The organism is Deltaproteobacteria bacterium HGW-Deltaproteobacteria-18 (assembly GCA_002841885.1).
Lineage (GTDB): Bacteria > Desulfobacterota > Desulfovibrionia > Desulfovibrionales > Desulfomicrobiaceae > Desulfomicrobium.
In genome coordinates, this window is record PHBE01000004.1 from 173014 (window position 1) to 230684 (window position 57671).

At 61.4% G+C, this 57671-nt stretch carries 51 protein-coding genes and 2 tRNA genes (2 of these 53 only partly in view); 24 read left to right on the top strand and 29 right to left on the bottom strand.

The features are described from left to right. From CVU60_05125 to CVU60_05160, 8 genes are all read left to right on the top strand, one after another. Positions 1–1347 carry the 3' portion of a long-chain fatty acid--CoA ligase gene (locus tag CVU60_05125; GenBank protein PKN42739.1) on the top strand. Its footprint begins 549 nt before the window's first position, so the window shows 1347 of its 1896 coding nt (coding positions 550–1896); its start codon lies beyond the left edge, outside the window; its stop codon occupies positions 1345–1347. 10 nt (positions 1348–1357) lie between these two features. Beyond that, positions 1358–2245 carry a branched-chain amino acid ABC transporter permease gene (locus CVU60_05130; GenBank protein PKN42740.1) on the top strand — a complete coding sequence of 296 codons (888 nt, stop codon included), beginning with the start codon at positions 1358–1360 and terminating at the stop codon, positions 2243–2245. Continuing rightward, the gene (locus CVU60_05135; GenBank protein PKN42741.1) at positions 2242–3291 is read left to right on the top strand and encodes a branched-chain amino acid ABC transporter permease; all 1050 of its coding nucleotides are present in this window, start codon (positions 2242–2244) and stop codon (positions 3289–3291) included. Before CVU60_05130 ends, CVU60_05135 begins: the two co-directional genes overlap by 4 nt. Before the next feature lie 50 nt (positions 3292–3341). After that, a complete protein-coding gene (locus CVU60_05140) occupies positions 3342–4499 on the top strand; it encodes an ABC transporter substrate-binding protein (protein PKN42742.1) in 1158 nt (385 codons plus the stop codon). 97 nt (positions 4500–4596) lie between these two features. Further along, a complete protein-coding gene (locus tag CVU60_05145) occupies positions 4597–5394 on the top strand; it encodes an ABC transporter ATP-binding protein (protein ID PKN42743.1) in 798 nt (265 codons plus the stop codon). A 107-nt stretch (positions 5395–5501) separates the two neighbouring features. Further along, on the top strand, positions 5502–6758 hold the full coding sequence (locus tag CVU60_05150) for a phenylacetate--CoA ligase (protein PKN42744.1): 1257 nt from the start codon (positions 5502–5504) through the stop codon (positions 6756–6758). Positions 6759–6767: 9 nt separating this feature from the next. Further along, complete coding sequence (locus CVU60_05155) at positions 6768–8180, top strand: two-component system response regulator (GenBank protein ID PKN42745.1); 1413 nt, start codon at positions 6768–6770, stop codon at positions 8178–8180. Continuing rightward, complete coding sequence (locus tag CVU60_05160; GenBank protein PKN42746.1) at positions 8177–9787, top strand: PAS domain-containing sensor histidine kinase; 1611 nt, start codon at positions 8177–8179, stop codon at positions 9785–9787. Before CVU60_05155 ends, CVU60_05160 begins: the two co-directional genes overlap by 4 nt. A 91-nt stretch (positions 9788–9878) precedes the next feature. Here CVU60_05160 and CVU60_05165 read toward each other — a convergent pair whose 3' ends face one another. Further along, positions 9879–10109, bottom strand: a complete 231-nt coding sequence (locus CVU60_05165) for a hypothetical protein (protein ID PKN42747.1) — start codon at positions 10107–10109, stop codon at positions 9879–9881. Between the two features lie 12 nt (positions 10110–10121). Then, complete coding sequence (locus CVU60_05170; GenBank protein ID PKN42748.1) at positions 10122–10613, bottom strand: YajQ family cyclic di-GMP-binding protein; 492 nt, start codon at positions 10611–10613, stop codon at positions 10122–10124. A gap of 302 nt (positions 10614–10915) precedes the next feature. Between CVU60_05170 and CVU60_05175 the strand changes: the two genes are divergently transcribed. Next, entirely contained in the window at positions 10916–11320 is a 405-nt protein-coding gene (locus CVU60_05175; GenBank protein ID PKN42749.1) for a transcriptional regulator, read from the top strand. Positions 11321–11348: 28 nt separating this feature from the next. On the opposite strand, the gene CVU60_05180 is transcribed toward CVU60_05175, so the two are convergent. The 6 genes from CVU60_05180 to CVU60_05205 form a co-directional block, all read right to left on the bottom strand. After that, positions 11349–11768, bottom strand: coding sequence for a response regulator (locus CVU60_05180; GenBank protein ID PKN42750.1), 420 nt, complete (start codon positions 11766–11768; stop codon positions 11349–11351). Further along, the gene (locus CVU60_05185; GenBank protein ID PKN42751.1) at positions 11765–12583 is read right to left on the bottom strand and encodes a hypothetical protein; all 819 of its coding nucleotides are present in this window, start codon (positions 12581–12583) and stop codon (positions 11765–11767) included. Before CVU60_05185 ends, CVU60_05180 begins: the two co-directional genes overlap by 4 nt. Further along, complete coding sequence (locus tag CVU60_05190) at positions 12580–12813, bottom strand: hypothetical protein (GenBank protein PKN42752.1); 234 nt, start codon at positions 12811–12813, stop codon at positions 12580–12582. The genes CVU60_05185 and CVU60_05190 overlap by 4 nt, the downstream gene beginning before the upstream one ends. Positions 12814–12882: 69 nt before the next feature. Further along, complete coding sequence (locus CVU60_05195; protein PKN42753.1) at positions 12883–13494, bottom strand: DUF4881 domain-containing protein; 612 nt, start codon at positions 13492–13494, stop codon at positions 12883–12885. Between the two features lie 26 nt (positions 13495–13520). Continuing rightward, entirely contained in the window at positions 13521–14576 is a 1056-nt protein-coding gene (locus tag CVU60_05200; protein PKN42754.1) for a sulfite exporter TauE/SafE family protein, read from the bottom strand. 30 nt (positions 14577–14606) lie between these two features. Further along, positions 14607–14906: a hypothetical protein gene (locus tag CVU60_05205; GenBank protein PKN42827.1), complete on the bottom strand. Its 300-nt coding sequence runs from the start codon at positions 14904–14906 to the stop codon at positions 14607–14609. 278 nt (positions 14907–15184) lie between these two features. Here CVU60_05205 and CVU60_05210 point away from each other — a divergent pair, with 278 nt between their 5' ends. The 6 genes from CVU60_05210 to CVU60_05235 all read left to right on the top strand — a co-directional run bounded on the left by CVU60_05210 (position 15185) and on the right by CVU60_05235 (position 25724). Beyond that, positions 15185–17779, top strand: a complete 2595-nt coding sequence (locus tag CVU60_05210; protein ID PKN42755.1) for a Fis family transcriptional regulator — start codon at positions 15185–15187, stop codon at positions 17777–17779. 22 nt (positions 17780–17801) lie between these two features. Then, a complete protein-coding gene (locus CVU60_05215; protein ID PKN42756.1) occupies positions 17802–20360 on the top strand; it encodes a phosphoenolpyruvate synthase in 2559 nt (852 codons plus the stop codon). A gap of 367 nt (positions 20361–20727) precedes the next feature. Further along, a complete protein-coding gene (locus tag CVU60_05220) occupies positions 20728–22365 on the top strand; it encodes an FMN-binding glutamate synthase family protein (protein ID PKN42757.1) in 1638 nt (545 codons plus the stop codon). Positions 22366–22474: 109 nt separating this feature from the next. Further along, a complete protein-coding gene (locus CVU60_05225) occupies positions 22475–23620 on the top strand; it encodes a sensor histidine kinase (protein PKN42758.1) in 1146 nt (381 codons plus the stop codon). Beyond that, entirely contained in the window at positions 23607–24275 is a 669-nt protein-coding gene (locus CVU60_05230) for a DNA-binding response regulator (protein PKN42759.1), read from the top strand. The genes CVU60_05225 and CVU60_05230 overlap by 14 nt, the downstream gene beginning before the upstream one ends. A 60-nt stretch (positions 24276–24335) precedes the next feature. After that, the gene (locus CVU60_05235) at positions 24336–25724 is read left to right on the top strand and encodes a hypothetical protein (GenBank protein PKN42760.1); all 1389 of its coding nucleotides are present in this window, start codon (positions 24336–24338) and stop codon (positions 25722–25724) included. A 444-nt stretch (positions 25725–26168) separates the two neighbouring features. On the opposite strand, the gene CVU60_05240 is transcribed toward CVU60_05235, so the two are convergent. The 9 genes from CVU60_05240 to CVU60_05280 all read right to left on the bottom strand — a co-directional run bounded on the left by CVU60_05240 (position 26169) and on the right by CVU60_05280 (position 34596). After that, the gene (locus CVU60_05240; protein ID PKN42761.1) at positions 26169–26402 is read right to left on the bottom strand and encodes a hypothetical protein; all 234 of its coding nucleotides are present in this window, start codon (positions 26400–26402) and stop codon (positions 26169–26171) included. Continuing rightward, a complete protein-coding gene (locus CVU60_05245; GenBank protein ID PKN42762.1) occupies positions 26402–27148 on the bottom strand; it encodes an MBL fold metallo-hydrolase in 747 nt (248 codons plus the stop codon). Before CVU60_05245 ends, CVU60_05240 begins: the two co-directional genes overlap by 1 nt. A gap of 51 nt (positions 27149–27199) precedes the next feature. Beyond that, complete coding sequence (locus CVU60_05250; protein PKN42763.1) at positions 27200–28039, bottom strand: MBL fold metallo-hydrolase; 840 nt, start codon at positions 28037–28039, stop codon at positions 27200–27202. A gap of 16 nt (positions 28040–28055) precedes the next feature. Beyond that, entirely contained in the window at positions 28056–28967 is a 912-nt protein-coding gene (locus CVU60_05255) for an ATP-binding protein (GenBank protein PKN42764.1), read from the bottom strand. Further along, entirely contained in the window at positions 28968–29360 is a 393-nt protein-coding gene (locus tag CVU60_05260; GenBank protein PKN42765.1) for a hypothetical protein, read from the bottom strand. A 160-nt stretch (positions 29361–29520) separates the two neighbouring features. Next, a complete protein-coding gene (locus CVU60_05265; protein ID PKN42766.1) occupies positions 29521–30894 on the bottom strand; it encodes a Fis family transcriptional regulator in 1374 nt (457 codons plus the stop codon). 105 nt (positions 30895–30999) lie between these two features. Then, the gene (locus tag CVU60_05270) at positions 31000–32169 is read right to left on the bottom strand and encodes a methionine adenosyltransferase (protein PKN42767.1); all 1170 of its coding nucleotides are present in this window, start codon (positions 32167–32169) and stop codon (positions 31000–31002) included. 29 nt (positions 32170–32198) lie between these two features. Then, on the bottom strand, positions 32199–33620 hold the full coding sequence (locus CVU60_05275; GenBank protein PKN42768.1) for an adenosylhomocysteinase: 1422 nt from the start codon (positions 33618–33620) through the stop codon (positions 32199–32201). 40 nt (positions 33621–33660) lie between these two features. Further along, positions 33661–34596: an ArsR family transcriptional regulator gene (locus tag CVU60_05280; protein ID PKN42769.1), complete on the bottom strand. Its 936-nt coding sequence runs from the start codon at positions 34594–34596 to the stop codon at positions 33661–33663. 123 nt (positions 34597–34719) lie between these two features. Between CVU60_05280 and CVU60_05285 the strand changes: the two genes are divergently transcribed. The 4 genes from CVU60_05285 to CVU60_05300 all read left to right on the top strand — a co-directional run bounded on the left by CVU60_05285 (position 34720) and on the right by CVU60_05300 (position 36053). Further along, entirely contained in the window at positions 34720–35202 is a 483-nt protein-coding gene (locus tag CVU60_05285; GenBank protein ID PKN42770.1) for a DUF721 domain-containing protein, read from the top strand. Then, complete coding sequence (locus CVU60_05290) at positions 35142–35834, top strand: hypothetical protein (GenBank protein PKN42771.1); 693 nt, start codon at positions 35142–35144, stop codon at positions 35832–35834. The genes CVU60_05285 and CVU60_05290 overlap by 61 nt, the downstream gene beginning before the upstream one ends. Before the next feature lie 61 nt (positions 35835–35895). Beyond that, positions 35896–35969 (top strand) — tRNA-Gln (locus tag CVU60_05295). Positions 35970–35975: 6 nt separating this feature from the next. Next, positions 35976–36053, top strand: a tRNA-Glu gene (locus CVU60_05300). A gap of 104 nt (positions 36054–36157) precedes the next feature. Here CVU60_05300 and CVU60_05305 read toward each other — a convergent pair. The 5 genes from CVU60_05305 to CVU60_05325 all read right to left on the bottom strand — a co-directional run bounded on the left by CVU60_05305 (position 36158) and on the right by CVU60_05325 (position 45131). Continuing rightward, positions 36158–40021: an acriflavine resistance protein B gene (locus tag CVU60_05305; GenBank protein PKN42772.1), complete on the bottom strand. Its 3864-nt coding sequence runs from the start codon at positions 40019–40021 to the stop codon at positions 36158–36160. 2 nt (positions 40022–40023) lie between these two features. Next, entirely contained in the window at positions 40024–42144 is a 2121-nt protein-coding gene (locus CVU60_05310; protein ID PKN42773.1) for an efflux RND transporter periplasmic adaptor subunit, read from the bottom strand. 18 nt (positions 42145–42162) lie between these two features. Further along, entirely contained in the window at positions 42163–42444 is a 282-nt protein-coding gene (locus CVU60_05315; protein PKN42774.1) for a hypothetical protein, read from the bottom strand. 16 nt (positions 42445–42460) lie between these two features. After that, positions 42461–43897 carry a TolC family protein gene (locus tag CVU60_05320; protein ID PKN42775.1) on the bottom strand — a complete coding sequence of 479 codons (1437 nt, stop codon included), beginning with the start codon at positions 43895–43897 and terminating at the stop codon, positions 42461–42463. Positions 43898–44195: 298 nt separating this feature from the next. Continuing rightward, positions 44196–45131, bottom strand: coding sequence for a 2-dehydropantoate 2-reductase (locus tag CVU60_05325; protein ID PKN42776.1), 936 nt, complete (start codon positions 45129–45131; stop codon positions 44196–44198). Positions 45132–45196: 65 nt separating this feature from the next. Between CVU60_05325 and CVU60_05330 the strand changes: the two genes are divergently transcribed. Both CVU60_05330 and CVU60_05335 read left to right on the top strand, forming a co-directional pair. Then, positions 45197–45541: a hypothetical protein gene (locus tag CVU60_05330; protein ID PKN42777.1), complete on the top strand. Its 345-nt coding sequence runs from the start codon at positions 45197–45199 to the stop codon at positions 45539–45541. After that, positions 45538–46452, top strand: a complete 915-nt coding sequence (locus CVU60_05335) for an AEC family transporter (protein PKN42778.1) — start codon at positions 45538–45540, stop codon at positions 46450–46452. Before CVU60_05330 ends, CVU60_05335 begins: the two co-directional genes overlap by 4 nt. Before the next feature lie 24 nt (positions 46453–46476). Here the strand turns inward: CVU60_05335 and CVU60_05340 are convergent, their stop codons facing one another. The 3 genes from CVU60_05340 to CVU60_05350 are packed head-to-tail and all read right to left on the bottom strand — an operon-like array spanning position 46477 to position 49381. Beyond that, positions 46477–46935, bottom strand: a complete 459-nt coding sequence (locus CVU60_05340) for a GNAT family N-acetyltransferase (GenBank protein ID PKN42779.1) — start codon at positions 46933–46935, stop codon at positions 46477–46479. A gap of 3 nt (positions 46936–46938) precedes the next feature. After that, positions 46939–47508, bottom strand: a complete 570-nt coding sequence (locus CVU60_05345) for a pyruvate ferredoxin oxidoreductase (protein PKN42780.1) — start codon at positions 47506–47508, stop codon at positions 46939–46941. Between the two features lie 10 nt (positions 47509–47518). Beyond that, positions 47519–49381, bottom strand: a complete 1863-nt coding sequence (locus CVU60_05350; GenBank protein ID PKN42781.1) for an indolepyruvate ferredoxin oxidoreductase — start codon at positions 49379–49381, stop codon at positions 47519–47521. A 108-nt stretch (positions 49382–49489) separates the two neighbouring features. Here CVU60_05350 and CVU60_05355 point away from each other — a divergent pair, with 108 nt between their 5' ends. Beyond that, on the top strand, positions 49490–49852 hold the full coding sequence (locus tag CVU60_05355; protein PKN42782.1) for a carboxymuconolactone decarboxylase family protein: 363 nt from the start codon (positions 49490–49492) through the stop codon (positions 49850–49852). Positions 49853–50202: 350 nt separating this feature from the next. Here the strand turns inward: CVU60_05355 and nspC are convergent, their stop codons facing one another. From nspC to CVU60_05370, 3 genes are read right to left on the bottom strand one after another with little or no spacing between them, the layout of a single operon-like run. Beyond that, positions 50203–51372, bottom strand: coding sequence for a carboxynorspermidine decarboxylase (nspC, locus tag CVU60_05360; GenBank protein ID PKN42783.1), 1170 nt, complete (start codon positions 51370–51372; stop codon positions 50203–50205). After that, positions 51372–52562: a saccharopine dehydrogenase gene (locus tag CVU60_05365; GenBank protein ID PKN42784.1), complete on the bottom strand. Its 1191-nt coding sequence runs from the start codon at positions 52560–52562 to the stop codon at positions 51372–51374. The genes nspC and CVU60_05365 overlap by 1 nt, the downstream gene beginning before the upstream one ends. Before the next feature lie 34 nt (positions 52563–52596). After that, positions 52597–54564, bottom strand: a complete 1968-nt coding sequence (locus CVU60_05370) for an arginine decarboxylase (GenBank protein PKN42785.1) — start codon at positions 54562–54564, stop codon at positions 52597–52599. A gap of 215 nt (positions 54565–54779) precedes the next feature. Here CVU60_05370 and CVU60_05375 point away from each other — a divergent pair, with 215 nt between their 5' ends. Continuing rightward, complete coding sequence (locus tag CVU60_05375) at positions 54780–55340, top strand: hypothetical protein (protein PKN42786.1); 561 nt, start codon at positions 54780–54782, stop codon at positions 55338–55340. Between the two features lie 67 nt (positions 55341–55407). Here the strand turns inward: CVU60_05375 and CVU60_05380 are convergent, their stop codons facing one another. Beyond that, the gene (locus CVU60_05380; protein PKN42787.1) at positions 55408–55995 is read right to left on the bottom strand and encodes a hypothetical protein; all 588 of its coding nucleotides are present in this window, start codon (positions 55993–55995) and stop codon (positions 55408–55410) included. A 137-nt stretch (positions 55996–56132) separates the two neighbouring features. Here CVU60_05380 and CVU60_05385 point away from each other — a divergent pair, with 137 nt between their 5' ends. Next, positions 56133–57671 carry the 5' portion of an aldehyde ferredoxin oxidoreductase gene (locus tag CVU60_05385; GenBank protein PKN42788.1) on the top strand. 405 nt of this gene lie beyond the right edge of the window, so only the first 1539 of its 1944 coding nucleotides appear in the window; its start codon is at positions 56133–56135; its stop codon lies off the right edge, out of view.

Here is a 57671-nt window from a genome sequence, read left to right on the forward strand (position 1 = left end):
ATCGCCACCACCTCTGGATCCACCGGACGTCCCAAGCTGGCCATGCTCTCGCACAGGAACCTGTTGTCCATGGCCTGGAACCTGGGACTGTCCGATCCCAAGCGCGCCAGCGACGAATTCGTGTCCTTCCTGCCCCTGGCCTGGATGGGCGAGCAGATGATGGCCGTGTCCTCGGCCCTTTTGTTCGGATTCTGCGTCAATTTTCCCGAAGAGCCGGACACGGTGCAGGAAAACATCCGCGAGATCGGGCCGCACCTCATTTTCTCGCCGCCGAGGGTCTGGGAGAACATGGCCGCCAAGGTCCGCGTGCGCATCATGGAGACAACCCGCTTCAAGCGCTTTCTCTTCAACATCTTCATGCCCGTGGGGCTGAAGTACGCGGGCGCCGTGCTGCGCGGCGAAACGCCGTCGGCGGGCCTGCGCATGGCCAACAGTCTGGCCGACTGGGGACTTTTCCGGGCCCTGCGCGACCGGCTCGGCTTCTCGCGCGTGCGTTCGGCGTCCACGGGCGGCGCGCCGCTTGGCCCCGACACCTTCACCTTTTTCCACGCCCTGGGCGTGAACCTGAAACAGATATACGGCCAGACCGAGATCGCGGGCATCTCCTGCATCCACCGCGACGGCGCGGTCAGCTTCGAGTCCGTGGGCGAACCCATCGCCGAGACCGAGATCCGCATCTCCGAAGAAGGCGAGATCCTGTCCAGAAGCGCGGCCGTGTTCAAGGGCTACCTCGGCAACGAATCCGCCACCGCCGAGACCATCACCGACGGCTGGCTGCATTCCGGCGACGCCGGATTCTTCAAGGACAACGGCCAGCTGGTCATCATCGACCGCCTCTCCGACGTCATGACCACGGGCAAGGGCGTGCGCTTCTCGCCCCAGTTCATCGAAAACAAGCTCAAGTTCTCGACCTACGTGCAGGAAGCCGTGGTTCTCGGCCACAAGCGCGATTTCATTACCGCCATCATCTGTCTCGACGGCGACATCGCGGGACGCTGGGCCGAGTCCAGGGGCCTGACCTACACCACCTACCAGGACCTGGCGGCCAAACCCGAACTCTACGACCTGATCGAGTCCGAAATCCGGACCATCAATCCGTCCCTGCAGCCCGGCACCGAGGTCACGCGCTTCGCCCTGCTCTTCAAGGAACTGGACGCCGACGACGGCGAACTGACCCGCACGCGAAAGATCCGGCGCAAGGTCATAAACGAGCGCTACGCCGAGCTGATCAATGCGCTTTACGACGGCACGGACAACACGGACCTGTGCATCGCCATCACCTACCAGGACGGCTCGCACCGCGAGATGACAGGGGCCATCTGCATCCGCGACATCCGGCAACAGTAAGGAGCACCACGTGGAATACTATCTCCAACTCATCATCAACGGCCTGGTGGTCGGGTCCATCTACAGCTTGGTGGCGCTGGGTTTTGTCATCATTTTCAAGGCCACCAAGGTCGTCAACTTCGCCCAGGGCGAACTGGTCATGGTCGGGGCCTACGTCTGCTTCGCCCTGACGGTGCAGTTCCAGCTGCCGTTTCTGGTCTCCTTCCTGCTGACGCTGATCTTTTCCATCATCCTGGCCGTTCTCGTGGAGAGACTTATCCTGCGGCCGCTCATCGGCGAGCCCATCATCTCCGTCATCATGGTCACCATCGGTCTCTCGTCCATGCTCAAGTCCTTCGTGCAGATGGTCTGGGGCACCCAGATCCAGGTCTTCCCGGCCATCCTGCCCCAGGAGCCCTACATGCTCCTGGGTTTGCCCATCGCGCCGGTGTATGTCGCGGCCTTCGGGCTTTCGGTGCTGCTCTTCGGGGTCTTCAGCCTGTTCTTCAAGTACTCGTCCCTGGGCATCGCCATGCGCGCCACGGCCTTCGACCAGCAGGCCGCCCAGTCCATGGGCATCGGCATCAAGTCCATATTTGCCCTGTCCTGGTGCATCGCGGCCGTGGTTTCGAGCATCGGCGGCATCATCCTCGGCAACATCAACGGCATAAACGCCCAGCTCGGCCAGCTCGGCCTCAAGGTTTTCCCCGCCGTGATCCTGGGCGGGCTGGACAGCCTGCTCGGAGCGGCCCTCGGCGGGCTGATCATAGGGGTGCTGGAAAACATATGCGAGGGTGCGGCCAAGGATCTCTTCGGACTTGGCGGATTCAAGGAGGTAGCCTCCTTTGTGATCCTGGTCATCATTCTCATGATCAAGCCTTACGGACTTTTCGGAACCAAGGAGATTGAACGGGTATGAGCATGCACAAATGCGGACTTTTCTACACGACCTACGCCCGCGAGGACGGCCTCTTCCCCTCCAGGTTCCAGAAGATCTGCCTGGCCCTTTTCTTCGTGGCCCTGCTGGTGTGCCCGCAGTTTCTGGACTCTTACGTCATGTCCATTCTGAACCTGATCCTCATCGCGGTCATTGGGGCGGTGTCCCTGAACCTCTTGACCGGAGTCTGCGGCCAGATGTCGCTGGGGCACGGGGCTTTCGTCGGGGTGGGGGCCTACGGCGCGGCCGTGCTGTCCAACATGGGGGTTCCCTTTTTCCTCGCCCTGCTCGGCGGAGGCGCAGTCGCCGCCTTGGTAGGCATGGTCTTCGGCATCCCGTCGCTGCGTCTCAAGGGGATCTACCTGGCCATCTCCACCCTGGCAGCCCAACTCATCCTTGAATACGTCTTCCTGCATGCCGGAAGCATCACCGGCGGAGCCAACGGCCTGCCCGTCGATGCACCCGAAATCATGGGCTATTCCTTCGACACCGACTCCAAGATATTCTACCTCATCCTGCTGGTTACCGTGCTGTGCGTCCTGGTCGTTACCAACGTGATTCGCACCCGCCCGGGGCGGGCCTTCGTGGCCATCCGCGACTACCATCAGTCCGCCGAGAATGTTGGCGTGAACCTTTTCGCCTTCAAGCTGCAGGCCTTTGGCCTGAGCTCCTTTCTGGCCGGCATCGCGGGAGGGCTCTGGGCTCACTACACCATGTACATCACCCCCGAACAGTTCTCCATGGGACTGTCCATCAGCTACCTGGCCATGATCATCGTCGGCGGAATGGGCTCTGTCCTGGGCTCCATCTTCGGCGCCATATTCATCACCCTGCTGCCTGAAATGCTCAATCTGCTGACCACGTCCCTCGGGGGCATCGCCCCGGACCTGAGCGCCATCATCGTGCCCATGAAGGAAGGGGTCTTCGGGCTGACGCTGGTCCTCTTCCTCATCTTCGAACCCGAAGGACTGGTTCGCAAATGGAGGCTGACCAAGGCCTACTGGAAACTCTACCCCTTTGCATATTAACGGCCCGGCCTCTTGCACCGGGAAAACCTTTTGCCGCATCCGGAGACACCATGAAAAAACTTCTCGCCCTGACCATCCTGGCCCTTATGGCCAGCATCAGCACGGCCTCGGCCGCCTACAAGGTTGGCCTCCTGTCCGATCTGACCGGCCCCACGTCCAGCGTGGGTGCGCCCTATGCCGACGGCATCAAGGCCTACGTCGGTTGGCTGAACGACAACGGCGGCATAGACGGCGAGTCTGTGGAACTCATCCAGGTCGACTACGCCTACAACGTGCAGCAGGCCCTGGCCGCCTACAAGCGCTTCACCTCCAGCGGCATCGTGGCCATGCAGGGATGGGGCACGGGCGACACCGAAGCCCTGATCAAGTTCGTGGCCAAGGACAAGATCCCGGTCTTCTCGGCCTCCTATTCCGCGCATCTGATGGACCCGGCCAAGGCTCCCTACAATTTCACCGCCGCGCCGGATTACTCCACCCAAGGCCGGGCCGGGCTCAAGTATCTGCGTGAAACCTGGAAGGAAGAACGCGCCCCCAAACTGGCCTTCGTCTTCCCGGACAACCCCTACGGCTCGGTGCCCATTCCGGCCATGAAGGAATATGCGGTCGAACTGGGCTTTGAAATTGTGGGGCAGGAAAATGTGGACCTCAAAGCCATCGACGCAACCCCGCAGCTTTTGAGCCTCAAGAAGGTCGGACCCGACTTCGTCTGGACCGGCGGAACTACTCCGTCCACGGCAGTCATCATGAAGGATGCGCAAAAGCTCGGCATGACCTGCACCTTCCTGACCAACATCTGGAGCAGCGACGAGAACATCTTCAAGCTCGGCGGTGAAGCGGCCAATGGCCACTACGGGCTGCAGGGCGGCGTCATTTATGGGCAGGACGTGCCGGGCATGGCCCTCATCCGCGAACTGACAAAAGGCGAGCCGCAGATGACCCACTACGTGCGCGGCTTTGTTTCCGCGATGGTCATGTGCGAGGGCATGAAAATGGCCAAGGCCAAAGGCGAAGTGACGGGCGAAAGCATCAAGGATGCGCTGGAAACCATGCGCGATTTCGATCCCCAGGGCTTGGCCCCGGCCATCAGCTACTTCGCCGATGACCACCGCCCGAATCTCTCGGTGAACATCGCCGCCTTCAAGGACGGCAAGCTCGAATTCGTCAAGACCGAAACCCTGGAACGCAAGAAGGAATGGCTCGGCCATTAGAAACTGCCACCAGAGAGGCGGGGCCCAAGTCCGGTCCCGCCTCGCCCATGACGCGAACGGTTCTTTTCAATCAACAGCAACTTCTTGAGAACAAAGCATGAACATCCTCCAAGTGATGAACCTGGAAGTGGTCTACAACGATGTGGTCCTGGTTTTGAAAGGCCTGTCCCTGGACGTGCCCACGGGCAAAATTACCACCCTGCTGGGCGCCAACGGGGCGGGCAAGTCCACGACGCTCAAGGCCATTTCCGGCCTGCTGGCCGGGGAAAACGGCAAGGTCACCTCCGGGTCCATCATGTACGACGGCACGGAGACTGTCCGTCTCGTGCCCGAAAAACTGGTCCGAGCCGGGATTTTTCAGGTCATGGAAGGACGACGCATCTTCGAGGATCTGACCGTGGAGGAGAATTTGCGCTGCGGAGGATACACGCAGCCAGCGCGCCTTTTTGCGCACAACTCCGAAAAGGTATATGCGTATTTCCCAAGACTCAAAGAGCGCCGCCATCAACTGGCAGGCTACATGTCCGGCGGCGAGCAGCAGATGCTGGCCATCGGGAGGGCAGTCATGGCCAACCCCAAGCTGCTGCTTCTCGACGAACCGTCCCTGGGACTGGCGCCGCTCCTGGTGGAGGAAATTTTCGAGATCGTGGGCAAGATCAACAAGACCGAAGGCGTGAGCGTGCTGCTGGTGGAGCAGAACGCGCGCATGGCCCTGTCCCTGGCCGATTACGGCTACATCATGGAGAACGGGCGTATCGTCATGGACGGCAATGGCGAGGAACTGCTGCGCAACCCCGATGTGCAGGAGTTCTATCTGGGCCTCGGGCATGGCGGGGAAAAACGCAGCTATCGCGACATAAAACATTACAGACGCAGAAAACGCTGGCTCGGATGAAGGCGCAGTTCTTGCGGCCTTTTTTTGCGCAGCGGCTTCTTCCAGAAAACACGACGCGTCTCCAAGCACACCCAAACTTCTCCTAACATCTATTGATCGGAGCGTTCATGGACAGGACAAAAGGCTACTACCACGATCTTGAAACCGAATCCCGGTCCGTAAGGACAAGCAGGCAGTGTACCACCATTCTGGCCATGGTAAAAAAGGCGTTGTCCTTTGACGGAGAGTTTCGTGAACGCCTCGCGGCGGCGGGCATCGTAGCGGACGAAATCCGTTCCCTGGACGATTTCACCTCCATTCCCGTGCTGCGCAAGAAGCACCTGTCCCGCTTGCAGCGCGAAAAAGGGCTGTCCTGGTTTCTGTCCGGCGCGCCGGGCACGCTGTCCCGCATCTATCAGTCTCCCGGTCCCATCTACGACCCCGAAGGCCGCAGACCTGACTACTGGGGCTGGACCGAGGCCTTCCATGCCGCCGGTTTCCGATCGGGCGATCTGGCGCAGATGACCTTCAGCTACCATTTGACCCCGGCAGGCCTGATGCTCGAAGAGCCCCTGCGTGCCCTGGGCTGCGCCGTGATTCCGGCCGGGCCCGGAAATTCATCAGCGCAGCTTCAGCTCATGCAGGAACTGCCTGTTACAGCCTTTGTTGGCATGACCAGCTTTCTCAAAATCCTAGGCGAAAAAGCCAGGGACAAGGGGCTGGACCCGAAAAAGGATTTCGGACTGCGGGTCGGCTTCGTGGCCGCAGAACGCCTGCCCGAGAGCCTGCGCACGGAAGTGCAGGACATGTTCGGCATGATCATTCGCCAGGGCTACGGAACGGCCGACGTAGGCTGCATCGCCTACGAATGCCCGGAGCTTGGAGGCATGCATCTCTCAAACCGCTGTTTTGTCGAGATCTGCGATCCGGCCACGGGTCGGCCAGTGTCCCCAGGAGAGATGGGAGAGGTGGTGGTCACGCCATTCGCACCGGAGTACCCCCTGATCCGCCTGGCCACCGGAGACCTGTCGCGCCTTGATGACGCCGACTGCCCCTGCGGCCGCACAACGCCAAGGCTGCAAGGAATTCTCGGACGAGTGGACGACACGGCCAAGGTCCGCGGACAGTTCATCTATACCGCGCAGGTCGCGCAGGCCATGAGCCGCTTCCCGCAGATCCTGCGCCATCAGGTGGTGGTGAGCAACGAAGACGGCAAGGAAACCCTGACCCTGCGCATCGAAACCAACGGTCCGGCGGACCATGGAGCCATCGGCGGAGCCTTTCAGGAAGTGATCAAGCTGCGGCCGGCCGTTGTCACCCTCGGACTGGGGGAAACCATCCCCGAAGGGGCTCCGGCTCTTGTTGACGAACGCACATACGACTAGGGAACAGACATGACAAAATTTCCCTCCTATCCTGTCCTGCTCGTCGATGATGAGGACACGTGGTTGCGGTCCTTTTCCCTGGCGCTCAAATCCCACGGAATCGACAACATCATCTGTTGCAACGACAGCACCAAGGTTCCCGAAATCCTGTCCAAGACCGAGATCGAGGTCATGGCCGTGGATCTGGCCATGCCCGGAATGTCCGGGCAGGACCTCATTGGCACCGTGTCCGCGACCAATCCGGACATTCCCATCCTGGTCATCACCGGCATGAGCCAAGTGGAGACGGCGGTGCAATGCATCAAGCGCGGCGCCTTCGACTTCTTCGTCAAGACCAACGACAAGAGCAGCCTTGTCTCCGGCATCAGGCACGCCATCGAAATCCGCGAACTCAAGCGCGAAAACAGCAGCCTGCGCACCCGCTTCCTGCAGGACACCCTGGAGCATCCGGAGACCTTTGCGCCCATCGTGACCTGCTCCAAGGCCATGCGCTCCATCTTCCAGTACATCGAGGCCATCGCCCGCAGCACCCAGCCAGTGCTCATCACCGGCGAGTCCGGGGTCGGCAAGGAGCTGGTGGCCAAGGTCATTCACGATTTGAGCGGACGGCAGGGCGATTTCGTGCCCGTCAACGTGGCCGGTCTCGATGACAACATCTTTGCCGACACCCTGTTCGGACACAAGAAGGGAGCCTTCACCGGGGCCGACAGGGCGCGTCCCGGCCTGGTTGAAAACGCCAAGGCCGGAACCCTTTTCCTGGACGAGATCGGCGACCTTCCGCAGGCCTCGCAGGTCAAGCTGCTGCGGCTGGTACAGGAACGCGAATACCTGCCCATCGGCTCCGACGTGACCCGCAAGACAGACGCCCGCATCATCGCGGCCACCAACGTGGACCCGGACGTCATGGGCGAGGCGGAACGCTTCCGGTCCGACCTGTACTACCGCCTGCGCGCCCACCACGTGCATCTGCCCCCCTTGCGCGAGCGCCGCGAGGACCTGCCCCTCCTGATTGACCATTTCATGCGTCAGGGCTGCCAGCAGCGCAAGCGCCCTGCGGTTCCGGTGGAACTCCTGAACCTGCTCTCAAGCTACGCCTTTCCGGGCAATATCCGCGAACTGCGGTTTCTGATTCTGGATGCCCTGAGCTGCTCGGGAGACGAGGAACTGAACATGGACCGCATCAAGGCGCATGTGAGCAAGCACCCCGCCGCATCGCGCAGGATTCAGCCCGGTGAAGGCACGCGCCTGCAATTCGGCCCGGAACTGCCGACCCTGAAGCATGTCTGTGCCGAACTCGTGCGCGAGGCCATGCGCCGCACCGGAAACAATCAGGCCCTGGCCGCAAGCATGCTGGGCGTGTCCAGGCAGGCGCTCAACAAGCGCCTCAACAAGCTCCGCCAGATGGAGGACTGCAAAGAGTGAGCGCCGGACGGGAAGATCTGCTGCAGAGGCTGCGTGAACTGGAACGCTCCAACCGCCAACTCTCCCGCGAGGTGCAGGACCTGCGCGCCCTGATCGACACGCCGCTCAATGTCATGCTCTTTTCCCTTGACCTCAACTACAATTACATCGCCTTCAACCAGGCCCACCGGGAATTCGTCAAACACAACTGGAACCTCGACATCCATCCCGGCATGCACGTTTTCGACATCCTGAACGAACCCGATGAACGCGCCACCTCCCGTCGCAATTTCGACCGTGTGCTGGCCGGGGAATCGTACATCCTGCGGCGCAAGTACCGTAAACCCAAGGGGGAGATCGGCTTCTACCAGAACACCTACGTGCCCTTGCAGCGTGGCGGGGAGATTCTCGGGGCCGTGGTCTTTGCCCACGACATCACCGAGTGGAGCGAACGCGAAGAGGAAGGCAAGAAATACCGCGCCATTTTTGAAAAAGCCCTGGAAGGCATCTACCGCTCCACGGCCGGAGGACGGTTCATCGAGGCCAACCGCGAGATGGCCCGCATCCTGGGTTACGACTCACCCCAGGACCTCATGTCCACGATCACCGACATCAGCCGTCAGCTATACTGCGATCCCGACGACAGGGAACTGGTCTTTTCCATTCTGCGCCAGGACGGAGTGGTCAAGGATTTCGAAACCCGCATGCGACGCAAGGACGGCAGCGAGATCTGGGTGGAGTTCAACGCCAGGATCGAGAAAGACGAAGAGGGACGCACGATCTTCATCGAGGGCAAGCTGACGGACATCACGACCCGCAAGGAGGCGGAACACAAGGCCCAGCTGCGTGGCCAGAAAATGATCCAGGCGGACAAGATGGCATCCCTTGGGGTGCTGGTGGCGGGCGTGGCCCACGAAATCAACAATCCCAACAGCTTTCTGACGCTGAATCTGCCTCTGCTACGCGACGTCTGGGCCGACGCCCTGCACGTGCTGGACGAATATCAGGAAGAACATGGGGATTTCGTGCTCGGCGGACTCGAATATTCGGAACTCAGGCAGCAGATGCCACTCCTGCTGCAGGGCATGGTGGACGGATCGGAGCGGATCAAGGACATCGTCTCAAGGCTCAAGGACTATTCACGCCAGCGTCCCGAAGGGGAACGCGAAACGACCGACGTGAACAGTGTCGTGGCCGGGGCCCTGGCCTTCGTGCGGCAGAAGCTGAAAAACGCGGCCCCGGGCTATCTGGTCAGGCTGGCTGCGGAGCCTGTGCTGGTGGAAGCCGACCTGCAGCGCCTCATCCAGGTGCTCATCAACCTGCTGGTCAACGCCTGCGAAGCCGTGCCCGCCACGGGCGGCGAGATCACGTTGCAGGTCCTGTCACGATTCGGTGAAGACAAGGCCTGGGCCGGGGTGGAAGTTCGCGACAACGGCTGCGGCATCCTCCCCCACGACCTCAAATACATCCAGGACCCGTTCTTCACCACCAAGAGGGAGCTGGGCGGAACGGGCCTTGGCCTGTCCATCTCTTCGGCCATCATGCACGACCACGGCGGCCGCCTGGAGTTCTCGTCACAGCCAGGTCAAGGCACCTGCGTCCGCATGCTCCTGCCCATGACACGTTGATTGGTGAATAGTGAATGGAAAAACATGCAAAAGCATGGGCCTGAACTTTTCTCCGTCCAGTCATCGTCCAACAATCACTCTTCACCACCTGCTAGGGTGTCTTCTCCATCGCCCGCTCCTTGACCATGGCGCTGTTCATGGCGAAGTCGACGATCCCCTCAACAAGATAGCCCAAGGCCACCAGCACAAGCAACGCAATCAGAAGCTTCATGGTCTGCCGGGGCTGCTTCCAGAACAGAAATACAACGACCGCTCCAATGCCGAGTCCGATCATCTGATTTGACATGATCCAGGCCCAGATCCCCATCATGAATGCGTGCATGCGCACCTCCGGCTATTTTTTCATGTTCACGAATTGCAGCGGCAACTCGAATCCAGACCCTCTCAGGAGCGCCATGACCTCCTGCAGATCGTCGATCTTCTTGCCGGAGACCCGCACCTGTTCGTCCTGAATGGCGGCCTGAACTTTCAGCTTGCTGTCTTTGATCATCTTGACCAGTTTGCGGGCGGCATCCTTGTCGATGCCATCGTGCAGTTTGATCTCCTGCTTGAGCTGACCACGGGAGGTATTCTCGGGCTCACCGAACTCCATGGCCTTGGGATCGACCTTGCGGCGCACGAAATGCGAAATGAGCAACTCCCGAATGGCCCGTATCTTCATCTCGTCTCCGGTTACCAGAGAGAGGATTTTCGTCTTGCGGTTGAACTCCATTTCAGTGATTACGCCCTTGAAATCGTAACGGGTCTCGATTTCCTTGCGCACATTGTTCACCGCATTATCAACTTCCTGCAGATCGATTTCATTCACAATATCAAAAGATGGCATTGGTCCTCCTTTTGGTCTCGCCTTCTCTCACAACGTGCACGCATGCTGACCTCAAAACCCCACCGGCGTCAAGCTTCCCACACAATTGTATCCTCCGGGCGAGATAATCGACGTCTAAAAAAACGACATATTTCCTCAAAGGATTCAGACACGTTCACAACAACCCTACCGGCAAACAGCAGCAGACGTAACAGTTTTTCAACAAAGCATTTGACATTCCATCATTCTCTACTATGTAGTAAGCTACTTTGCCTGACGAATTACAGCGTCATCAATGACCCTATTATAGCTATGGAGTAAAAATGGAAGATTATCTGAAGCAAGCAATCGAAATCGTGAAGGCCCAGGCCTCTGTCCGCAACATGAACGAAGACGAAATCACCTCGATGATCCGCGCCCTGACGCAGAGCATCCGTGGCGTCGCCGAAGGTGTTGCCCCCGTTGTCGACACGGAACCCGCTGTCGACCCCAAAAACGCCATCCGTGAGAAGAGCGTCATCTGCTGCGAATGCGGCAAGTCCTTCAAGGTCCTGACCAAACGCCACCTGGCCACCCATGGCCTGACCCCTGAAGAGTACCGTGAAAAGTACGGCTACAAGAAGGGCACCTCGCTGGTCGCCAAGTCCCTGGCGCGCGACCGCCGCAAGACCATGCAGGGCATGAAGCTCTGGGAAAAGCGCAAAAAGGCCGTCAAGACAGCCGAATAAATGAAAAAACCCTCGCAAGAGGGTTTTTTTAGGCTCGCTGGCCGGGATCGCAGGCACATCGGTGTTCCGATATGCGATCATTGAGCAGGTCGATACGTTCCAAAAGTTCTTCCACGGCGCACGGCTTGAGCAAAAAATCATTGGCCCCGGCCCGCATCGCTTCCAGGGCGATATCCGTGTGGGCATGGCCGGAAAGGATGATCACCCCGAAATCATCGCCCTTGAGTTCGCGCATTCTGCGCAACACCTCCACGCCATTCAAGTCAGGCATCTTGACGTCAAGAACGACTATATCCACGCAATTGTTGACGAACCAGTCCAAGGCGGCCTGACCGGAATTTGCCGTGACCACGCTCAGTTTCTTGCGCCGCATGTATTTGGTCAACGTGGCCAAAAAATCCTCTTCGTCATCCACAAACAAAAACCTGCAGTTTTCCAGAGAACTCATGGTCCCTCCATTGATTCAAACAGTACCGGACAGGCAATATCACCCAGCTTCACCGGAACATCAGCCGCTATCTGAATCGTGATCTCGCCCTTATCACAAGCGATGACCAGACCCCGGCCAACGTTTCCGCGTCGGGGATGTGTCAACCTATATGCGGCGCCGACCACGACGGGCGAACAACGTCTCAGGTCAACACCCGCTTCATAATGGCCATTGACCTGTTTCAGGCGAAATATTTCTCCGCACTGAAGATCCGCGAGCATGGCGTGCCATTTTATTCCCAGCAAAAAATTTATCCCGGCCATCACAAGACCTGCAAGGCCGAAGCAAGCAGCCAGCAGATAGGGTTCGATTCCTGTCCAACGCATGACGGCTGAAGGAGAATGAGCCCGGCGATCCTCGGAATTGGCAAACACGCGCAAGGTGAAAACCAGCGCCGGATTCTGCTTCTCGCCAAATTTGTCCCTGATCTTGAACACATACTCGCCGGGCCTGGGATAGGAATTTACCAGAATGTGCCCTCGCCACATCCCGCCTCCGAACATGTAACCCGTGAACACACCTTCAGGCACGATCCGAACGGAGCCGTCAGCCACAGCGCCCTCGATGACAAAATCCTCGATACGGTCGGTCTTCGGCGGCATGGGGCCGCTTATCTCATAACGATCTCCGGGAATCAGGCGCACATGCCCGGAACCGCCGAAAATCCCGCCACGCAGGCCATCGAAAAGAATCAGCAGAGCCAAAGCCAGCAGAATCATCGCAGCAGTGCCGCTAGCCCGCTGAAAGCGCCAGATGCGTTCGGCTCTGATCACGCCGCGTCTCCGCACATGGAATCAACGTTGCGGCGCAACCTGCGCTTGGCCACGAATCCCAGGACAATGATGGGTAAAAGCATCCCGCCAAATAACTTGAGGAACACCAGTGTAAACTCGTCAGGGTGTCCGGAGGCCACATACATGGCAACGGTCAGCGCCCCGAGAACGAGGGCGTTGATGGACAGGACAAGAATCTTGTGCAGCAGGAAGAATCTGTATTCGCTCATCTGTGTACTCCTTGAATGAGGCCGGGGCGGTCAGGAGGGGGATTGACCGCCCCGGATGGCCTCGAGGTATTACTTCTTGAAGATGTCGGTCTTTGAGATGTTCATGAAACGGATGGCCGTGCCTTTTTCTTTCCAGTATATGCGCACTTCGTCACCGGCATCCCACGTGTATTCCGGAAAGTTGAAATACTCCTCTGGTACGCTGAACGTGACCAGCAACTTCTGTCGGCCGGAATAGATCGTGATGGTCTTCTTGTCCTTGTCGACCACGGGAAACTTCTTGGCCGCCTTTGCGTCCTTGTCGAATACCAGCGGGTGGTCCTTGGCAATGTCTTTTTGCGCATCAACGATGGCGATGGACAACTCTTCAATCACCTGAGTGTTCGGATTGAAGATCTTGATGATCTTGGCTTCAGCATCGATCTTCATGCGCAGTCCCACCTTGGGGTCGGCTCCTCGCTCTGCGGGGTCACTGGGCATTGTATATGTATGCGGAGGCAGAATCGCGTAGTCGGGATTCTGGGAATCCATGTTCTTGTCTTCAATGACGGTCACGGTCTGCTTGTCCTTGTCGAACGCGATGACCCGCCCCTGATCGACCTTGCCATATTCATCGCAACCCAGAACCCCGAAGGTCAGTATTGCGACCATGAGCATGAAGAGAGTGCGTTTGATATTCATGAGTCTTGCTCCTTGTGCTTTGCGCTCTAGCTCTTACGGTTCTTCGAAGCCAATTCCATCTTTACTCCCTGGACCATGCGCACAAATATGTACGTGGACATGGCGCATACCAACCCGAGAACCAGGACCGTTGACGCGGTGTCAAGCAACACCTTGTATGCGGGCAGCCAGGGCTGGACCAGCTTCAGCAGAATGGACAACATGCAACCGATGACGGCCAGGCCAAAAGCGATACGGATGCCGTAGCCCTTGATGTACTTGGTCGCGACTGCGCCGACCTGAGCGCCCATGGCCGCGCCGACGAGCATGATCATGGCCGCGACCAGCTCGGTCCGACCCTTCCAGGTATAGGTGGCCGCGCCGTACAGACCGGAGATGGCCACTTCAAAAAGGTCAGTACCCACCGCGACGTGAGTCGGGCAACCGATCATGTAGATCAGGGCGGGCATACGGATCAGACCGCCGCCAATACCGAGGATACCAGCGAGCCAACCGGTAAAGAAGCTGACGAAAATGGGCAACCAGGCGGAGCAGTATATGCCGGCTTCCTTCAGGTGGACCATTGGGGGAATCTTGATCTTGTGCAGGGTCTTGTGCCACTCGACGCCGGTCTCAAGTCCGGTCAGCTTTTCACCACGGGCGAGAGCGGCCTTTTCCTTGGCCCTGCGCTTGGCGACGTCATGAAAAACCATCCAGGCAATGAAGGCCAGAAGCCCAATGTAGATCCAGCGTACGACCTTCTCCACACTGCCGATGCGCTCCAGCCACATGACCATCTGGGCCCCGGCCTCGAAGCCGACCACCGTGCCGACCAGCATGATCAAACCAAGTTTATAGTCCACGTTTCCAAACTTGCCGTGGCGCATGGTTGAAATAAGCGATTTACCCGCCATGTGCGCGATGTCTGTGCCAATGGCGAAGGCCATGGGAAAACCGAGGATGTTGAGACCGGGGGTGACCATCCATGCACCACCCATACCAAAAAAGCCACCGATGATGCCGACGCCGACGCCAAGAATGATCAGGCCGGGCCAGAAAATTTTAACGCCTGCAATGGGCATGAGGACATAGAGCCATTCCATGGGTTATCTCCTTAATCTAGTGTGTACGATTTAGTGTTCAGCCAGATCACGGGACTTCAGATCGATTCCGATCCAGCTCATGATGATGTCGGCCAGGACGCCGAAAATCACGCCGGTTACGGGAATCAAAATTACCGTCAGGATCATAAACTGGAAATGGCTCTCATTGTACAAATTTGCCCACCAAGCCAATATTCCGCTCAGTTTGCGGGTGTCCGCCACCAGCACTATGGGGGCCGCTCCTCCACCGCCGGCGGCGAGGGCGAAGCTTGGACACAGCACGATCATTGCCATCAATGACCACCACAGCTTGCTTAACCTTGATTTCATCATAACCTCCAGATTTGTTAGCATTCCTTTTCCGGCCTTCTGAGCAGCCGGACTTGCCTCTTTCATACCTCGCCCCGGCTATCGGAGTTTTTCTCGCAACACCTGAAATCACGCATTGCCATCGACACTAGGGCAAGGAATGTGCCAAGGCTCATCGCGCAACTTTTTATTTCTTTATTCTGGAGTATTAGAGAAAAGAATTGCGCAATGCGCAGAAGCATGTTAAAAAATGCACAAAATATTTCGCATCCCGTATCCGTCTCTTGCAAGGAGTTCGCATGCGCTACTCGTATCCGCCCATTCTTAATCCGGTCATCAACCTGGAGAAGCCCCTCAAGGAGTGGAGCTTCACGCGCCTGCTGCTCCTGATCGGCACGCCGTTGGTTGCGGCGGTCATGCTAGTCATGACCGTGTCCACATACCGCATCGCCTCCCACTACCTGAACCGGGCCTATGCGCGGAACGCCCACACCAGGGCCCTGGCCCAGGCCCATGAAATCGAGAAGATCCTCGTCGATGCCCGCTACGAACTCCTGAACCTCGGCCAGGCGGACCTGACGGCCGAGTCCATCCAGGCGTACATGATGGGCAGACCCACCACGAAACGGAACCGTTACGCCGAGATAGCCTTCCACGCCGTGAATCCTGACAAGAATTTCCTGCTCCTGAACACGGGGGAGCATATCTGGAGGGTGCCGAGCGACAAGGCCTCCGAAATCAAGTTCGGGACATTCACCAAAAAGGAGAAAATCGAGGGAAAACTGGAGGATTTCGTACAGATCAACCCGCCCATCCAAGTCTATTACACCTCCGTCCCCTATCTGGGTTCCGTCGAGAACATGGAATTTTCGGTCATCCGGCTCAGCACTCCGGTCATGGACAGGGACAAAGTCTTCATGGGTTACCTGACGGTGTCCCTGGACATTACCGAAATCCAGCGCATCATGACGCTGTTTTCCTCGCGGCAGTCACCCCTGTACATATTTCCCCAGGAGAAGGAGCGCGCGAGGAGCTTTTTCTTCGACGCCGCAGGGTGGCTCATCTGCGAAACAGGGCCCACGACGACGGGTCGCCCCCATGTTTCCATCGACGCCATCCGCACCGGGCTCCAGGGAGACATGGGTCGGCCAGGCTTCGCCACCGCCTTCCGCCCCAATCCGCAATATGAGAAGTACTGGGCCGTGGTCTCTGCGGTCCAATCCGGCAAGGATGGAGAAATCGACTTCTCCAATTTTTTGAACGATCCGGATAATACGGCCAGGGATCACTTCCTGTATTACGTGCCCATCCGGTTCCAGGAGGAAGCGGGGAGCGAGCCGGCCATCCTCGGGGGCATCGGATGTATCGACAGCAGCTTCATGCTCAAGTCTTCGCGCTACGAGATCGCCATGGCGCTGAGCATTTCCTGGCTCGTCGCGCTCCTTTTGACCTTGGGAGCTTTCTTCTACCTCAACCGCAGAATCAGCAAACCCATAAAACTGCTGACCAATGCCGCTGAAAAGCTGACTCTTGGAGACGAAACTGCCGCTCTCGACATTTCTCCCCTGCCCAGGGAATTGCGCCATCTCCAGCGTGTCATGAACGTCCTCCTGCTGCAGCTGCAGGTCGCGCGGGACGAGACGACACTTCGTCAGAACAAGGTGTTCGAAGAAATGCAGCGCCAGCCTGTCTGTCTGGACTCCATGGTTGACGCGCTTCGCCAGGAGAGTTTCCAGGACGTCGGACACTCAGCCGGCATCGTCGGTTCCGGCCAGGCAGTGCGCGAACTCAACGCCATGATTCACAAGGCCTCCCAGGTCATGGCCGACGTGCTCATCGTCGGGGAGACGGGAACCGGCAAGGAGCTCACGGCTGAAGCCATCCACCGAATCAGCGCCCGCGCCAAGGGCCCATTCATTTCCATAAATTGCGGTGCCTTGGACGAAAACCTCCTGATGGACGCTCTTTTCGGCCATGTGAAAGGAGCCTTTTCCGAGGCCAAGGCCGATCGCAAGGGCGCTTTCCTGGCCGCGTCGGGAGGCACGCTGCACCTCGACGAGATCGGCAACGCATCCCCAAAGGTCCAGCAGGCCCTGCTGCGCGCCCTGGCTGCGCGTGTCATTCGCCCCCTCGGCAGCGACCATGAGCAACCCTTCGATGCTCGGGTCATCGCGGCGACCAACGTCGACCTGCTCGAATGTTCGCGCAACGGGACATTTCGCGAAGACCTCTACTACCGTCTGGCGGTCGTCACCATCATCACTCCGCCATTGCGCGATCGCAAGGATGACATCCCCGCCCTGGTACGCTCATTCCTCGCGGAAGAGGCCCTGGTCACGGGCAAGACCCCGCCCGACCTGAGCCGAGGGGCTCTGGACAAGCTCCTGCAGTACGACTGGCCAGGCAACATCCGGGAACTGAAGAACTGCATCACCCGGGCAATGACCTTTACCGAAGGCCAAATCCTTCTGGCCGACCACCTTGCCTTCGGGCAAGTCAAGCCCACGTCGCGCGACACTGAAGTCTCGACCTCGCCCGTGATCCCGATCCCAAAGGGTGCAAGCCCTACGGCTTTTCCCGACCTGGCTTCGGACACTGAACACCAGCCTCCGGTTGCGGATGGGGAAAGGCCACACCAGATTAAGACCAAATTACGCTCGACCGTCTCCGATGCTCTGCGGGGCCTCGATCTGAATTCACGACAAAAAAAGGCATGGCCTTCAATTGTCGCATCCGGTGGCACGAACCGTGCTTTGTATCAAAGCGCGCTCGGGGAGGAAGTCTCGGTGCGCACCGCGCAATATGACTTGCAGGATATGGTCAACAAGGGCCTGCTGGTCAAAACCGGCAAGGGACCTTCATCCCGGTACGTCATAGCGGATCAAATTCAGTAATCTGCATCAGCGAGAATGAACCATGGGACTCCGTGACTGGCTCGACGCGATCCTTCCCAAAGGGCAGCCGAAACGCGATAATGACACCGTACTGAGATCATTTCGCATTCAGTACAAGCACTTCAAGGATCTGCTCCTGTCCAATGCGGAATTAGGCGCGCTGATGGCTCAAATCGATCAAAAGCTCAAAGGATCCGAGCTGTTCGGCATAAGCGAAATTCGCGCGCTGGCGACCCGGAGCGTCTTTCACACCATGTGCATGGTCACGGCCCTGAACGTCATTTCCAAAAATCGCTACAGCGTCCTTCAGGAAATGGTGGAACACATCAATGGCCGCATTTCAGGCATTCTCGACAGCAAACCTCAGCCCATCGTGGACAAATACACATATCCGCTCTCCACGGTGGACAGAAATCTAGTCGATGTCGTCGGAGGGAAATGCGCAAATCTAGGAGAAATCCAAAATCACGCAAAAATCTCCACGCCTCCCGGTTTCGCGATAACAACCGCAGCCTACGACGCCTTCATCCAAACCATGGGTTTGCGCGATGAAATTCTCAAACTTCTTCGCGAAGCGAAGGCTGACAATCCAGTCACCGTTGTCACCGTGTCGGAAACCATCTCCAGGACAATCAACCAGGTCCGGGTCCCTGAACATGTCTTGCGCGCCATGCTCGAAACGTGGGATGCAACGTTTCCCGATCCCACTTCGGCGCGGGCCGCATTGCGCTCCAGCGCCATCGGGGAAGACGGAATTCTCTCCTTCTCCGGCCAATACCGGACCATTCTCGGTGTCACGAGACAATCCCTTGAGAGCGCTTTTCGCGAAGTGCTGGCCAGTCTTTTTTCTCCCCGAGCCATCACCTACCGCATCCATCACGGCGTATCCTTCGAGCAATGCGCAATGGGCATGGCCTGTATCGAAATGGTGGATGCCCTGGCCAGCGGGATCATTTTCTCTCGCCATCCCGTCAACCCGCTCTCTGATGAAATGGTCCTGAACGCCATCTGGGGTCTGGGCGCTTATGCCGTGGACGGAATCATCGAACCTGACACGTGGCATATCAAACCGACTCCCGCACTGACCATCTCTTCGCAGCATGTTGCATACAAACGAGTAAAATTGATTTCCGACGCCAAGGGAAAACATGAGGCGGCTGTGCCCGAAGCAATGCGAGCGTTGCCCTGTCTCAATGCAGAGCAGGTCCTGGAGCTTGCAGCGATCGCAGCCAGGCTCGAAGCGCATTACCATCACCCCCAGGACATCGAATGGGCTTTGAACACGCAAGGCCGGATCATGATCCTGCAAAGCAGGCCCATGCGACTCGCGAGCGTTCATCACGACGGGCTTTCGACAACGGCCATCGAAGGCGCCGAACTTCTGCTTGATAATGCCGACATCGCCTGTTCCGGCATCGGCACGGGTCAAGCCGTTCTGGCCACTGCTTTGAAAGATCTCTCCGATTTTCCCGAAAACGGCATTCTGATCGCTCCTCACTCCCTGCCCAATTACGTTCTGGTCATGAACAGGGCCCAGGCCATCGTCACCGAGGCAGGCAGCATCACCGGCCACATGGCATCCCTGGCCCGTGAATTCGACGTTCCTGCCATACTCAATGCCAAGCATGCCACGACACGGATCACAAATGGCCAGACTCTGACCGTGGATGCCATCACCGGCCGGGTCTACGCCGGAATCGTCGAGGAGCTCGTGGTTTTCAAATCCGCAAGCAAATTCAAGATTGCCGACACGCCCGTCCACGCTACCCTCAGACAGGTCGCGGACCAGATCATTCCCTTGCACCTGCTTGATCCCAAGTCTCCCCTGTTCCGACCGGAGTCCTGCACCACGCTGCATGATGTCATGCGGTTCGTGCATGAACTCTGTTACACGGAAATGTTCCGCATCAGCGACCGCGCTTCCGATGCCGGAGCCGTGTCCTGCCAACTGAAGGCCAAACTGCCCATAGATCTGCATCTCATCGACTTGGGTGGAGGGCTGAAAGATGCCGACGGCCCCTATGTATATCCCGAACAGATCACTTCCGAGCCCCTGTCCGCGCTGCTGTCCGGCATGCTTCGGCCTGAGGTTCATCAGCGAGGCCCCCGCCCGATCAACGTGGGGGGCTTTCTCTCCGTCATGAGCCAACACCTGCTCGAACCGCCCACGGTCCAGGCGCAGCGCTTCGGCGAACGCAGTTACGGCATCATCTCCGACAAGTACCTCAATTTCAGTTCCCGTGTGGGCTATCATTACAGCGTAATAGATGCCTATTGCGGAGAAACCATGTCCAAGAACTATATCACGTTCCAGTTCAAGGGCGGTGCGGCAGACGAAATACGCCGCGAACGCAGAGTACGCTGCATCGCCGAAATTCTCGGACGCCTCGGCTTTGTCACCGATGTCCGCGGGGACATGACGCAGGCCAGATTCCAGAAGTACACCCAGGAAGAGATCCGGGATCGTCTGGATCAACTGGGCCGACTGCTCATTGTCACCCGGCAAATGGACATGCTCATGACCAGCGAAGCCTCTGTAAAAACCATGGCCGACAATTTCATGGCCGGCGATTATCATTAGGCATCTTTCCCACCAACTTTGTTCGCGACATCAAGTCCCCGACCATCGCGCACGGCGCTGACGTTTCCCCCTTCTCACCTTGAGTGACTCCTGTTCATATTCCGGGCAAAATTCCCAAAATCCACACCTGTCTCCCAGCCGAGCTTTCCAAAATGACCAGGAAAAGGGGGTGCAATCCTATCGACACGACCACGGTCCAAACATAGATAATCTATTGAATTTCTCCATGCTCCACCATTGACCGCCTACTCTTATGAAACGCGTGCCGATGCGTAGCGCCACCACGGATTCCCTGCCCGGTTCTCTGGTGGCGACATGCGTTTTGGAGAAACACAATACTCAAATTTGCATACGGGAGACGAAAACGATGATCCAATGGCCCAAAAGCAACGATGTTCTCGGCACCACCAACCGCGGAAACCCGGCCGAATCCGGCCTGTGCACGTTATGCCGCTCCGACTGCGCCGGTAAATGCGAAACCTGGATGTCCTGCCTCAAAGGTCGGCACATGCTCTATCCCAGGGATTTCGGCTCCGTCACCGCCGGCAGCGCGAACACCTGTCACGTCGGCGTGAGCTACAATTCCCTGCGCATCCAGGGCTTCAGCTACGGCGCTCACGGCGTCGCCCAGGGCCGCACGACAAATCCCGACGATTGCCTTTTCACCAACGTCTCCCTGGAAACCGCCTTCGGCGCCACGGAAAAGACCAAGGTTCGGCTGCCGCTCATGACCGGCGCCCTGGGCTCGACCTTCATCGCCGCCAAATACTGGGACTCCTTCGCCGCGGGTTGCGCCCTGGTGGGCATCCCCATCGTCATCGGCGAGAACGTGGTCGGCGTCGACCGAGCCTCGACCCTGGAAAACGGACACATCGAAAAATCCCCGGAACTCGACCGCCGCATCAACATTTACAACCGCTACTATGACGGCTTCGGCGCGATCATCGTTCAGCTCAATGTCGAAGACGCGCGCAACGGCGTGGCCGAGTACGTCATCGAAAAGTACGGCAGCAACGTCTGCATCGAGCTCAAGTGGGGACAGGGCGCCAAGAACATCGGCGGCGAAATCGAAGTCACGAGCCTTGATTACGCCCTGTTCCTGAAAAAGCGCGGCTACCTGGTCGATCCGGACCCCGAACTGCCCGAAGTGCAAGAGGCCTTCAAGGCCGGTGCCATCAAGGGTTTTGCCCGCCACAGCCGCCTGGGCTACACCGATCTGCCGTCCTCCGACGCCGTGCACCAGAACTTCATGGAGACCGTGGCCTACCTGCGCAGGCTCGGCTACACCAAAATCTCCCTCAAGACCGGCTCCTACGGCATGGAAGCCCTGGCCATGGCCATCAAGTACGCCACCGAGGCGGACCTCGACCTGCTGACCATCGACGGCTCCGGCGGCGGCACGGGCATGAGCCCCTGGAACATGATGGAGACCTGGGGCGTCCCGTCCGTCCTGCTGCACTCCAAGGCAGTGGAATACGGCAACGTCCTGGCCGCCCAGGGCAAGAAGGTCGTGGACATGTCCTTTGCAGGCGGCCTGGCCCGTGAGGACCACATCTTCAAGGCCCTGGCGCTGGGCGCCCCCTTCGTCAAACTGATCTGCATGGGCCGCACGCTCATGATCCCCGGTTTCCTGGGCTCCAACATCGAAGGAGCGCTGAACCCCGACCGCAAGGAAAAAGTCGCCGGCAACTGGGATACCCTGCCCAAGACCGTAAAAGACATCGGGGAAAGCCCAGAACAGATCTTTGCGGGCTACGAGTCCCTCAAGGCCAGAATCGGTGCCGACGAGATGAAAAATGTGCCCTACGGTGCCATCGCCGCCTGGACCCTGGCCGACAAGCTCGGCGCGGGCCTGCAGCAGCTCCTGGCCGGTGCCCGCAAGTTCTCGGTCACCGAGATCACCCGCGGCGACATCGTCTCCGCCAACCGCGAAACCGCGCACGAGACCGGCATCCGGTTCATTACCGACGTGCAGGACGAAATCGCACGCAAGATCCTGTCCTGATCAGCATGAATGCCCAGGGGCGAACCGGCCGCATGCCGGTTCCGCCCCTGGCCCCCTGCCCCATCCTGTGCTACACGGCCAACGCGCCCGTTGCCCAGGAGAAACGCTCATGACCATCCGCCCCGACAGCACCGAAGAATTTCCCGCCTCGAAAGAAGAGTGGATGATATTCGTGGCCCAGAGCCGCAAGACTCAGCACGATCTGCTTGAACGCATAAAAGAACTCAATTGCCTCTACGGCATCAGCAGGCTGGCCCAGCATCGCGAACAGCCGCTGAATGAGCTCCTGACAGGCATCGCCGACCTGATCCGCTCTTCCTGGCAATATCCTGACATCTCCTGTGCCTCCATCCGCCTTGGCGACACGCGGCACAACTCCGGCAACTTCGCGCGCACCCGATGGTGCCAATCCAGTCCCATCGTCATCGACGCAGACGAATGCGGCGCGGTCGAAGTCTGCTATCTGGAGGAACGTCCGGACAGCGATGAGGGTCCTTTTCTGCGCGAGGAACGCAGCCTCATCGACGCCGTAGCCGACCAGATCGGCCGCATCGTGGCCCAGCGACGGGCCGAGGAACAGATGCGCGCCCTGTCCCAGGAGCTGATCATGGCCCAGGAAAACGAACGCCAGCGCATCGCCCGCGAACTGCACGACCACCTGGCCCAGGACCTCTCCCTGGCCCGGGCCGAACTGGATCGCATCGGCTGCGGTCTGCCCGAAAACGGGCCCTGGCGTGCCCAGAACGGTGCCGTCGCCGAGAGACTCGGCACGGCCATCCGCTCCATCCGCGATTTGGCTTACGGCCTGCTCCCGCCGGGCCTGACCGAGCTTGGCCTGGTCGAAACCGTGCTCGCGCACTGCGAGGATTTCTCCCTGCGCCACGGCATCGCCGTCGACGTCTTTGCCGACGGGCTTGGCGGGGTCGCCTTTGATTTCGACACCCAGATCAACATCTACCGCCTCATCCAGGAAGCCTTGAACAATGTGCGCAAACACGCCAAGGCCAGCCGCGTGATCATCCGCCTGCTGGGATCCTATCCCAATCTGCTGGTACGCATCGAGGACGACGGCTGCGGCGCGGACATGGACCGCTGCCTGTCCCAGGCCGGTCGCACCAAACGCATGGGGCTGTGGAGCATGCGCGAGCGGGTCAAACTCCTGGGCGGCAAGATCAGCTTTCGCTCCAAGCCCGGACAAGGCCTGCACATCCGCATCGAAACCCCGCTCAACAGGAGCAGCAATGAGCACGCCTAAGCGCATCCTCATCATCGACGATCACCCGCTCTACCGTGACGGCCTCAAAGCCCGCCTCGGCACCAGATCCGACTTCTGCGTCGTCGGCGAGGCCGGAACCTGCGCCGAAGGACTGCGCCTGACCCAAACCCTGGCCCCGGATCTGGCGGTCATCGACATCTCCCTGCCCGACGGCAGCGGCATCGAGCTCACCCGGGAAATCCGCGCCTCGCGGCCGGACCTGCCCGTACTCATCGTCAGCATGCACGCCAAACTCGATTTCATCGCCGCCGCCTTCCAGGCCGGAGCCAGCGGCTACATGTCCAAGGAATCAGGAGGCGAAGGAATCCTGCAAGCCATCGGAACCGTTCTCTCCGGCGGGCAATATCTCGACGGCTCCCTCTCGCCCTCGGTCCTGCGTCGACTGAACGACATCTCCGGCCGCAAGGCCAAGACCCTGGACGCATCATACGGCAGCCTCTCGCTACGCGAACAGCAGGTCATGCGTCTGCTGGCGGAAGGGCTGACTCCGGAAGAAATCGCGGCCAAGCTCTTCGTGTCCCGAAAGACCGTCCTCAACCACCGCTACGCCATCATGACCAAGCTCGGCATAAAAAGCCCCGTGGCCTTCGTGCGCCACGCCGCACGCCTCGGACTGATCGAAATCGACGACTGATCCGGCATTCGCGAAATTTTGGCGTCAGCCCCATTTGCGTCTTTACCCTGACGGGCGATCATGGTTACAGATGATCGAGAACGCCGCGCGGGATACGACCACGCAGCCCAAAGTTCAAACAGCCCGTATTTCATCAAGGATTTCTTCATGCTCCGCTCTTTAGCATTCCTGCTGCTGGTCCTGCTGCTGGTCCTGGCCAACGGTTTTTTTGTGGCTTCGGAGTTCGCCCTCGTGGGCGTACGGCGTTCGCGTATCGCAACCCTGGCGGAAAGTGGAAACAAAAAAGCCAAACTGCTGCTGCGCCTCATCGACCACCTGAACGCCTACATTTCCGCCACCCAGCTGGGCATCACCCTGTCCTCCCTCGCCCTGGGCTGGATCGGCGAGCCCGCCATCGCAGAACTGCTGAACCCCCTGCTCGAAGGCCGGGTCCCCCCCGCCGTGCTGCACTCCATCTCGTTCGCCATCGCTTTCAGCCTGATCACATTCCTGCACATCGTCCTCGGAGAGCTCGCGCCCAAGACCATCGCACTGGAGCGGGCCGAGAAGACCGCCCTGGCCATCGCACTGCCCATGGAAATCTTCTACCGCATCTTCTACTGGCCGATCCGTCTGCTCGACTGGTCCGGAACGCGCACGGTGCGTCTGCTCGGTTTCACGCCCAGCGCCACTCACGGCTCCGTCTACACCGAAGACGAACTGCGCATGCTCATCGACGCCAGCTACTCCAGCGGACAGATCGAAGAAGAAAAGCGCCGCCTCATCCGCCGCGCCTTCGACTTCAACACCACCGAAGCCTGCGAGGCCATGATCCCGCGCTCCGAGATCGTGGCCCTGCCTGTGACCTCCACCCTGGACGAGGTCCTCGAAGCCTTCCGGATTCACGGCTACTCCCGCCTGCCCGTCTATGGCGCGGACCTGGACGACGTGGTCGGGGTGCTCTTCCGCCAGGACATGGAACCGTTCATGGCCCGTGAACCGGGGCTGGTCTTTTCCATGACCGCCCTCTTGCACCCGCCCGCCTTCGTCCCCTCGGGCAAACGCCTGGGCAGCCTCTTAAAACAGATGCAGGCCACACGAACCCACCTTATCTTCGTCATGGACGAATACGGCGGACTCGAAGGTCTGGTTACCCTGGAGGATGTGCTGGAAGAAATCGTCGGCGAGATCAATGACGAATACGACGAAGAAGTGCGCTCACAGATCGTGCGCGACGGCGCGGACTTCATCCTCGACGGGATGCTCGCCGTACGCGACGCCAACCGCAAACTGGGTTTGCGCCTGCCAGAGGACGAAGCCTACAACACCGTGGCAGGCTTCCTCCTGGCCCAGGCTGGAAAAGTCCTGGAGCCCGGCGATGAAGTGCCGATCAGGGAAGGAGTTTTCAAGGTCAAACGGGTCGAACGCCGCCGCATCGTGCGAATTCGGTTCGCGCCCAAGGCTCGCTAGAAGGAACAAGAGAAAGGCATGCTGGGCGAATCCCCTTCCACCCAAAGCTCGGCAGGAGCGGGGCGGGGCGTTTCGGGGCGGGGCCGGCGACTGTCTGACTGATCCAGGCATCGTTTGCTTCCCCGTCGCTCCATCACCCGAAACGCAAAAGCCTGTCCCTGCACGCGGCGGGAAAGCATTACGAGGCCGGAGAAGGAGTTTCGGCGGGCCCGCCCCGAAATGCCCCGGCACGCGGCCGCCCTGCGCCGCACATCTACTCTACACGGCCATTCTTCTTTATTTTCAAGGGGTTGAAAGACATGGATCTCCCGCGCAGCCTGACACGTCCGCCTGCGCGGGAATGACACAGTGGAGGTGCGGTCAACTGCAATATTTTACCTGCATTCCAATCAGAGAGACTTCCCCGAAACGGGCTATTTTCCGACCGCCGCCTTGTCTATCAGCCTAGATATCGATCTTCGTCCCCGAATACGTGAACGCGTTCTTGTTCATCTTGATGAACGTCCCCTTGTCGATGCCGACGGCCTTGCCGCACTGGCACCAGACCTTGCCGTCCCGTTCCTCCAGAATCCAGACCTTCTCGATCCGCTCCCGGTGGCACCGCAAGACCTCGCCAGGGCCCAGCTTGCGGTAGCGCCACAATTTCTTGCGGCAGGCCGCGCACTTGATGACCAGCATTATTCCGGCACGCTCTCCATCCCGGCCCATTTCGGTTCGTGCAGGGGCAGGATGTGGTCGGCCAGGGTCTTGGCCCGGACCAGGGTTTCGTATGCCTCGTAGGCGTTGACGTGGGTTCCGGGGGAGATGACCTCCATCTCCATGGCCGTGACCGCCTTGGGCGGATAGAGATTTTCCAGGATGGTGCAGAAGCCGCAGATGAGGACGCTGCCCCTGTCCGTCTCCACGCGCACGGACATGCCGCCCTCGGTGTGGGCCGGGGTGTGGATCATGGTGATGCCGGGTGCGATCTGGGTGTCACGCGTCAGCGGCACGATCTGACCGTTCTCCTCCACCTCCTCGATGTAGTCTTCGAGGTAGCGAAAATCGAGAGGGTGCGGGTCGTGGATGCACGCAAGTTCCTTTTCGTGGACGTAGATCTTCGCGTTCACGCACCGGGCATCGTTCTCGCAGTGGTCGTTGTGCAGATGGGTGTGCAGGACGATGTCGATGTCCTCGGGCGTAAGGCCAAACCGGGCCAGCCCCTCGTCGAAGGTGTGGATCTTCCCGCCGATGGCCCTTTCCCGCTCCTCCGAGATCACCGGGTGCATCTCGCCCGTGTCCACCAGGATCTTCTTGTCCCCGCCCTCCAGGTACCAGCAGTAGATGGGGATGGTGTAGGGCGTGCCGTAGTCGTGCTGATAGGTCATCATGCCCTTGTCGAAGACCTTGGTGCCCATGACGATGGGATGGATGATGTAGGTCATGCAATGCTCCAGAGAATGTCGTCGCGGCCGGAAATCCGCGCACGCATCGTATCAGGGTTCGGACGCGTCCATGCGGAATCCACAGTAGCCAGTGTGCACGGGACAGTCCAGATGGTCGCGCAGGTAGGCTATAGCCCCCTCCCCGGTGCAGTGGCATGGGACCAACAGGCCGGGCTGCATGTCACGCAGGGCCCGCGCGGTCTTTTCCAGCCGCTGCGGACTGGCCGAGCCCAGATGAAGGCCGCCGATCACGGCGTGGATACGGCTTTCGCCGGTGATCTCCTGCAGATGGGTGAGGGTGTTGATCAGCCCCGCGTGACAGCAGCCCACGCAGACGATCAGCCCCTTTTCGGTGCTGATCCACAGGGCCTGGTCGTCGTGGACGGGATCGGAGCGCAAGGCGTGAGGATCGAAGTAGAAAGGCCCCCCTGCGTCCTCGAAATCCGTCCACCTCGGAATCAAACCGCTCAGGCCGATCCCGTCGCCGAGCAGCTGGGGCCCGCTGTTCCAGCGCATGCGCTCCACGGGCAGAGTGGCCAGGGCCCGCATTGAAAACATGGGCATGCGGATGTCCCTGGCCTCGCCGCCCGAGATGCTGTAGCGGGGCTCGGTCACGCCCGAATGGCAATACACCCGAACCTCCGGCGCGGCCCCGAGGACCATGGGCACCGCGCCGGTATGATCGTAATGGCCATGGCTCAGGACAAGCGTGTCGGTGCGGCCCAGATCGATCCCCAGCGCCCGGACGTTCTCGGCCAGGGCGGTGCCCTGGCCGGTGTCGAGCAGGATGTGCCCGTCGCCATGCTCTATCCACAAGGCGAAGCCATGCTCCGCCAGGCATCCGAAGCCGGCCTGATTGTCGACCAGCACCGTCAGTACGGTTTTGTGCATGATGGGTTCTCCTGGATCAGGCTTCCTGTTTGACAGTTGGCAGCTCCAGCAGCGGCGCGACAACCCGGCGCATGAGTTCCGCCGTAGGGCTTGCGGCATGATGCATGACGAACGCCTCTCCCATGTCGCCCGCCTCGGCCACCATCGGGTCGATGGGAATGGAGCCGAGAAAGGGAACGCCCATGTCTTCAGCCATGAGCCGCCCGCCGCCGGAACGTAGAATATGGGTCAGCTCGCCGCATTTGGGACACACGAAGCCGCTCATGTTCTCCACTACTCCCAGCACCTTCATGCCGACCTGAGCGCAGAACGTGATGGACTTGCGCACATCCATGGCCGCCACACGCTGCGGCGTGGTCACCACCACGGCTCCGTCGATGGGGTTGATGAGCTGACAGATCGACAGGGGCTCGTCGCCTGTGCCGGGAGGGGCGTCGATGATCAGGTAATCCAGATCGCCCCAATCCACGTCTCTCAAAAACTGCTTGATGACGTTGCCCTTGACCGGACCGCGCCAGATGACCGCGTCATCGGGGTTGCGCAGCAGAAAACCCATGGACATGACCTTGAGGTGCCCGAGTTCCACCGGCATGAGACCGCCAGGCCCTGCTTCGATGTTCGCCCCTTCAAGACCGAGCATGGTCGGTATGCTGGGGCCGTGGATGTCGACGTCGAGAAGGCCGACCTTCTTGCCCGCGAGCATGAGCCCAATGGCCAGGTTCACGGCCACGGTGCTCTTGCCCACGCCGCCCTTGCCGGACATGACCATGATCTTGTGACCGATATGGCACAGCCGGGACTGCAGGGCGCGGCGTTCCTCGAAGTCCTGATCGTTTTCATCCAGCTCGCGCCTGGCCGCCGAACAGCTGGAATCCTTGCATGAATCGCACGAACTGGCCCTTTGGGCGTTATTTTCCATATTCTCCATTCAATCTCTCCACGATGCGCGGTTAGTTGTTGATCGCCCTATGCCTCTCTTGCGGACTCGGCCTCTGCCCCGGCAACCCGGCATGTCAAAAGTCTCATCCAGATCGCCATGTTCCCAGGCCGCGATGACCCGTTCCAGATCGCCGGCTATGAAACCGACAACCGTGATCCCCCCGGCCGCAAGGGCCTCCTGCATGGACCTTGAAATGGCCCCGCAGATGAGCGTCCCGACGTCAAGGCGAATCAGGTCCTCGGCCCTGTGCAAAGGCTCGTCGCGCAGCAGGACATGTTCTTCCCGCTCCCGGGTCCCTTCGGCCAGCAAAAGGATACGCCCGCCGACATCAAAGACCGGCGCGATGCGATCCTGCCAGTGGTGCAAGGCAATACGCGACATTAGGGCTCCTCTTTGAGCTCTGCAAAGCATGAGGCGTGCCGCCGGAAGGTCGCGCGAAAAAAGAATACAAGATTCTGATAATACTGTATTTTAAGAAAAAAAGACCACCTCGGAGAGGGGCGTGAACGCACCACAGGCGGACAACAAGGTAGCGCCGAAGCTACTCTTTTGGAGAGGAACGGCCGTCGCGCTCGGGCAACGCCATGCCAAGGCGCTTCATGCGCCTAAAGAGCGTGGTTTTGTGGATGCCAAGCTCGCGGGCCGCGGCCAGACGATTGAAGGCATTGCGCTCCAGGGCCGTGTGAATGGCCTGCCTGTCGAGCATGTCGTGCATCGTGCGGCCATCGCCGAAATGTCCGCGAGGAGCAAGAAGGGTAAGTTCGTCGGGCAGGTGGTCGATGTCGATGCGGCCTTCGCCGCAAAGCACGAAGGCCCTCTCGATGCAGTTTTCGAGCTCCCGGATGTTGCCCGGCCAGTCATGGGCCATGAGCAGGGACAGGGACTCGGTGCCTATGCCCGTGACCGTGCGCCCCTGGATGCGGTTGAGGCGGCGGATGAACTGTTCCACCAAGAGCGGCAGATCGTCCTTGCGTTCACGCAACGGAGGCAGCTCCAGGCGGATGACATTGATTCGATAATAGAGGTCTTCGCGGAATTCGCCGGCCCGGATCAGCTCCGTCAGGTTGCGGTTGGTGGCTACAATGACGCGGGCGTCGGTGGATTCGGTTTTCGAGGACCCGAGCGGCTCGAAGGTCCGCTCCTGCAGCACGCGCAGGAGGCGCACCTGCAGGGCCGGGCTGATCTCGCCGATCTCGTCCAGAAAAATCGTCCCGCCCCGGGCCTGGGCAAAACGGCCCAGCCGGTCACGATTTGCCCCGGTGTAGGCTCCGGCCTTGACCCCGAAGAGTTCGGACTCGAGCAGGGTGTCGGGCAGGGCCGCGCAGTTGACGGCAATGAAAGGCCCGCTGGCGTGAGCGCTCAGGGAATGGATGGTACGGGCGAAGAGTTCCTTGCCGGTGCCGGTCTCTCCGGTGAGCAGGACCGTGCTGGGGCTGGCGGCGATGGCAGGCAGCATGGAGAAAAGCTTGTGCATGCGCGGACTGCGGCTGAAGAGCTCGCCGACATGGTAGCGGCCTTCGATCTCGCGCTTCAATGCGTCAATTTCCGAGAGATCGCGGAATGTTTCGGCTCCGCCCATGACCTGGCCGTTTTCGTCACGAAAAACCGCCGTGGACACGCTGATGGAGATGCGGTCCCCCTGGGCCGTGATGATGTACCCGCAGGTGCCTATGCGCGGCTTCCCGCTCGCAAGCGTGTCCTGCAGGGGACAATTGTCGACGCAGAGGCTGGAACGGAAGACCTCGGAGCACAGGCGTCCGATGGCCTCGGAGCGGGACACTCCGGTGATCTCTTCCGCGGCGCGATTGAAGGACGTGATGCGCCACTCAAGGTCGACGGTGAACACCCCATCGGAAATGCTCTCGAGGATGGCGTCCGTGGGCGTGCGTGCGGTGTTCTTTGTGGACGAGGACATGGCTTTTCTTGTCCCTCTCGGCCAGCCCGGTCAAGGACGCATGAAAACAAAGAAGGGCGGAAAAGGAATGTTCCTTTCCGCCCCGCATGCTGAATCAGGTTCGAGCTAAATCTTGGCGGCGGTCTTCAGGTCCGCGATGGCATCGGTCACTTCCCAGGGGAAGACGAAGTCTTCGCGGCCGAAATGGCCGTAGCAGGCGCTCTTTTTGTAGATGGGCTGAATCAGGTTCAATCTTTTGATGATATAATACGGACGCAGGTCGAAGACCTCGCGCACGGCCTTGGTCAGGACTTCGTCCGGAACCACGCCCGTGCCGCCGGTGGTGACCAGCACCGAAACCGGCTCGGCCACGCCGATGGCGTAGGCGATCTGAACTTCGCAGGTGCCCGCAAGGCCGGCGGCCACGATGTTCTTGGCCACGTAGCGGGCCATGTAGGCGCCCGAGCGGTCGACCTTGGACGGATCCTTGCCGGAGAAGGCACCGCCGCCATGGTTGCCCATGCCGCCGTAGGTGTCGTTGATGATCTTGCGGCCGGTCAGGCCGCAGTCGGCCAGGGGACCGCCGGCCACGAAGCGGCCCGTGGTGTTGATGTAGATGCGCGTCTTCTCGTCCATCATTTCAGCCGGCATGACCTTGGCGATGACCTCGCGCTTGATGCCTTCGACGATCTCCTCGTAAGTCACCTCGGGGGTGTGCTGAGAGGACACGACAACGTTGTCGATGCGCACCGGCTTGCCCTTGTGGTATTCAACGGAGACTTGGGTCTTTCCGTCCGGGCGCAGGAAATTGAGGATGCCGCTCTTGCGCACCTCGGCCAGCCTGCGGCTGAGTCCGTGGGCGTAGTAGATGGGCGCGGGCATGAGCGAGCTGGTCTCGACCGTGGCATAGCCAAACATCATGCCCTGGTCGCCGGCGCCCTGGTCCTCGGGTTTGGCGCGGTCAACGCCCATGGCGATGTCCGGGGACTGCTTGTCGATGGAGGACAGGACGGCGCAGGTGTTGGCATCAAAACCCATGTCGGAGCTGACGTAACCGATTTCGCGCACCGTGGAGCGCACGATCTCGGGCAGGTCGGCATAGGCTTCGGTCGTGATTTCACCGGCGATGACGGCCATGCCGGTGGTGACCAGGGTCTCGCAGGCCACGCGGGAGCGGGGGTCCTGAGCCAGCAGGCAGTCGAGCACGGCATCGGAGATCTGGTCCGCGATTTTGTCGGGGTGCCCTTCGGTCACGGATTCGGACGTAAACAGATAGTGATCGGCATTGAGAATCATGAAAAATCTCCTTTTACACAGGGAGGTTGTTAATAACGATAATGATCGGGCTTGAACGGGCCGGTCACGGGCACGCCGATATAGTCGGCCTGCTCCGTGGACAGGGTCTCAAGCTCCACGCCCAGGCGCGCCAGATGCAGGCGGGCCACTTCCTCGTCCAGGATCTTGGGCAGGGTCATGACCTGCGGGGGATAGTCGTTCCTGGCCAGATCGAGCTGGGCCAGAACCTGGTTGGTGAAGGAATTGGACATGACGAAGCTGGGGTGGCCGGTGGCGCAACCCAGGTTCACAAGGCGCCCCTCGGCCAGGATGATGAGGCTCTTGCCGGAAGGCAGGGTCCATTTATCCACCTGCGGCTTGACCGTGACCTTGGTGCAGCCGGGAGTATCCTCCAGGAAGCCCATGTCGATCTCGTTGTCGAAGTGGCCGATGTTGCAGATGATGGCCTCGTCCTTCATGGCCTGCATGTGCTCGCCGCGCACGACATGGTAATTGCCCGTGGCCGTGACGAAGATGTCCGCTTCCTGGCAACCTTTGGCCATGGTCGTGACCTCGTAGCCTTCCATGGCCGCCTGCAGGGCGCAGATGGGGTCAACCTCGGTGATGAGCACGCGCGCGCCGAAGCCGCGCATGGACTGGGCGCAGCCCTTGCCCACGTCGCCGTAGCCGCAGACCAGAACGACCTTGCCCGCGACCATGATGTCCGTGGCCCGCTTGATGCCGTCAGCCAGGGACTCGCGGCAGCCGTAGAGGTTGTCGAACTTCGATTTGGTCACGGAATCGTTGACATTGAAGGCCGGGAAAAGCAGTTCCCCGTTCTTGGCCATCTGGTAGAGGCGATGCACGCCGGTGGTCGTCTCTTCGGAAACGCCACGGATGCGGGCGGCGATCTTGGTCCACTTTTGCGAATCGGTCTTGGCGCTTTCGATGAGACGGTCGAGCACGCAGCGGAATTCCTTGTTGTCCGTGGTCCGGGCCAGCAGTGCCGGGTCCTTCTCGACCTTCACGCCTTCGTGCACCAGCAGGGTCGCGTCTCCGCCGTCATCGACGATGAGGTCCGGGCCGGAGCCGTCGGGCCAGGTCAGGGCCATCTCCGTGCACCACCAGTAATCTTCAAGGGTCTCGCCCTTCCAGGCAAAAACCTTGGCCAGGCCCTGGTCGACAATGGCTGCAGCGGCATGGTCCTGGGTGGAAAAAATGTTGCAGGAGGCCCAGCGCACGTCCGCACCGAGCGCATGCAGGGTCTTGATGAGCATGGCCGTCTGGATGGTCATGTGCAGGCTGCCGGTCACGCGCAGGCCCTTCAGGGGCTTTTCGCTGCCGTGCTTGTCGATGAGCGCCATCAGTCCCGGCATTTCGCGTTCGGACAGCTGCATTTCCTTGGATCCCCAATCGGCCAGACTCATGTCGGCGACCTTGTGATCAAGCTTCGGGTCAATAGGTAACGTCATGGTATCTCCTTTCCTTGGCTGTGGCCTTGGCCACCTGATGTTAAACTGAAAATTCTTCCCGGCGGGCGGTGATGACCATGAGGGTCAGCCCAAGATTGACGGAGTGCCGCTCGCAGGCCAGTTCCTGAAATCCGGCCTTCTCCATCCACGCCTGCAGGTCGTCGGGGGAAAAACCGAGCCAGCGGTCGCCATAGCGCGTGCGCAGGGTCTCGTTGTCGTGCAGCAGAAAGTCCACCAGCACCGCCTGCCCTCCGGGCCGGACCACCCGGCCCATCTCGGCGATGCCGTCCTGGGGCGCGGCCAGATGGTGCAGCACCAGCGACATGATGGCCGCGTCCGCCTCCGCGTCGCGCAGCGGCAGATGCTCGAGATCGCCGATGCGCAGGCTGACCTCCAGACCCTCGGGCAGGAGCTTGGCCGCCGCGTCGAGCATGCGCGGAGAGTTGTCCACGCCGATGACGCATCCTGCCGCGCCGGCCAGATGCCCAAGCAGAAGCCCAGGCCCGCAGCCCAGATCGACCACGGTGCCCCGCTTTGTCTCCGAGGCGGCAAGACGTTTCATGATGGCCGGTCCCAGCGCGAAATCGCCGAGCATTTCACGGCTCAGGCGATTCCAGTCCGAAGCGATGCCGTCAAAAAAGCGGGTCGTCGAAAGGCGGCGATCATTCAGGACCTGTGCGGCGCGCTCCAGATCCTGACGATGCTCGGGCAATCCCTTGAGCCCTTCCAGCACGGCCGCAAGCAGCGCGCGTGAACCGTTGGCCGAGGAAGACGAATAGAAGGCCCAAAGGCCATGGCGCTGACAGACCACAAGACCGGCATCCATGAGAATTTTGAGATGCCGCGAGATGCGCGACTGGCCCATATCCAGAACCTGCACGATCTCGCCCACGTTGAGTTCGTGGGCGGCGAGCACGCCGATGAGTCGGAGCCTGGTTTCATCGGCCAGGGCCTTGGTCTGGGTCAGAAGTTTCATGAGTGGCGCAGGTGGTTATTTTTATATATCAAGATATCCTGATATAGGCTCGCCTACATGCCCTCCCCGCAAAGGTCAAGAACCAGTCTTGCAGGGCGCAGACAAGACGGTTAGGCAGGTTGCATGCACAAACGCGAAAAGAAAGTACGCTCCGCGTCCGAGGCGTTGAACACGGTCCTCGGCACGCCTGAGGCTGCCCTGGAGCTGGCCATCGCCCGGTTGTGGAGACACTGGCCCGAAATCCTCGGTCCGGAGATCGCCGAGATGATCCGCCCCCTGGGACACCGGAAAACCACCATGCTTCTCGGCGCGACCAACTCCATGGTCATGCAGGAGTTTTCCTACTTTGCCCAAAACATCCTGGACAAGGCCAACGCGTTCCTGGGCAACGCATTTTTTCAAAAAGTTCAGATTGAACTCATGGCCGGCCGTCCCGCCCTGGACGAGTCCCTGCTGCCAAAATTCCCGCCCCGGCCCCCGGCCCCCAAGCCCGACGTCCTCGGCAACCTCCTGCCCTGCATGGACCCGTCCTCGCCCGTGACGTCATGCTACCGCGCATACGTCAGGCATTTCCGCCCGGATCTCGATATCCCGGAGGAAAAATGAGCAGGCCCTCGCTCTTGCTTTTCGTTATCGTTCTGCTGTTCCTGCCCGCACAGGTCCGCGCCGACACGGACGCGCTCCTGCGCGACTACATTCCAGACGGCAGGATCACGCGCTTCGAGGAACCCGTACTCTTCTGGATCGGCGGCAAGGACCGCCTTGAAGGACAATATTATATTGATACGGTGACAAACGAGATGCGGCGCATCTTACCGCAGCTATCCTTCAAGCAGGTCTCGTCCATGAATCAGGCCAATATCCGATTCTTTCTGACCGACTCGAAGGAGGAATGGCAGGAGGCCGTGACCAAGAGTTCTCAAGGCATGGCAGGCTGGAAAGAAATTGGTGACCGCATCCGGGGGTTCACCCTGCTGGCCTCACGCAACGGGGTCATCAGGAAGGCCGACATCGTCCTGCATTTGAACTTCCAGACCTCTGGCGGACAAAAACTCTGGATCGTCCGCCACGAACTGATGCACGCCCTGGGCATCATGACCCACCCCAAGGCAACCACCGACACGGTTCTCAACTCCAGGCAGGCGCAGGAAGAAAAAAACAGCCTCTTTTCGGACTCCGACATCCTCGTCCTGAAAACCATGTACAGCCCGGATCTCTCCGCCGGAGGCACTTGGTGAAAGGCGACGTTTTTCGACCTTGACAGCCGAAGTCTCTTTCCCTAATGAGACTTTTCGCTGCTGGGCGATCGTTCAACGGTAGGACAGCGGACTCTGACTCCGTCAATCTTAGTTCGAATCTAAGTCGCCCAGCCAACTTGCGTCCCCATCGTCTAGCTCGGTCCAGGACACCGGCCTTTCACGCCGATAACAGGGGTTCAAATCCCCTTGGGGACGCCACATCCGACCATAACGGGATTCATCCCGCCCCCCCGGAGGTTCCGGGAAACACATCCTAAGCCCCGCGCGAAAGCACGGGGCTTTTTCCGTGCATCCGGGTCTCTTCAGCCCCTCCTCCACCGCAGCTTCCATTCCTCCACCCAGCAGTACAGCACCGGCACCACGAAGACCGTGATCGTCGCAAAGACCATGCCGCCAAAGGACGGAATGGCCATGGGAATCATGATGTCCGAGCCCCGGCCGGATGAGGTCAGGATGGGCACCAGGGCCAGGATGGTCGTGGCCGAGGTCATGACCGCCGGGCGTATGCGCCGCCCCGCCCCTTCCAGGACCATGGCCCGGATGGCCGCGACGGAGTCGGGCTTTTTGCGCGCCTTGCTCTCGTCCAGGAAGGTGGCCATGAGCACGCCGTCGTCCGAGGCGATGCCGAAAAGAGCCAGGAACCCTACCCAGATGGCCACGCTCAGGTTGATGGGGTGCACTTGGAAGAGCGCGCGCATGTCCACCCCGGCCACATGGAAGTTCAGGAACCAATCCTGCCCGTAGAGCCAGATCATGGTGAATCCGCCGGACCAAGCCGTGAAGATGCCCGAGAAGACCATGAGCGTGGTCGCGATGGATCCGAACTGCAGATAGAGGATGATGACGATCAGCAAGAGGGCCACGGGCAGAACGACCATGAGCTTCTTCTGGGCGCGGACCTGGTTCTCGTAGCTCCCGGCGAATTCGATGGTCACCCCCGCCGGGATGACCAGGTTGCCATCCGCGCGCTGCTGCTCCAGATACGCCTTGGCCGACTCGACGACATCCACTTCCGCATAGCCCGGCTTCTTGTCGAAGAGCACGTAGCCGAGCAGAAACGTGTCCTCGCTCTTGATGGCCTGGGGACCGCGCACATAGCGGATCTCGGCCAGCTGCCCCAGCGGAATCTGCCTGCCGCTCGCCGCAGGCACGGGGATGCGTTCCAGGCTTTCGACGGAATCGCGCAGGTCGCGCATGTAACGCACCCGGAGGGGATAGATCTCGCGGCCCTCGATGGTCGTGGTCGCCACCATGCCGCCCACGGAGGCCTGGATGATCTCCTGCACCGTTGCGAGCATGATGCCGTAGCGCGAGATGGCCTCACGGTCCGGAACGATCTCAAGATACGGCTTGCCCACGATGCGGTCCGCCACCACTGCGGCCGGCTGGACCATGGGCACTTCCCTTAGCAACCGCTCCACCTCCATGGTCACGGATTCGATGGTCTGAAGGTCCGGCCCCTTGACCTTGACGCCCATGGGCGCGCGCATGCCCGACTGGAGCATGACGATGCGCGCGGCAATGGGCTGCAGCTTCGGGGCCGAGGTCATGCCCGGCACTTCGGCGGCCCTGACGATCTCGTCCCAGATGTCATCGGGGGATCTGATCCCGTCCCAGGCGCTCCGCCCCCGGTTCAGCTCCGGGTCCAGCGCGGCCCGCCAGAGCCGGAAGGGCTGTCCGTCCTCGTCGGGGATGAGGCGGCCCTGTTCGTCGCGCTCGAACCAGCCGCGCACCAGATAGTGCATGCCGTCGGACGCCGGAACCGGCGTGCCGCCCGCATCGCGGAAATAGTCCCGGGCATCCTCGTGCCAGACAAAGCGCAGGCGCTTGCCCTGCGCGTCCAGCAGATACTCGCTCTTATAGTTGATGACGGTCTCGACCATGGACACGGGCGCCGGATCCAGGGGCGAATCCGCGCGGCCGAGCTTGCCCACGGCGCTTTCCACTTCCGGGATGGCCTGAATGGACATGTCCTGCAGGGCCAGAAGCTCCTTGACCTCGCCCAGGGAGGCGTGGGGCATGGTGGTCGGCATGTAGAGGAAGGAGCCTTCGTCAAGGGGCGGCATGAACTCCTTGCCCAGGCCCGGAAAGGCGTGGACAAAGGCCACTATGGGCCGGCTCGTGCGCAGCCCCTCGGGCAGGACGGACAGAAATGGCGCGGCCCCGAGCCAGACGATCCCGCCAAATGCGGTCAGAAAGGCCGGAATGATCAGAAAAAGGCCCTTGTGCCGCAGGAAGACTTTCAGAAGCGGCTCGTATGCAAGGCGAAAGGCCTGGAAAAAACCCATCAGCAGGCCGATGAGGCCGAGCACGAAAAGAGTGTTGACCGTCCGCCCCTTCTCCAGTCCCAGCGGCAGCCAGTCCAGAGCCAGGAACACGGCCACGGCGAGGGCCAGCCCGATGCTCGCGCCCCAGCGCAGCCGGGTCTGCCACCATTCGGGCAAACGGTCGTAAACCAGGCGGTAGATGCCGACCACGACAAGACCCATCCCGATCCAGAAGGACTTCCAGACCGCCACGACAAGGCCCGCGGTCACCAGCGCGGCCACGAACCACAGGGAAGGCCGCATCTGTCTGCGACGGAAAATGAGCGCGGCCGCCGCCGGCAGGATGGTCAGGGCCACGATGATGGAGGCGATGAGGGCGAAGGTCTTGGTGTAGGCCAGGGGGCCGAACAGCTTGCCCTCGGCCCCGGTCATGAAGAACACGGGCAGAAAGCCCACGATGGTCGTGCTCACGGCCGTGAGCACCGCGCTGCCGACCTCCGAGGCACCCTCGAAGACCACCTGGGCCATGGGCGTGTCCTCAGGCGAGGAGTCTATTTTCTGCAGGATGCTCTCGCAGATGATGATGCCCATGTCGACCATGGTCCCGATGGCGATGGCGATGCCGGACAGGGCCACGATGTTGGCGTCCACCCTGAACTGCTTCATGGCGATGAAGCACATCATCACGGCCAAGGGCAGGAGCGCGGAGATGAGAAAGGAGCTGCGCAGGTGCATGACCAGCACCAGGACCACGATGATGGTGATCAGGATCTGCTGCCAGAGGGCCTCGCCGAGTGTGTCCAGAGTCTCGTGGATGAGGCCCGAGCGGTCGTAAAAGGGCACGATGGTCAGCTTGGAGCGCGTGCCGTCAGCCAGGACCTTCTCCGGCAGGCCGGGCGCGATGCGCTCGATCTCGGCCTTGACCGCGTCGATGGCAGCCAGGGGATTCTCGCCGTAGCGCACGGTGACCACGCCGCCAACCACCTCCACCCCGCCCTTGTCCAGCAGGCCGCGCCGGTTCGCCGGGCCGAAGCTGACGTGGGCCACGTCGTCCACGGTGATGGGGATGGAGTCGCGCATCTTGATGACCGAGGTCCGTACCTGGTCGAGATTTTTGATGAAGCCGATACCGCGGATGACGTACTCCACGCGGTTGACTTCCATGGTCCCGGCGCCCACCTCAAGATTGGCCATTTTCAGGGCACCGACAATCTCCGGCAGGCTGACGTTCGCCGCGCGCATGGCGTCGGGATCGACCTCAATCTGATATTCGCGCACGAAGCCACCCACCCCGGCCACCTCGCTGACCCCCTCGGCCGAGGTCAAGGCGTAGCGCACGTACCAGTCCTGCACGCTGCGGATCTCGTCGGGATCCCAGCCGCCCGTGGGTCGGCCCTCGGGGTCCCGGCCCTCGATGGTGTACCAGAAGACCTGTCCCAAGGCCGTGGCGTCGGGGCCCATGGTCGGGCGCACGTCAGACGGCAGGGTGGACGGAGGCAGTGAATTGATCTTCTCCAGCAGGCGTGTGCGGGACCAGTAGAACTCCACGTCCTCGTCGAAGATGACGTAGATGGTCGAGAACCCGAGCATGGAGTAGGAGCGCACGGTCTTCACGCCGGGCATGCCAAGAAGAGACACGGTCAGGGGATAGGTGATCTGGTCCTGGACGTCCTGGGGCGAGCGGCCGGGCCAAGCGGTGAAGACGATCTGCTGGTTCTCGCCGATGTCCGGGATGGCGTCCACGGGCACGGGGTCGCGTTCGATGCCCGGCGCGTGCCAGGCAAAGGGGGCGACGAGGAATCCCCAGCCCAGCGCCATGCAGACCAGGAGCACGACGACGAGCTTCTGGTCCAGACAGAAGCGGATGATGCGGTCCATGAGTGACATTTGCGCGCTCATGCCTACTCGTCCTTCAGCTGACGTTTGACCTCGCCGCAGCGCAGCATGGAGGCCCCGAAATAGGGGTTGTTGACCTTCGGGTCACCCTGCAGCCACGTCGCACCCTGATTGCCGAAGGCCATGGGACAGTAGAGTTCGTAAACCGGCCCCTGCCCGGCGCCGTAGGCCTCGACCATTCTGGTCATGGCCACGGACAGCGGGAAGAATCCGGCGCGCAGCCCGTCCATGTCGGCGGCCTGCTCCATCTCGGCCAGGCCCGATGCGATGGCCTCGGAGTAGCCGCCCCATTCACCGCCGCCTTCGGCCAGGCGGGCGCTCTCGTCTGCCTGGCCGAGGGCCTGCCTGAAAAGGACGAGGGCCGCGTGGGCCGTGTTCGCGTCATCGCCGGCCAGGGCCTCCTGCACCGGAACATAGGCGGCGTACAGGGCGTCGAGGGCACTGCGCAACCCGGCGGGGGCCTCGATCTTCGCCGCGAGTTCCTGCAGGGGAAACGCGGCCCGGACCCGGGCGAAATGGCTGCGCATGTCGTCCAGCACCTGGACCGCGCGACGCGGGGTGGCCGACTCGTAACCAAGCAGGGCGTCGTTCCCCAGGAGCATGGACAGCTCCTTCCACTCCAGGGCCGCCTCACCGTCCAGGACGTCGCCGTCAATGCCGTTCAGGGCCTTGCCAAAATCGTGGTACGCGCCGCGCACGGCGTCAAGGTCCCCCGCGCCCACCGCGTCCTCGACGACTCCAAGGCGCTGGGCCAGGGCCGCCAGGCGGACGCTGAAGGGCTGCGGGACATCCGCGAAGCGCACTCCGCTCGCAGCCGGGGCCTCGGCCGGGTTCATCATGCTCGGCCGGGCCACGATCTGCAGGGCCGCGTCGATGCGGAAATTGCCCTGCACCACCACCAGCTCACCCTCGGCGATGCCGCCGCGGACCACGTAGCCCTGGTCAGTCCTGGGCCCGAGGACCACCTCTCGGCCCTCGTAGCTGCCCGGCCGGTCGGGGTCGGCCACGTAGACCACGGCCCGCTTGCCGGTCATGAGGGGGGCCGAGGCAGGGATGACCAGTTCACGCGCCCGCTCAGCATTCGCGTCCGTCTGCTCGGCACTGACGAACATGCCGGGTTTGAGCGCCAGTTCGGGGTTAGGCACCTCCACCCGCACTTCCACGGTGCGCGTGGCCGGGTTCACGGACGTGCCCACATAGACCACCTTGCCCGTGAACTGCTGACCCGGCAGAGCCTGGGCGCTGAAGGCGACCTCCTTGCCCGGGGCCATCCAGACCAGATCCGACTCGTAAGCTTCCAGAACCACCCAGACCTTCGAGAGATCCGCGATGGCGTAAATGGGCATGCCCGTCTGCACGTACATGCCCTCCACGACCTTCTTCTCGATGACGATGCCCGCTTTGGGCGCGGTCAGGGTGACGTGGTCGGCCGGGGTTCCCCGCTTGACCATGCCTTCGATCTGCGCCTTGCCCATGCCGAGCAGCCGCAGCTTCTCGCGGGCCGCGTTCTCCATGCGCAGGGCGGCTTCCGCGACCAGCCCGCTGCCGCCCGACACGCGCTCCCGGGCCCGCACAGCCTGGATGAGCTCGGCCTGGGCCGCCACCAGTTCGGGGCTGTAGACCAGGGCCATGGCCTGTCCGGCACGGACCACCTCGCCGGTGGTGTCGATATGGAGCCGGTCGATGCGGCCGCCGATCCAGGCCGTGATGACGCCCACGCGGGACTCGTCGTAGGCGACCTTGCCGAAGAGATGGGTCTGCACGGACACATCGGCCATGCGCGCCGCCTCCACCCGGATGCCGGCCAGGCGGGCCGCGTCCTCGGAGAGGGTCAGCTGGCGCAGGCTCGTCCGCCGGTCATCGCCGTCCGGGATGGCCAGGGGGATGAGGTCCATGAAGCAGATGGGACACTGCCCGGGCTCGGGCAGCTTGATCTGGGGATGCATGGAGCAGGTCCACAGGGACGCGGCGGGCGCGCCTTCGGCGGTTTCCTGTCCGGCATGGTCGTGACCGTCATGCTCGGACCCGGGAGGAGCCCACAAGAAGTATCCCCCGCCGAGGCCGAGGGCCACAAGCAGGCATCCGGCCGTGGCCCACACCGCATATTTCCTGAGTATCGCGTTCATGCATCCCTCGAAGAAGGTTTACTGTTTCTTTTCCGCAGGAGCGGCTTCGGCCGGGACCTTCTCCAGCTCGATGCCTTCGTCCTTGAGCTTCTTCATGTACTTCTCGGGATTTTTCTTGAAGGTCTCGGGGCATCCCGCGCAGCAGAAGTACACCCTCTCGCCCTTGTAATCCACATAGAGTTCCTTGTTGATGGTCCCGCCCATGACGGGGCATTCGGTCTGGGGCGCGGCCCAGGCCTGGGACAGGGACAGAAAGGCGAAGACGGTCACGGCCGCGCAGAGCAGAATGAGCTTTTTCATGATGGTTCTCCTTGCCTCACTTGGAGGCTTCGGGTTTTGTCAGTGTAACCCGCAGGTCGCGGGCCTGTTCTTTCCCGGCCAGGGCCGGGGTCCTCGTAAATGTGCGGGGGATCTCCTCCCCGGCCAGGACATCGAGATCGGCCAGACGCACGGCCTGATCGGCCAGCACCCGGTGGTACTGCAGTTCAAGCTCGATGAGCGTCTTCTCGGCCGTCAGCAGGTCCAGCATGGAGGCCTTGCCCGCCTGGTACGCGTCCATGGAGGCATCCAGATTCTGCCGCGCCTTGGGCACGATGGTCTCACGCAGAAGCTCAAGGCGCCTGGACCCGTCGCGGATGCCGAAAAGCAGCCTGCTGGCTTGGGCCTCTAGGCCCGCGACCTTGTCCGCCCGCTCCAGACGCGTCGCCCGGGCGGAGTTCTTCGCCTGCCGAACCGCAGCCTGCCGGGCGTCCTGGTCGAAGGGCAGGTTGATGCCGAAGGTGATGGCCACGGGGTCCTTGCCTTCATTGACCACCCCGGCCATGCGCGGGGCGTCGGTGTAGATGGACTCCACGCCAACGGTCAGGTCCGGAAAGAACTCCCGGCGCGCAAGATCCCCGGCCGCATCGGCGGCCTGGGCCTTGGCGTCGAGGGCGGCCAACGCCAGGTTCTGCGCCGTGACGGCTGAAGTGATCCGCCTGTCATCCCAGCCCGTAATCATGAACGGCACGTCTTCGGGCATGGGCAGGATCTCGCCGGCGGGCCTGCCGAGCAGAGTGCGTAGGCGCTCGGACAGGGGGAGCCGGTAATCCTCCAGGGAGGCGATGCGCTCCTCCGCCCTGGCCCGCTCCACCTGGACGCGGGTGAAGTCCGCGTAGGAGGCGCTGGACACGGCGTAGCGTACTTCCACCAACGACTCGAAATACTTCAGTATTTCCAACTCCTCCCGAGCGGATTCCAGCGCCTTGCCAAGATAGGCGTATTCGAAATAGGCGGCCTCGATATCCCGAAAAAGGGCCAGCTTGACACTCTGGGCCTGGGCCAAGAGGGCTGCTGCCTCATGTTCGGCCACGGAAGCCTTGAGGTCGCGTTTGCCGAACCAGGGCAGCATCTGGGACACGCCGTAACGCATGCGCTGCGGGCCTGTGCGCGATTCCGCAGGCACGGTGAAGACGGCAAAGGACAATCTCGGGTCGGGCCAGGCTCTGGCCTGGGGGACCTTGTCCAGGGCGGCGTCAAAGCGGGCGAAGGCGGCCTGCAGTCCCGGGTTGGCGCGTGCGCCCTCCTCCAGATAGCCATTCAGGACGCTTTGCTCCGGCCAACTATCCGCGAACGCGGCCTTGCCCGCAAAAGCCAGAACCACGGCTAAACCCCAAACGGCCAAGCGGGTCAGGGACATCTTCATCATCAACCTCCGGCAGAATAATCTCGACGGATGGAAAGCAACTGCCATGCTCAGATGCAAAGCTCCCATTATTCCGGCAAAATAGACCTGAAAATCAAAATCGGACCATTTTTATATGAATAATACGCGCAACGGATTGCACAAGGGCCATGCACAAAGTCTGCACGGTCGCGAATCCTGCACAATCAGCACAGGCCGGCACCAAAACAGGAAAAGAAACGGCGCCTCGGACTCCCGTCACGCTGCGATATCCTAGCAACTTGCACGGACCATAGCCAGCGCAATTGCACCGCGAGCGACGGCTTCGGCCTGGAAATGAAAAACCCGGAGGGAGAATCCCTCCGGGCCGAAAAGGAAGAGGCGGGACCTAGCGGGCGCTTTGCAGGCGCTGGTCGAAGAAGATGAGCTGCTGGTAAACGGTGCGCACGCAGGGCAGCACGACATCGCGGGTGGCGGCGGTGCGCAGGGGCTCGCCGTAGATGGCCTCGACCTCCAGGGGCCGTCCGTTCTCGGCGTCGAGCATCATGCTCGGTTTGTACGGGGCCATCTGGTCGGTGGAGGCGAGGATGTCGTCGATGAAGGACTCCGGAATTTCCCGGCCCGCGGAAAGGGCGCCTATCATGACCTCGGTCATGAGTTCGCGGGCCAGTTCCCGCGTGGCCGCGCAGCCCGCAATCTGGTCGGTGGTCGCGCCCAGCAGTGTGCACGGGCCGTTGAAGGCGATGTTCCAGAAGAGCTTGCGCCAGCGGGACAGGATGAGGTCTTCGCTCCGCTGCACCGGGAGCCCCGCGCTCTCGAAGACCGAGGCCACGAGCTCCAATTCGGGCGTGATGCCGGCGGGCATCTCGTCGGGACGGTAGTGGCCGAGTTCCACCTTGCCGTAGTCGAGATGGGCGATATGGCCCGGTCCGAGCTTGTTGCAGCACGCGAAGCACAGGCAGCCGACAACCGTGACGCCAAGGCCCAGGCGCTCGATGACCCGTTCGCCGTTCAGCCCGTTCTGCATGAGCACCACCGTGCCCCCCTCCTTGCAGACAGGTCGCAGCAGCTTCTCCAGCAGATGGTTGGTGGTCGTCTTGGTGGCCACGAGCACCAGCTCGCAGCGCGGCATGTCCTCGGGGTGCCCGTAGGCGCGGACCCGGGGAAAGAACATGTCCCCGTCCACGGAATCGACGCGCAGCCCGTACTCGCGGACGTGATCGAAATCGGAATGGAAGAGAAAGTGAACCTCGTGCCCGGCCTGCAGCAGCCGGGCTCCGTAGAAGGCGCCGATGGCGCCGGAACCGATGATGGCAATCTTCATTTTCACTGCATCCTTGTCTGCAATTCTTATGGAAATCGGGGAGATTTAATGGAACGCGCCCGCCCATGCCGGCGTCAGGCCATGCACTGCGGACCGCCCGCACCCTTTCGGGAGGGCATTACGTCGCGCACGGGGGGCCTGCGTGTCAAGGCGGGCCCCGGCCCGCCGCGGACTATCTGGTGGTCCCAGACGGTTCCGCGCTGCCGGGGCGAAAACAGGGAGCTCACATAGCCATCGGCACCTTCGACTACGCGCATCTGGTTGAACTGTGGACGAGCTGCAACCTGCTCCTGCTGCACCTCGTCCGGGTCGTGAACCCCGCCGCAAAAAAAAACACGTCCGGGGCCTCGGCCTTCTTTACAGCCTCTCTCCACAGGCCTAGGGTGCGCGCGAACGGAGGTGCGCGGTGAATGTTCTTCAGACTATCCTGCCGATTTTCATACTTATTCTGACAGGTTTCGTGCTCCGCAGGGCGGAATTTCCGAGCGCGGCCTTCTGGCCCCAGGCCGAGCGCCTGACCTACTACGTGCTCTTCCCGGCCCTGCTCGTGAACAAGTTGACCTCCATGCACATCGGCGAGCAGCCGGTGCAGTTCATGGCCGCGACCCTGCTGGTCTCCATCACCCTCATCGCGCTCGTCCTCATGGCCGCACGGCCCCTGGTGCAGAAGAACGGCCCGGCCTTCACCTCCATCTTCCAGGGGGCCATCCGGCCCAACACCTACATTTGCCTGTCGGCCGCGGGCGGGCTTTTCGGCGACGAAGGCCTGTCCCTCTCGGCCGTGGCGCTCATGACCATCATCCCCCTGGTCAACGTGCTCTGCGTGCTGGTCCTGACCAGGCACGGCCGCGACACGAACGTGCGCGGCTTGCGCGAGACCCTGGTGCAGCTGGGCCGCAACCCGCTCATCCTGTCCTGCGCCGGCGGCTTCGCCCTGTACGGCGCAGGCGTGACCCTGCCACCGATGCTGCAGGAAGGCATGCACCTCATGGGCAGCGCCTCCCTGCCCCTGGGCCTGCTGGCCGTGGGCGCGGGGCTGTCCTTTTCCGCCGCCCTGGCCGGGTGGAAGGACATCGTGGTAAGCTCGGCCATGAAACTTCTGGCCCTGCCCTTCCTGGCCTTCGCCATCGGCCGGGCCTTCGGGCTTTCGGGCGCCCCTTTGGGCGTCTGCCTGGTCTTCACGTCCGTCCCGGTCTCGGTCTCCTCCTACATCCTGGCCCGGGTCCTCGGCGGCGACCACGACCGCATGGCCGCCATCATCACCGTCCAGACCCTCATCGCCCTGCTGACGCTGCCCCTGGTGCTGGGCCTGCTGCTCTGACTCAGGCGGCGGCACACAGTGCGCCTACGCCTTCGGCGACAGCCTTTTTTTCATGCACACACTGTGCTCAAGGCCGACGTAGGGACCGTAGTTCTCCGTCACCTCATAACCCATGCCGCGGTAGAGGCCGATGGCCTCGGGCTGCCCCTTGCCAGTCTCGAGAACGGCGCGGGTGAAACCCAATTCAGCGGCCCACTCTTCCAGGGCCTGGACGGCAGCCCGTCCATGCCCCTTGCGGCGTTGCCCCTCAGCCACGAACATCCGCTTCATCTCGACCGTCTCCACGTCCATGACCTTGAAACAGCCGCAGGCGGCCGGCTCTCCATCGACATACCCGATGACGGCCGTATCGATGGGCGCGATGCGATTGTGCTTGTCGTATTCTGCCTGTGCGGCGCCATACCGCGCGCGCAATTCCGCATCGAGGGCGGCGGTGAGGCGCCTGAAATCCTCATGCGTGTTTTTGGTTCGCACGATGACCATGACTCAGGCCTCGCGGAACAGCTGCAGGTTCGCCTCCAGCACAGCGCCCTTGAGCAGGTCGTTCATGGCCTGCTCGTAATGCCCGGCGGTTACTCCGGGTATGAGCCCTTCCCTGCTGACGACCGAAAGCACGGCGATGTTCTGCATGCGCGGGTCGGCGATGTCCGGACGGATGACCGCATGGACCGTGACGCCGCGCGAAGAGGCGGCCCGGGCGACGTCCTCGCCTGAGATTTCCGGAACCGTGCCGAGGCGCACGGGCAGGGGCTGGAGCACGGTATCGTAATAGACGAGAGTGGCGCCCTCCTTCAGGGCGGCCTGCATGGCGCGCAGGCCCTCGTGGCGTTCGAGGCCCACGGCCAGGTCCGCCTCGCCCGCGGGGATCATGGGACTGTGGGCGGAATCACCGAGCCGAATCTGGGACACGACGATGCCGCCGCGCTGGGCCAGTCCGTGGGTGTCGACGGCCTTGGCGGCATGACCGGCGTGGTCGGCCGCGCGCAGGATGATCTCGCTCAGCAGGCCGATGCCCTGCCCGCCGACGCCGCAAAGGTATATGTTGAAGACGTCCATGTGATGCTCCTTAACGGGTGATGGCCTTGCTGGGACAGGTCTGCATGCAGGAGCCGTCGCCGATGCACAGCTCCGGGTTCACGGTCACGCTTCCGTCGGCGGCCCGGATGAAGCTCGGGCAGGCGAAGTCCTGCACGCAGACGTGGGCGCGGGTGCAGACACTCTGGTCGATGGTCACGTGCCGGTCCACGTAGCCGCTCTTGCGGCGCTGGTTGCGGGTGAAGAGCAGCATGCAGGGATGCCGGGCGATGACCACGCTGAAACCCTCAACGGCCATGGCCTGGCGCATGAGGTCCGTCAGCTCGGCCTGCTTGTAGGTGTCGGTCTCGAAGATGTGCTTCACCCCCAGCCCCTCCAGCACCTGACGCACCGGGATGGCGTCCGTCACCTCGTTGAAGTTGCGCCCCGAGGCCGCGTGGTCCTGATGGCCGGTCATGGCCGTGGTGCCGTTCTCCATGAGCACCAGGGTCAGGTTGTGCCGGTTGAAGAGTGCGTTGACGATGCCCGGCAAACCGGCGTGGAAGAAGGTCGAGTCGCCCAGGAAGGCCACGACCCTGCGCGTGTCGTTGAACAGGGTCAGTCCCGCGCCCATGCTCGTGGAGGCGCCCATGCACAGCAGAATCTCCCCCATGCGGTACGGCTCCATGAAGCCCAGGGTGTGGCAGCCGATGTCGGCCACGGTGATGGCGCCCTCGGGCAGGGCCTTCCTGATGGCGTAGAAGGCGCTGCGGTGGCCGCACCCCGGGCACATCTGGGCCGGCCGCGCGGGCACGGGGACAAGGGGTGCGGCAACGGCCTTCCGCGGCGGGATCATGTCCGGCCAGTCGCGGTGCAGGATGTCACGGACCTTGTCCGCCGTGTACTCGCCGATCCAATCCCCGTCGTCCTGCTTGCCGATGATCTTCGTCGAAAGCCCCAGGTCGTAGGCCAGGGCCTTGATGTCCTTCTCCAGGGTGTCGTCCAGCTCCTCCAGAACCTTCACTTCCCCGTGGGAGGCCAGGAACTCCTCCACCGCCTTTCGGGGCATGGGGTACGGCATGGCCAGCTTGAGCACGTCGGGCCGGTCGGTGAGCCCTTCCAGGACGTCGGCCACGGACAGGGCGACCATGCCCGAAAGGATGATACCGCGCGAACTGCCCTGCCCCGTGACCGTGTGCAGGCCGCGCCCGTCCACCCAGGAGTCCGCCTTGCGCAGGTTCTCCAGGGCCGTGCGCTTCTTGGGGAACACGGCAACGGTCAGCGGGATGTAGGGGCCGTTTGCGGTGTCGAAGCGCGGTTCGTTCTTCGGCTCCACCGGCGTCCAGCCCGCGAAGGACACTTTCGCCTTGGCGTGGCAGACGTGGGTGGTCAGCCTCAGGATGACGGGCCGGCACAGTTCCCGGGCCAGAGACGCCGCCTCCTTGTAGTAGGCGTAGACCTCGGCCGGGTCGGCGGGCTCCAGGACCGGGGTGTAGCTCATGGCCGCGTAGTGCCGGTTGTCCTGCTCGTTCTGGGAGGAGTTGGCGCCGGGGTCGTCGCCAAGCACGATGACCATGCCGCCGATGAGGTTCAGAAGCGAAAGCTGCACAAAAGCGTCGGCGGCGACGTTGAGCCCCACGCTCTTGAAGAAGACCGTGGACAGGTAGCCGTTCAGGGATGCGCCGAGCGCGACCTCCGTGGCCACCTTCTCGTTGGTTGAAAATTCGAAATAGAAGGGCCGCTTTTCGGGCGGGATGGACTGGATGGCCGCGGCGATCTCCGGCGTCGGAGAGCCGGGATAGGACGTGACCACACGCGTCCCGGCCTCGACCATGGCCCGCACCAGGGCCGTGTTGCCCATGACGATCTCCGAAAACGGCGCCCGGGTGGTGAGCATTTCTCCCATGTACTTCATGTGGGTCCTCGCTGTAGGGAGCATTCATGTCCCGTGAAAATGGGTTCTCGATTCACAATTGCCTACCCCACGCCCGGGCCGGAGGCAACGTCCCACGCGGAGGAAACCATGTCTGATCTGAGCTTCACGAAAATCGAACAGAGCATCAAGGACCGCAAGCGCCTGCACCTGACCTTCCTCAAAAACGTCAAGACCTACGCCCCGTTTTTGGAACTGGAAAAACAGGCTTTCTGCGACGGCGCCCTGAGCCGCAAGGCCAAGGAACTCATGGCCCTGTCCATCTCCATCGTCACCAAATGCGAACCCTGCATGGAATGGCACCTGGACCAGGCCATGCAGGCCGGCGCCACGGACGAGGAGATCTACGAGACCATCGACGTGGCCATCGAGATGGGCGGTGGCCAGGCCGGGGCGTACGCGCGGTTCGTGCTGAAGGCCATGGAGTATTTCAAGGGGAATCGAAACGAATGAGGGGGGGGGCTGAGCGACGGCATGTCGAGGGCAGGAATTCGCGCCAGAGAGGACGTTGACAACGCCTTCGTTGCGCCATGACAACCAAAAACAATATTGAAAATTCAATTAACTGGATTTATTGATTTAATACCCTGTGCTACACGGGAAAACTTACAATTGGACGGACACATATTTTCAATCAGCCGAACGCCCATCGCTCACTGCGGATTTACTCAACAGATTGAGTAAAAACTCTCAATTCAGAATATTTCCTTATTTCTTAGCCAGTTACGATATGCGCTATCCATAAAAAAACGGGAGCCCGGATGGTCCGGACTCCCGCGTTTCTGTATGGTTCCCGAAGGGTGTCAGGACAACCGACCCTTGAAATCCTCGTATCCGAAGGTCCGCACCACCCGCATGGACCCGTCCTCGGGTTCGAAGGTGGCGATGGACGGCAGCTGGATGCCGTTGAAGGTGTTGGTCTTGACCATGGAGTAGTGGGCCATGTCCGTGAAGACGAGGCGGTCGCCCGGTTCCAGGGGCTTGTCGAAGGAGTACTCCCCGGCCACGTCGCCGGCCAGGCAGGACTGGCCGCCCAGGCGGTAGGTGTGGGTCTTCTCGCCCGGCAGGCCGGAGCCGACGATGTGCGGGCGGTAAGGCATCTCCAGCACGTCGGGCATGTGCGCCGGAACCGAGGTGTCCAGGATGGCGATGGGCATGTCGGCTTCGGTCACGTCCAGAACCGTCGAAACCAGGTAGCCCGTGTTCAGGGCCACGGCCTCGCCGGGCTCCAGATAGACCTGCACGCCGTGGCGCTGCTTGAACTCGCTGATAAGCCGGCAGAGCAGGTCCACGTCATAATCGGGGCGGGTGATGTGATGGCCGCCGCCGAAGTTGACGTACTGCATGCGCCCAAAGAACTCGGCGAAGTTTGCCTCCACCGCGGCAATGGTCCGTTCCAGGCAGTCGGCGTTCTGCTCGCAGAGGTTGTGCCAGTGCAGGCCAGTCACCCCTTCCAGCAGGTCGGGGCGAAAGTCCTTGCGCCGCACGCCCAGGCGCGAACCCGGCGAACACGGGTCGTAGATGGGCACCGCGCCTTCGGAATGCTCGGGATTGATGCGCACGCCCAGCTCGATGTCCCGTCCCAGGCGCTTTGCCTCACCTTCGATGAGGCCGCGGAACTTCTCCAGCTGGTAGAAGGAGTTGAAGACGATGTGGTCAGCCGTGGTGCACAGATCGAAGATGTCGGTTTGGGAGTAGCCGGCCGCGAAGGCGTGCACCTCGCGCTTGAACTCTTCCCGTCCGAGCCTGGCTTCATGCGGCGAACTGGCGCAGACTCCGTCGAGCACCTGGCGCAGCATTGGAAACAGGCTCCACATGGCAAAGCCCTTGAGCGCCAGCAGGATCTTGCAGCCCGTGCGCTCCTTGACCCCGGCCAGCACATCGAGGTTGCGACGGATGAGCCCCAGGTCGACCACGAAGGATGGCGTGGCGACCTGATGCGCATCGAAGCGGAATGCGGTGCGGCCGTCCATCACAGGTCGACCACCACCCAGGGCAGGCCGTGGATGTTGAGCATCTCCATGAACGGATCGGGATCGAGCTGCTCCATGTTGAAGACACCCTCGCCGCGCCACTTCCCGGTCATCATCATCATGGCCCCGATCATGGCCGGCACGCCCGTGGTGTAGGAGATGGCCTGGGAGCCGACCTCGCGGTAGGCCTCCTCATGGCTGCAGATATTGTAGATATAGGCCTTGCGCTCCTTGCCGTCCTTGACGCCCTTCATGACGCAACCGATGCAGGTCCGGCCCTTGGTCAGGGGGCCCAGGGAGCCCGGCTCGGGCAGCACGGACTTCAGGAACTGCAGGGGCACGATCTTCTGGCCCTTGTAGTCCACGGGCTCGATGGAGGTCATGCCGATGCCCTCAAGCACCTTCAGGTGGTTGAGGTAGTTCTGGGAGAAGGTCATCCAGAAGCGGGCGCGCTTGAGGCCCTTCAGATTCTGCATCAGGGATTCGAGCTCCTCGTGGTACATGAGGTAGCAATCCTTGGCGCCGATGCCTTCCGGAAAGTCATAGCTCATGCGCCAGGACAGGGGGTCGGTCTCGACCCACTCGCCCCGCTCCCAGTAGCGGCCGCGCTGGGTGATCTCGCGGATGTTGATCTCGGGGTTGAAGTTGGTGGCGAAGGGCTGGCCGTGGTCGCCGGCGTTGCAGTCGATGATGTCGAGTTCGTGGATCTCGTCGAAGAGGTGCTTCTGGGCGTAGGCGCAGTAGACGTTGGTCACGCCGGGGTCGAAGCCCGACCCCAAGAGCGCCATGAGGCCCTTCTCCTTGAAGCGCTCCTGATAGGCCCACTGCCACTTGTATTCGAACTTGGCCTCGTCGAGGGGCTCGTAATTGGCGGTATCTAGGTAGTCGACCCCGGTTTCGAGGCACGCGTCCATGAGGGCCAGGTCCTGGTAGGGCAGGGCCACGTTCAGAACCAGCTTGGGCTGAAACGATTTGATGAGGGCCACGGTCTCGGCCACGTTATCGGCATCGAGGGCCGCCGTCTGGATGGTGCGGCCGGTGCGTTCCTTAACGGAGGCGGCGATGGCGTCGCATTTGGACTTGGTTCGGCTGGCCAGCATGATCTCGGAGAAAACCTCGGGAACCTGGGCGCACTTGTGAGCCACGACATGGCCGACACCGCCGGCGCCGATAATGAGCACTTTGGACATGGCGATCCTCCTTTCACATAAGGAATGTTTCTGATTACAATCCGCTCGGCGACCCGCCGCTGCAGGCATCGGGATTCTCGCATTCCCGGCCCACGTTCAAATAGGTGTATCCGCGCATGCCCCGTTCGTAGGCGCGCATGATCATGAAGCGCTCCTGGGGGCTGATCTTGCCCGTGCGCACGCCCTGCTCCGCCACCTTGCGGAAATTCTCCAGGACCTGCTTGGGTTCAAACTCCACATAGGAAAGCACGTCGGCAACGCTGTCGCCTTCGAGTTCGCGGATGAAGTCGTAGGTGCCGTCTTCATTGATGCGCACGCTGACCACGTTGGTATCGCCGAAGAGGTTGTGCAGATCGCCCAGGGTCTCCTGATAGGCTCCGACCAGGAACGCGCCCAGATAATACGGCTCGCAGGGCTTGATCGAATGCAGTTCCAGCACGCGCTTGACGCCGTGGATGTCGATGAAGCTGTCCAGCTTGCCGTCGCTGTCGCAGGTGATGTCGGCCAGAATGGCCTGCTCTTCGGGGCATTCGTCGAGCCGGTGCACGGGCATGATCGGAAAAAGGTGTCCGATGGCCCAGGCGTCGGGCAGGGACTGGAACACACTCATGTTGCAGTAGTAGATGCTGGCCAGAGCCAGATCCACGTCTTTCAGGGCCGAAGGCGGATTCTTCATCTCGGGCAGCTTCTCGGCGATGTTGCGGATCACGGCCCAGAAGATGGTGTCGCTCATGGCGCGCTGGCGCAGGCTGCACTGGCCCAGACGGAAGAGCTGACGCATCTGGTCGCGGTAATAGATGGCGTCGTTGTAACATTCCTGAAGGTTCTTGAGCGACAGGGAGTTGTAGACTTCCAGCAGGTTGTGGATGGCCTCGGGGTCATCCTCGTCCAGAGTCTGGGGCACGGTGCGGTCTTCAAGACGGCTGACGTCCAGCACATTGAAAAGCAGAACCGAATAGTAGGCCACCGTGGCCCGGCCGGATTCGGTGATGATGTGCGGATGGGGCAGATCGTGCTCGTCCATCGTGGCCATGACCGACTCGACGATGTCCGTGCAGTATTCCTCCAGGGAGTAGTTGCGGCTGCTGGCGTAATTGGTGTGGGAGCCGTCGTAGTCCACGGCCAGGCCCCCGCCCAGGTCCAGATAACCCATGGCGCAACCTTCCTTGACCAGTTCCGCGTACATCCGCGTGGCTTCGTGCACGGCGGTGCGGATGTCGCGGATGTTGGGGATCTGCGAACCAAGATGAAAATGCAGGAGCTGGACGCAATCGAGCATGGACTGGCCGCGCAGCAGGTCGAGCACGTCCACGACCTCGGCCGTGGACAGGCCGAAGATGGACAGGTCCCCGGCCGATTCGGCCCAGTGGCCGCCTGCCTGGGTGGACACCTTGATGCGCACGCCGATGCGCGGCTTGATGCCGAGCGCCTTGGCCCGGTCCAGGATGAGCGGCAGTTCGCTGGGCATTTCAAGGACCAGGAAGCACAGGAAACCCATCTTGCAGGCGTAGAGGGCCAGATCGATATAATCCCGGTCCTTGTAACCGTTGCAGACCAGGCAGGCCTTGGGGTTCTTCAGGAAAGACAGGGCTGCGATCAGTTCGGCCTTGCTGCCGACCTCGTAACCATGGTTGTATCGGTCGCCGACCTTGGCGATCTCTTCCAGTACCTGCTGCTGCTGGTTGACCTTCACCGGATACACGCCGCGAAATTCGCCGTTGTATTGCAAGGTCTTGATGGCAGAGGCAAACGAATCATGAAGCAGGGAAATCTGCGCATCGAGCAGATTCTCGATCCGAAGCAGCACCGGCAGCCCCAGACCGCGTTCCTGCAGGCCGCTTATGATGGAAGGGATGGGCACGCAGACACCCTTGCCCGGAAAGGGAGTGATGCCGAGCTTTCCATCGGGGTTTATCTTAAAATACCCGCCGCCCCAGTTGTCCACGCCGTAGAGTTCCACAGAACGTTCCACGGTCCACTTTTCAAGATTCCGAGATCGCATCAAAATCCTCCACCGTCTTACCTGTAAAATGCAGGCCCAGCTACAATCCGGGCCAGCGCACCCCTCTAAACAGCAGGGGGCAGGCCGTCAATAAATCTTGTGCCTCGCTGGCACACCGTAACCTTCCGGCCAACAAAATCGACGAAATTTCTGCTTTGCCTTGTGCCCCGCCCTGGGCTATCTGCCTTTTGCCGTTTCACCCGCAGGAGAGCACAATGCCTTTTGTTGAAATCATGGCCATGGCCATCGCCCTGGCCATGGATGCTTTTGCCGTAGCCATCGCTTCGGGCGTGGCGCTCAAGGTCGTGACCAGGCGACACACCTTCCGCCTGGCCTGGCATTTCGGACTTTTCCAGGCCGTAATGCCCATCATCGGCTGGTACGGCGGCTATGCCGTGCGCGATTATTTCCTGCGTTTCGGTCACTGGATCGCCTTCGCCCTGCTCCTCTATATAGGAGGCCACATGCTATGGGAAGGGCTGCACAAGGACGATGACGATGTCTGTCAGGACCCGACCGTGGGCTCAAAGCTGATCATGCTCTCCGTGGCCACAAGCATCGACGCCCTGGCCGTGGGCTTCACCCTGGCCATGCTGGGCCTGTCCATCTGGGTCCCGGCGGCAATTATCGGCGTGGTGGCCCTGCTCTTCACCGCCGCAGGCCTGCACCTGGGCAAATACCTCGGCTGCGGGACCCGTCTCGGCCAGTACGCGGAAGTGCTCGGAGGCGGCGTGCTGCTCGCCATCGGCTGCAGGATCCTGTGGCAGGCGCTTTAAGAAAATGGGACATATGAAACCAGGGCGCCCTGTCTTTATCCTATACGTCCCATATGTCCCATAAGTCCTATTCTTCTCTCTCGAAATCCTTTCTGATCCGCTTCAACTCGCGCTTGTAACCCTCGGCGTCGCCGTAATCCACGAACCTGCCGTACCGTGCGTGCGTGGTTTTGGGCAGGCGGGAATGTCTTATGGGGCACCAATACTGTTCGGTGCGGCCGGCGATCTCGCGCAGATAGCCCATGAGGCCGTTGAAGTAGCTGCAGTAGAAACAGTTGCACTTCTCCACCCAGTTCAAATACTTGAGCTTATGACGATCGAGAATGATGTGGTCCCGGCGCCTGACGCGCGGAATGCCGTAGACCGGAAAGCAGATGAGCTGGTAAAAATAGACAAAAAAATCCAGAACCATGGCCGGAATCAGGGCAAACCAGATGACCGGGATGGTCAGAATCTTGAAAAACCCCGACTCGTAAACATAGGACGTCCAGCGCGTGGCCAGGATGCGGTGTGCCTCCTGCGCCTCACGGCTGAAGCGAACCCGGTTCCTTTCCACCGTGTAACGGAACTCCTTCTGCTTGGCCGCCAGGTCGCGCCGCAGTTCCTGTTCGAACTCATCCATCCTTTCACGAATCTCTCGAAAGGTGTCTCTCATTGCGTCTCCTTGTGATTTCCCCGCACCTACATGCTCCGCGTCCGCCCCACAACCAGTGAACGCATCCGCGCGTCTAGGCAAAGCGCTCGATCCGGAGTATGTAGAAGCCACACCCCAACCTTTGCCAAGGAGGCCCCATGCACGGCTGGACCGGGCGCATCCTGGATATCGACCTTTCGACGATGACGGCCCGTACCGGGGAACTGCCCCGCGAACTGGCCATCTCCTTCCTGGGCGGCCGCGGCCTCAATTCCAAGACGCTTTTTGATCGCGTGCCCCCCGGACTCGACCCTCTGAGCCCCGAAAACGTATACTGCATCGCCCCCGGCCCCCTGTCCGGCACGGTGCTGGGCATGACCAGCCGCATGGAGGTCTCGACCCTGTCCCCGTATTCGGGAATCCTCGGCGACGGCAATGCCGGCGAACGTTTCGCGACGGTCATGAAGCGTGCCCGCGCCGACCAGATCATCATCACCGGCCGCGCAGCCAGACCATGCTATCTGCTGGTCACGCCGGAAAGCGCCGAACTGCACGACGCCACAAACCTGTGGGGCAAGGGAGCCTGGGAAACGACCGACCTCCTTCTGGCCAAGCACGGCGGCAAGGCCTCCGTGGCCTGCATCGGCCAAGCGGGCGAAAATCTGGTCCGCTTCGCCTCGACCATCGTCGACAAGTACGCCTCGGCCGCCCGCGGCAGCGGCGCGGTGCTCGGCGCCAAGAACCTCAAGGCCGTCGTGGTCGCAGGCAACCATTCCGTGAGCCTGGCCGACCCCGAGACCTTCAGGGAATTGGCCGCACTTGACCGGGAATTCTTCGCCAAGGACGAATTTCAGCGGAATGTGGCCGCCAGATACGGTTCCCATCACGGCATGAGCGACTGGCGGCCCGGCTTTCGCAACTACTCGAAATATCTGGAGCCCGGCGAGGTTCCGCCCCAGCTGCGACCCGAAGCCTGGAAAAAATACGAGATCGGGCGCACGGGCTGCGGGAACTGCTCCGTGCGCTGCAAGAACGTATACGAGATCCCGGACGGCCGGCGCAAAGGCGAGCACGGGGAGGCGCTTGAATACGAATCCATCTTCTGCATGGGCACCAACTGCGGAGTCTGTGACCCCGTGGCCATCATGGAGATGAGCAACCTTGGCGACATCTACGGCCTCGACGTCATTCCGCTGGGCAACGCCATGGCCCTGGCCAAGGACCTCTACGCGCGCGGCATTCTGACCCGGGAGCAGACCGGCGGCCTCGACCTGTCGTGGGAGAACGTCGAAGACCAGATCGAGCTCGTGCACCTGACGGCCCTGCGCGAAGGCTTCGGCAACATCCTGGCAGAGGGCATGCTTTCCATGGCCAAAATTCTCGGCCCCGAAGCCATGCAGTATTGCTACCACGTCAAGGGGCTGAGCCGAGGCCCCTACCCGGCCGGACTCTTCGCCCTGGCCCACGCCACCTCGACACGCGGCGCCGACCATCTGCGTGGACGCAGCTGGGCTTACGGCGAAAACGACCCCGACCTCTACCCCAGACTTCAGGCCTCCGGAGCCCTGCATGCGGACATGGACGACCCTGTGCAGGCCATCATCCTCTCGGAGCGGGTCTGCACCCTGGCCGACTCCGTGGGACGCTGCAAAGGGGCGGTCAATTCCTGGGCCAACGCCCTGCCCCTGGCCTGGAAG

What these genes read in the sequence shown, in the direction of transcription:
- CVU60_05330 (PKN42777.1), top strand. Translation starts at nt 45,197, where the DNA reads ATGCCGGCGTCAGGCCATGCACTGCGGACCGCCCGCACCCTTTCGGGA.
- CVU60_05170 (PKN42748.1), bottom strand. Translation starts at nt 10,613, where the DNA reads ATGCCATCTTTTGATATTGTGAATGAAATCGATCTGCAGGAAGTTGAT.
- CVU60_05140 (PKN42742.1), top strand. Translation starts at nt 3,342, where the DNA reads ATGAAAAAACTTCTCGCCCTGACCATCCTGGCCCTTATGGCCAGCATC.
- CVU60_05375 (PKN42786.1), top strand. Translation starts at nt 54,780, where the DNA reads ATGCCTTTTGTTGAAATCATGGCCATGGCCATCGCCCTGGCCATGGAT.
- CVU60_05195 (PKN42753.1), bottom strand. Translation starts at nt 13,494, where the DNA reads ATGAATATCAAACGCACTCTCTTCATGCTCATGGTCGCAATACTGACC.
- CVU60_05345 (PKN42780.1), bottom strand. Translation starts at nt 47,508, where the DNA reads ATGGACGTCTTCAACATATACCTTTGCGGCGTCGGCGGGCAGGGCATC.
- CVU60_05200 (PKN42754.1), bottom strand. Translation starts at nt 14,576, where the DNA reads ATGGAATGGCTCTATGTCCTCATGCCCATTGCAGGCGTTAAAATTTTC.
- CVU60_05235 (PKN42760.1), top strand. Translation starts at nt 24,336, where the DNA reads ATGGTTACAGATGATCGAGAACGCCGCGCGGGATACGACCACGCAGCC.
- CVU60_05225 (PKN42758.1), top strand. Translation starts at nt 22,475, where the DNA reads ATGACCATCCGCCCCGACAGCACCGAAGAATTTCCCGCCTCGAAAGAA.
- CVU60_05180 (PKN42750.1), bottom strand. Translation starts at nt 11,768, where the DNA reads ATGAGTTCTCTGGAAAACTGCAGGTTTTTGTTTGTGGATGACGAAGAG.
- CVU60_05215 (PKN42756.1), top strand. Translation starts at nt 17,802, where the DNA reads ATGGGACTCCGTGACTGGCTCGACGCGATCCTTCCCAAAGGGCAGCCG.
- CVU60_05190 (PKN42752.1), bottom strand. Translation starts at nt 12,813, where the DNA reads ATGAGCGAATACAGATTCTTCCTGCTGCACAAGATTCTTGTCCTGTCC.
- CVU60_05380 (PKN42787.1), bottom strand. Translation starts at nt 55,995, where the DNA reads ATGAGAGACACCTTTCGAGAGATTCGTGAAAGGATGGATGAGTTCGAA.
- CVU60_05305 (PKN42772.1), bottom strand. Translation starts at nt 40,021, where the DNA reads ATGAGCGCGCAAATGTCACTCATGGACCGCATCATCCGCTTCTGTCTG.
- CVU60_05220 (PKN42757.1), top strand. Translation starts at nt 20,728, where the DNA reads ATGATCCAATGGCCCAAAAGCAACGATGTTCTCGGCACCACCAACCGC.
- CVU60_05250 (PKN42763.1), bottom strand. Translation starts at nt 28,039, where the DNA reads ATGCACAAAACCGTACTGACGGTGCTGGTCGACAATCAGGCCGGCTTC.
- CVU60_05205 (PKN42827.1), bottom strand. Translation starts at nt 14,906, where the DNA reads ATGAAATCAAGGTTAAGCAAGCTGTGGTGGTCATTGATGGCAATGATC.
- CVU60_05340 (PKN42779.1), bottom strand. Translation starts at nt 46,935, where the DNA reads ATGGTCATCGTGCGAACCAAAAACACGCATGAGGATTTCAGGCGCCTC.
- CVU60_05285 (PKN42770.1), top strand. Translation starts at nt 34,720, where the DNA reads ATGCACAAACGCGAAAAGAAAGTACGCTCCGCGTCCGAGGCGTTGAAC.
- CVU60_05370 (PKN42785.1), bottom strand. Translation starts at nt 54,564, where the DNA reads ATGCGATCTCGGAATCTTGAAAAGTGGACCGTGGAACGTTCTGTGGAA.
- CVU60_05270 (PKN42767.1), bottom strand. Translation starts at nt 32,169, where the DNA reads ATGATTCTCAATGCCGATCACTATCTGTTTACGTCCGAATCCGTGACC.
- CVU60_05240 (PKN42761.1), bottom strand. Translation starts at nt 26,402, where the DNA reads ATGCTGGTCATCAAGTGCGCGGCCTGCCGCAAGAAATTGTGGCGCTAC.
- CVU60_05145 (PKN42743.1), top strand. Translation starts at nt 4,597, where the DNA reads ATGAACATCCTCCAAGTGATGAACCTGGAAGTGGTCTACAACGATGTG.
- CVU60_05245 (PKN42762.1), bottom strand. Translation starts at nt 27,148, where the DNA reads ATGACCTACATCATCCATCCCATCGTCATGGGCACCAAGGTCTTCGAC.
- CVU60_05210 (PKN42755.1), top strand. Translation starts at nt 15,185, where the DNA reads ATGCGCTACTCGTATCCGCCCATTCTTAATCCGGTCATCAACCTGGAG.
- CVU60_05155 (PKN42745.1), top strand. Translation starts at nt 6,768, where the DNA reads ATGACAAAATTTCCCTCCTATCCTGTCCTGCTCGTCGATGATGAGGAC.
- CVU60_05175 (PKN42749.1), top strand. Translation starts at nt 10,916, where the DNA reads ATGGAAGATTATCTGAAGCAAGCAATCGAAATCGTGAAGGCCCAGGCC.
- CVU60_05350 (PKN42781.1), bottom strand. Translation starts at nt 49,381, where the DNA reads ATGAAGTACATGGGAGAAATGCTCACCACCCGGGCGCCGTTTTCGGAG.
- CVU60_05265 (PKN42766.1), bottom strand. Translation starts at nt 30,894, where the DNA reads ATGTCCTCGTCCACAAAGAACACCGCACGCACGCCCACGGACGCCATC.
- CVU60_05325 (PKN42776.1), bottom strand. Translation starts at nt 45,131, where the DNA reads ATGAAGATTGCCATCATCGGTTCCGGCGCCATCGGCGCCTTCTACGGA.
- CVU60_05290 (PKN42771.1), top strand. Translation starts at nt 35,142, where the DNA reads ATGCTACCGCGCATACGTCAGGCATTTCCGCCCGGATCTCGATATCCC.
- CVU60_05260 (PKN42765.1), bottom strand. Translation starts at nt 29,360, where the DNA reads ATGTCGCGTATTGCCTTGCACCACTGGCAGGATCGCATCGCGCCGGTC.
- CVU60_05280 (PKN42769.1), bottom strand. Translation starts at nt 34,596, where the DNA reads ATGAAACTTCTGACCCAGACCAAGGCCCTGGCCGATGAAACCAGGCTC.
- CVU60_05165 (PKN42747.1), bottom strand. Translation starts at nt 10,109, where the DNA reads ATGCACGCATTCATGATGGGGATCTGGGCCTGGATCATGTCAAATCAG.
- CVU60_05355 (PKN42782.1), top strand. Translation starts at nt 49,490, where the DNA reads ATGTCTGATCTGAGCTTCACGAAAATCGAACAGAGCATCAAGGACCGC.
- CVU60_05315 (PKN42774.1), bottom strand. Translation starts at nt 42,444, where the DNA reads ATGAAAAAGCTCATTCTGCTCTGCGCGGCCGTGACCGTCTTCGCCTTT.
- CVU60_05320 (PKN42775.1), bottom strand. Translation starts at nt 43,897, where the DNA reads ATGGGAGCTTTGCATCTGAGCATGGCAGTTGCTTTCCATCCGTCGAGA.
- CVU60_05275 (PKN42768.1), bottom strand. Translation starts at nt 33,620, where the DNA reads ATGACGTTACCTATTGACCCGAAGCTTGATCACAAGGTCGCCGACATG.
- CVU60_05150 (PKN42744.1), top strand. Translation starts at nt 5,502, where the DNA reads ATGGACAGGACAAAAGGCTACTACCACGATCTTGAAACCGAATCCCGG.
- CVU60_05255 (PKN42764.1), bottom strand. Translation starts at nt 28,967, where the DNA reads ATGGAGAATATGGAAAATAACGCCCAAAGGGCCAGTTCGTGCGATTCA.
- nspC (PKN42783.1), bottom strand. Translation starts at nt 51,372, where the DNA reads ATGGACGGCCGCACCGCATTCCGCTTCGATGCGCATCAGGTCGCCACG.
- CVU60_05310 (PKN42773.1), bottom strand. Translation starts at nt 42,144, where the DNA reads ATGAACGCGATACTCAGGAAATATGCGGTGTGGGCCACGGCCGGATGC.
- CVU60_05365 (PKN42784.1), bottom strand. Translation starts at nt 52,562, where the DNA reads ATGTCCAAAGTGCTCATTATCGGCGCCGGCGGTGTCGGCCATGTCGTG.
- CVU60_05230 (PKN42759.1), top strand. Translation starts at nt 23,607, where the DNA reads ATGAGCACGCCTAAGCGCATCCTCATCATCGACGATCACCCGCTCTAC.
- CVU60_05135 (PKN42741.1), top strand. Translation starts at nt 2,242, where the DNA reads ATGAGCATGCACAAATGCGGACTTTTCTACACGACCTACGCCCGCGAG.